Here is a 57671-nt window from a genome sequence, read left to right on the forward strand (position 1 = left end):
CCCAGGGGGTCAGCGTCCAGTGGAAGAACGAGTACTCCAGGGCCGTCCGCGCCGCCGCGCCCGTGCCCGCCGGGACCCCGCTGGCCGGGGGAGGGCTGAGGAAGTGCGTCAGCGGCTCCCCGACGCCGTAGAACATCAGGCCGATGCCCATGCCCGCGCTGAACATCATCGCGATCCACGCCAGCGTGGTGAACTCCGGCTCGGAGTCGTCCGTGCCGAGCCTGATCCGGCCGAAGCGGCTCAGCGCGATCACCACGCACAGCACCAGGAAGGTGTCGGCGGCCACCACGAACAGCCAGGCGAAGTTGGTGAGGACCCATTGCAGGGCCGTGGAGGAGGCGCTGTCGAAGGAGTCCTTGCCGAGGGCGGCCCAGGCGACGACGGCGACGATCGTGGCCACCCCGATGCCGATGACCTTGCCGTCGGGCGCGTGCCGCTCCTGCGGGTCCCTATCGATCGGTTCCGTGCTCATGCGACCCCACTATGGTGCGGAATTTCGTCTTTTCCGGGGGTGGCACGCCGTCCGGGGCTCCGGATAGGGTCGGCCACGGCGCGACTGCACGTTCGAAAGCAAGGGATGCAAGGTGACGGACGGCGCAGCAACTCAGGTCGCCCACGTGCTCGTGGCGGCCGACAAGTTCAAGGGCTCGCTCACGGCCGTGCAGGTCGCGGAACGGGTCACGGCGGGACTCCGCAGGGTCGTCCCGGAGCTGGTGGTGGAGACGCTGCCGGTGGCCGACGGCGGCGACGGCACCGTCGCGGCGGCCGTCGCGGCCGGATTCGAGCGCAGGGAACTCCCGGTGACGGGCCCCCTCGGCGAACCGGTCCTCGCCGCCTTCGCGCTGCGCGGCACCACCGCCGTCGTGGAGATGGCCGAGGCCTCCGGCCTCCAGCTCCTCCCGGCCGGGGTCTTCGCGCCGCTCACCGCCACCACGTACGGCTCCGGTGAACTGCTCCGCGCGGCCCTCGACGCGGGCGCCACCACGCTCGTCTTCGGGGTCGGCGGCAGCGCCACCACCGACGGCGGCGCGGGTATGCTCGCCGCGCTCGGCGCCCGGTTCCTCGACGCGGACGGCGAGCCCGTCGGACCCGGCGGCGCGGCCCTCGCCGCACTGGCCTCGGCCGACCTCTCCGGCCTCGACCCGCGCCTCGCCACGGTCGAGCTGATCCTCGCCAGCGACGTCGACAACCCGCTGACCGGCCCCAAGGGAGCCCCCGCGGTCTACGGACCCCAGAAGGGCGCCACCCCCGACGACGTCCGCACCCTGGACGCGGCCCTCGCCCACTTCGCCACCGTCCTGGAGAAGGCCGTCGGCCCCCGGGCCGCCGAAGCGGCCCTGGCCCCCGGCGCGGGCGGCGCGGGCGGCATCGGCTACGGCGCGCTCATCCTCGGCGCCGCCTTCCGCCCCGGCATCGAGCTGATGCTCGACGTCCTCGGCTTCGCCCCCGCCCTGGAGCGCGCCACCCTGGTCATCACCGGCGAGGGCTCCCTCGACGAGCAGACCCTGCACGGCAAGGCCCCGGCGGGCGTGGCCGCGGCGGCCCGCGCGGCGGGCAAGGAGGTCGTCGCGGTCTGCGGACGCCTGGCCCTCCCGCCGGAGGCCCTGGGCGCGGCGGGCATCCGCCGGGCCTACCCCCTCGCGGAACTGGAGCCGGACCCGGCCACGTCCATGGCGAACGCGGGCCCGCTCCTGGAGGACGTGGCGGCGGCCATCGCCCGCGACTTCCTGCGGTGACCGCGCCGGGGGACCGCCCCGGGCCCCCGCACGTCACACGGGCGAAACAAAGCGGTGTGAGGCTCGGCGCATGAACGCACCGATCCGTCCGGCCGCCGTGATCGAGGAGAACCGCTCCCACCCCGGCCTTCCCGCCCTGCTCACCGCCTACCACCTGGTCAACCAGGAGCGGAAGGGAACGCCCGCCGCCACGGCCGCCGGGCTTCCGGCCGCCTACCGGGCCGAGACCGAGGACCCGGCCGCCGCCTTCGCCGCCGACACGGTCCTGCTCGCCACCGGGCCCGGCGGCCCCCTCCCGCTCGGCTGCGTCGTCCTCCAGGCCTCCCGGGAGGGCCGGGCGCCGGAGGTCAAGCGCCTCTGGGTCACCCCCGGGGCGCGCCGACGGGGGATCGCGCGGGCCCTGATGACCGAGGCCCTGGACCGGGCGGCGGCGGCCGGGGCCGGAGCCGTACGCCTCACCGTCTGGGCCGGGAGACCGGAACCGCTCGCCCTCTACGAGGACCTCGGCTTCGTCACCGTCCCTTCCTGGGACGACCGGCCGGGCCTCCTCTGTCTGGAGAAGCCCCTGAAGACGCTCCCGGGGACGCCCGCGCACCAGCGCGCGGAGAAGCCCCTGGACCGGCCCGCGCATGAGTCCCCGCGCGAGCGCCCGGAGAGGCACCCGGACCCAGGGTCCGGGCGGCCCGCCGACCGTGTCGCCCGTCTCACCGCCGACGAGGTGCGCCGCCACGCCGCCGACGGGCTCGCGGCCCTGCTCGTGGACGCCGTGGACGACGGCGCCTCCGTGGGCTTCCTGGCTCCCCTGGAGCCCGCCGTGGCCGCCTCCTGGTGGTCAGGGGCCGCCGAAGAGGCCGAGCGGGGCGTACGGGAGGTCTGGGCGGCCCACGGGCCGGACGGGAGCCTCACCGGCGTCGTCACCCTGGTCCGCGCCGGTACGGCCAACGGACGGCACCGGGGCGAGGTCTCCCGGCTGCTCGTCCACCGGTCGGCGCGCGGCCGGGGGCTCGGCCGCGTCCTGCTCGCCGAAGCCGAGGCGCACGCGTCCGCGACCGGGCTCACGCTGCTCGTCCTGGACACGCGGACGGACAGCCCGGCCGAGCGTCTCTACCGGGGCGCGGGCTGGACCGCCGCCGGAACGATCCCGGACTTCGCCGCCGACCCGGCGGGCGTCCCGCGCGCCACCACGCTCTACTACAAGCGCCTCGGCTGACCCCTGGCCCGGGCACACGGAAGGACCCTGGACACACGGAAAGGGCCCCGGGCACACGGAAAGGGCCCCGGGCACACGGAAAGGGCCCCGGGCACACGGAAAGGGCCCCGGGCACACGGAAAGGGCCCCGGAGGCGACATCGCCTCCGGGGCCCTTCCCGTACGTCGTGCGCTACGGCAGCTGCGCCGCCCGCGCCTCCCGGTTCTCACGCCGGTTGCCGCGGAAGGTGTTCACCCGCCGGGCGGTCGCGAAGAGGGGGATCACGGCGCCCATCACGACCTGGAGCGCGCAGCCCGCCTGGAGCAGGAACGCGCCGCCCGGGGCGTCGAACGCCCACGCCGCCAGCATTCCCATGGCACCGACGATCCAGCTGAGCATCGCCACCGCGAGAACGCCCCGGGGCTTGGGGTACTCGACCCGGCTCACCATCAGCCACGCGACACCGATGATCGCGAGCAGCGTCGGGATGAACGGCAGCTCCAGGAGCACGATCGAGACGACCGTCAGGGCGCCGAAGGGGCTCGGCATCCCCTGGAACATGCCGTCCTTCATCGTCACGCAGGAGAATCTGGCCAGGCGCAGCACCACCGCGAGCAGCACCACGATCGCGGCCACCGCCGAGACCTTCTGCTGGGCGTCGTCCGCGACCATCCCGTACACGAGGACGAAGTAGGCCGGGGCGAGCCCGAAGCTGATCAGGTCCGACAGGTTGTCGAGCTCGGCGCCCATCGGCGAGGAGCGCAGCTTGCGCGCCACGATCCCGTCGAAGAGGTCGAAGATCGCCGCGGCGAGCATCAGGATGACGGCGGTGGCGGCGCTGTTGCGCGCCATGCCGGTCTCCGCGCTGCCCGTCAGGTGCGGGATGAGGATGCCGGTGGTGGTGAAGTACACCGCCATGAAGCCACACGTGGCGTTACCGAGCGTGAGGGCGTCCGCTATGGACAGCCTCAGCGACAACGGCATCTCCTCGTTGTCCTCGGCCGACTCGTCGTCGCTCCCGGCGACCCAGTCGGCGGCCCGTGTGTCGGGATCAATCACGGTCAATGCGAGTCACCCCCGCTGTGGTGGCCTGGCCGACCTCGACGGCGACCTCGACACCCTCGGGGAGGTAGATGTCGACGCGGGAGCCGAAGCGGATCAGGCCGATACGGTCGCCCTGCTCGACCTTCGTCCCCTGGGGGACGTACGGCACGATGCGGCGGGCGACGGCGCCCGCGATCTGGACCATCTCGATGTCACCGAGCTCGGTGTCGAAGTGCCAGACGACGCGCTCGTTGTTCTCGCTCTCCTTGTTGAACGCCGGGACGAAACCGCCGGGAACGTGCTCCACGGACGTCACCGTGCCGGCCAGCGGCGCGCGGTTGACGTGGACGTTCAGCGGGCTCATGAAGATGGCGACCCGGGTGCGCCCGTCCTTCCACGGCATGATGCTCTGCACCACGCCGTCGGCGGGGGAGATGACCCGGCCCTGAGCGATCTCGCGCTCGGGGTCGCGGAAGAACCACAACATGCCGGCCGCGAGCGCGGTGACCGGCACGGCGACGGCCGCGGCGCGCTTCGACTTGCGGGCGCGCACGAGGCTGAGCGCCGCGGTGGCGACGGTCGGCAGAAGCCACGGCGATGCTCCGCGCGCGAGGCGTACGCCGTTGAGGCTGTCGCGGTGTGCAGAGGTTTGGCTGTGGGGCATGGATGACCTTCGTAGCGGATGATGCCGCACTGGCAACGGGGGACGGCGGCTTTCCCGCGATGCTATCGGTTGCGGGGCGCAACTGGGTAAGCCAGGAACCGAGTCGGCGGCCGGAAGGCGAACACAGGGTGTGATCTTCTTCGCGGCCGAACCGACCCAAAACCGACAATCAACCCTGGAAGCGGTACTCCTCGAGCAGTCGACGACCAATGATCATTTTCTGGATCTCGGCGGTACCTTCACCGATGAGCAGCATCGGCGCCTCCCGGTAGAGGCGCTCGATCTCGTACTCCTTCGAGAATCCGTAGCCACCGTGAATACGGAAGGCATCCTCGACGACCTCCTTGCAGTACTCGGAGGCGAGGTACTTCGCCATCCCTGCTTCGAGGTCGTTTCGTTCCCCGGAGTCCTTTTTGCGTGCTGCATTGACCATCATCGCATGGGCGGCCTCGACCTTGGTAGCCATTTCGGCGAGCTTGAACTGAATCGCCTGGTGCTGGGCGATCGGCTTGCCGAAAGTGTGACGTTGCTGGGCATATGAGACGCCGAGTTCGAAAGCACGCTGAGCGACACCACAGCCACGGGCCGCCACGTTCACGCGACCCACCTCCACGCCGTCCATCATTTGGTAAAACCCTCGGCCGGTGGCCCCGCCGAGGACCCGATTGGCCGGAATGCGTAGTCCGTCCATGATGAGCTCGGTCGTGTCGACGCCCTTGTAACCCATCTTGTCGATCTTGCCGGGGATGGTGAGGCCCGGACGGACCTCTCCGAAGCCGGGCTCCTTCTCGACGAGGAAGGTCGTCATCGACTTGTGGGGGGCGGTGCCCTCCGGGTGTCCTTCGTCACTCCGGACGAGAACGGCCACCAGGGACGAGGTGCCCCCGTTCGTCAGCCACATCTTCTGGCCGTTCAGGACGTACTCCTCGCCGTCCCGCACCGCCTTCGACGTGATGGCCGACACGTCCGAGCCGAGTCCCGGCTCCGACATCGAGAACGCGCCGCGCGTCTCGCCCGCCGCCATCCTCGGCAGGAAGTGCTCCTTCTGCTCCGCCGTGCCGTGCTGCTTCAGCATGTACGCCACGATGAAGTGCGTGTTGATGATGCCGGAGACCGACATCCAGCCCCGGGCGATCTCCTCCACGCACAGCGCGTAGGTGAGCAGCGACTCACCCAGACCCCCGTACTCCTCGGGGATCATCAGACCGAACAGACCGAGCTCCCTGAGCCCGTCGACGATCTGCTGCGGGTACTCGTCGCGGTGCTCCAGCTCCGTCGCGACCGGGATGATCTCCTTGTCGACGAAGTCCCGGACGGTCCTGAGGATCTCCCGCTGGACGTCCGTGAGCCCGGCGGTCTGGGCGAGTCGGGCCATGGCTACTTCTCCGTCTTCTCTGTCTTCCGGGCGGGCTCGACGAGCTCGGGGCGGCCGGGCTGCTCCCCGCCGCGCTCCTCGACGTACGTCTCGGTGGGGACCATCACCTTGCGGCGGAAGACGCACACGAGGGTGCCGTCCTGCTTGTACCCCTTGGTCTCGACGTGGACGATGCCGCGGTCGCTCTTCGACCTCGACGGGGTCTTGCCGAGGACCGTGGTCTCGCCGTAGATCGTGTCGCCGTGGAAGGTCGGCGCCACGTGCCGCAGCGACTCGACCTCCAGGTTGGCGATGGCCTTGCCGGAGACGTCCGGCACGGACATGCCGAGCAGCAGCGAGTAGACGTAGTTGCCGACGACGACGTTCTTCCCGAAGTCCGTCGTGTTCCCGGCGTAGTTCGCGTCCAGGTGCAGCGGGTGGTGGTTCATCGTCAGCAGGCAGAAGAGGTGGTCGTCGTACTCGGTGACCGTCTTCCCGGGCCAGTGCTTGTAGACGGCACCGGTCTCGAACTCTTCGTAGGTGCGGCCGAACTGCATGGGATCAGGCCTCCGGGATCTCGAACGTGCCGGTGCGCTCCATGCCCGCGGCGCGGCCCTTGCCCGCGATGACCAGGGCCATCTTGCGGGAGGCCTCGTCGATCATCTCGTCGCCGAGCATCGCGGAGCCCTTCCGGCCGCCCGCGTCCGAGGTGTGGTAGTCGTACGCGTCGAGGATCAGCTCGGCGTGGTCGTAGTCCTCCTGCGAGGGCGAGAAGATCTCGTTCGCGGCGGCGACCTGGTCCGGGTGGAGCACCCACTTGCCGTCGAAGCCCAGGGCGGCGGCCCGCCGCGCGACCGCGCGGTACCCCTCCTGGTTGCGGATCTGCAGATAGGGCCCGTCGATCGCCTGGAGGTTGTTCGCGCGGGCGGCCATCAGGATGCTCATCAGGATGTGGTGGTAGGCGTCCGCCGGGTAGCCGGGCGGCTGCTCGCCGACGACCAGCGACTTCATGTTGATGGAGGCCATGAAGTCGGCCGGGCCGAAGATGATCGTCTCGACGCGCTGGGAGGCCCCCGCGATCGCGTTGACGTTGTTGAGGCCCTGGGCGTTCTCGATCTGCGCCTCGATGCCGATCTTGCCGACCTCGAAGCCCATGGTCTTCTCGATCTGGGTCAGCAGGAGGTCGAGCGCCACGATCTGCTGGGCGTCCTGCACCTTCGGCAGCATGATGCAGTCGAGGTTCTGGCCGGCGCCCTCGACGACCGTGACGACGTCCCGGTACGTCCAGTGGGTCGTCCAGTCGTTCACCCGGACCACCCGGGTCTTGCCGGTCCAGTCGCCCTCGTTGAGGAACTTCACGATGGTGTGCCGGGCCTCGGGCTTGGCCAGCGGGGCGCAGGCGTCCTCCAGGTCCAGGAAGACCTGGTCGGCGGCGAGGCCCTGGGCCTTCTCCAGGAACCGGGGGTTGGAGCCGGGGACCGCCAGGCAGGAACGGCGCGGGCGGAGCCGGTTCACGGGGGAAGCGGGGCTGGTCATGCGAGGACCTCCGTACTTTCAAGGGGGCTGAGCTTGTTCGCTTTCCGGATCTCGTCGACGATACGACCGATGATCTCCGTGATGCCGAAGTCCTTCGGGGTGAAGACGGCGGCCACGCCCGCCCGCTTCAGTTCGGCGGCGTCGGCGTTCGGGATGATCCCGCCGACGATGACCGGCACCTCGGCCGCGCCCGCCTCGCGGAGCCGGTCGAGGACGTCCGGCACCAGTGCGGTGTGCGAGCCGGAGAGGATCGAGAGGCCCACGCAGTGCACGTCCTCGGCGAGGGCCGCGCTCACGATCTGCTCGGGAGTCAGCCGGATGCCCTGGTAGACCACTTCGAAACCGGCGTCGCGGGCGCGTACGGCGATCTGCTCGGCGCCGTTGGAGTGCCCGTCGAGACCGGGCTTGCCGACGAGCAGCCGCAGCCGCCCGCAGCCGAGCTCCTCGGCGGTCCGCGCCACCTTCTCGCGGACCCCGGCCATCGGAGTGCCCGCCTCCGCCGTCACCGCGACCGGGGCGGAGGAGACACCGGTGGGCGCCCGGTACTCGCCGAACACCTCGCGCAGGGCCCCGGCCCACTCGCCGGTCGTGACGCCCGCGCGGACGCACTCCAGGGTGGCCTCCATGAGGTTGTCCGTGCCCCGGGCGGTCTCCTTGAGCAGTTCCAAGGCCTGCTGGGTGGTGGGGAAGACGAACGGGTCGCCGTTGCCCTGCCGGTCGGTGGACTCCTGGCGCTCGGCGCGCCAGCGGCCGACGGCGCCGACCACCCGGGCCTCGACCGCCGGGTCGACCGTCATGATGGCGGTGTCCAGGTCGGCGGTGAGGGGGTTCTCCTCGGTCGACCGGAAGATGTTCACGCCGATGATCTTCTCGTCACCGGCCTCGATGCGGGCGCGCCGCTCGGCGTGCGAGGAGACGAGCCGCGACTTGAGGTAGCCGGACTCGACGGCCGCCATGGCGCCGCCCATCTGCTGGATCCGGTCGATCTCGGCCAGACACTCCCCGACGAGCGAGTCGACCTTGGCCTCGACGACATGGGAACCGGCGAAGATGTCCTCGTACTCCAGGAGGTCGGACTCATGGGCCAGGACCTGCTGGATGCGCAGCGACCACTGCTGGTCCCAGGGGCGGGGCAGGCCGAGCGCCTCGTTCCAGGCGGGCAGCTGCACGGCCCGCGCGCGGGCGTCCTTGGAGAGGGTGACGGCCAGCATCTCCAGGACGATCCGCTGGACGTTGTTCTCCGGCTGGGCCTCGGTCAGACCGAGTGAGTTGACCTGGACGCCGTAGCGGAACCGGCGCTGCTTGGCGTTCTCGATCCCGTACCGCTCGTGGGTGATCTTGTCCCAGATGCGTCCGAAGGCGCGCATCTTGCACATCTCCTCGATGAAGCGGACGCCCGCGTTCACGAAGAAGGAGATGCGGGCGACGACCTCGCCGAAGCGGTCCTCGGGGACCTGGCCGGAGTCGCGGACCGCGTCGAGCACGGCGATCGCGGTGGACATCGCGTACGAGATCTCCTGGACCGGGGTGGCTCCTGCCTCCTGCAGGTGGTAGCTGCAGATGTTGATCGGGTTCCACTTGGGGAGGTGGCCGACCGTGTACGCGATCATGTCGGTGGTGAGGCGGAGCGAGGGGCCGGGCGGGAAGACGTGCGTCCCGCGCGACAGGTACTCCTTCACGATGTCGTTCTGGGTGGTGCCCTGGAGCAGGGCGGTGTCCGCGCCCTGCTCCTCGGCGACCACCTGGTAGAGCGCCAGGAGCCACATCGCCGTGGCGTTGATGGTCATCGAGGTGTTCATCTGTTCCAGCGGGATGTCCTGGAACAGCCGTCGCATGTCACCGAGGTGCGAGACGGGGACGCCGACCCGGCCGACCTCGCCCCGGGCGAGGACGTGGTCGGGGTCGTACCCGGTCTGCGTGGGCAGGTCGAAGGCGACCGAGAGCCCGGTCTGGCCCTTGGCGAGGTTGCGCCGGTACAGCTCGTTGGACGCCTCGGCGGTCGAGTGACCGGCGTACGTCCGCATGAGCCACGGCCGGTCTTTCTGACGCTCAGTCATCTGTTGTCCCGGGCTCAGACGTTGCGGAATCGGTTGATGGCGTCGAGGTGCTGGGCGCGCTTCTCGGGGTCGCGGACGCCGAGGCCCTCCTCGGGGGCGAGGGCCAGGACGCCGACCTTGCCCTGGTGCAGGTTGCGGTGGACGTCGTAGGCGGCCTGGCCGGTCTCCTCCAGGGGGTAGACCTTGGACAGGGTGGGGTGGATCTTGCCCTTGGCGATCAGGCGGTTGGCCTCCCAGGCCTCGCGGTAGTTGGCGAAGTGCGAGCCGATGATCCGCTTGAGGGACATCCACAGATAGCGGTTGTCGTACTCGTGCATGTAGCCGGAGGTGGAGGCGCAGGTGGTGATGGTGCCGCCCTTGCGGGTGACGTACACGGAGGCGCCGAAGGTCTCGCGGCCCGGGTGCTCGAAGACGATGTCGATGTCCTCGCCGCTGGTGAACTCGCGGATCTTCGACCCGAAGCGCTTCCACTCCCTGGGGTCCTGGGTCCGCTCGTCCTTCCAGAACCGGTAGCCCTCGGCACCGCGGTCGATGACCGCGTCGGCGCCCATGGACCGGCAGATGGCGGCCTTCTCGGGGGAGGAGACGACACAGATCGGGTTGGCGCCGCCGGCCAGGGCGAACTGGGTGGCGTACGAGCCGAGTCCGCCGCTGGCGCCCCAGATCAGGACGTTGTCGCCCTGCTTCATCCCGGCGCCGTTGCGGGAGACGAGCTGGCGGTACGCGGTGGAGTTGACGAGGCCGGGGGCCGCCGCCTCCTCCCAGCTCAGGTGGTCGGGCTTCGGCATCAGCTGGTTGGACTTGACGAGCGCGATCTCGGCCAGACCGCCGAAGTTGGTCTCGAAGCCCCAGATGCGCTGCTCGGGGTCGAGCATCGTGTCGTTGTGGCCGTCGGAGGACTCCAGCTCGACGGAGAGGCAGTGCGCGACGACCTCGTCGCCGGGCCGCCAGGCGTTGACGCCGGGGCCGGTGCGCAGCACGACGCCCGCGAGGTCGGAGCCGATGACGTGGTACGGCAGGTCGTGGCGCCTGGTGAGCTCGGAGAGCCTGCCGTACCGCTCCAGGAAGGCGAAGGTCGACAGCGGCTCGAAGATCGAGGTCCACACCGAGTTGTAGTTGACCGAGCTGGCCATGACGGCGACGAGCGCCTCGCCGGGGCCCAGCTCCGGCAGCGGCACCTGGTCCAGGTGGAGCGACGCGCGCGGGTCCTTGTCGCGGGTGGCGAGCCCGGCGAACATCTCCGTCTCGTCCTTGTGGACGGTGACGGCACGGTACGACTCGGGCAGCGGGATGTTCGCGAAGTCGTCGGACGTGGCGTCCTGCGACTGGATCGCGGCCAGGATTTCCTTCACGGGTTGCCTCCGGCGATGGGCGTCCGGGAAGGGGACGCCTGAGGGGTACGACGGGGAGTCTGCTGCTGTGGAGGTGTGCCGTCGGTTCGGCTCGGTGGTGCGGGTGGCGCGGCGCCTGGTGGGCGCGGGGTTGCCTGTGACGCAGGCGTCCGGGCGCACGGGCGCGATCGCTCGTGGGGACAGTCGGCGCGCGAGGTTTCCTCCGTGCTCCGGCCGCCCGGACAACATCAACGTATGGCACGCCGTGTCACGTGACAAGGCACTGCGTGCCAATGATTTCTCTCAGATGCAATCTTCTGCCCACAGATGAGCGATGATCGATCGAATGGGCCCCTCGACCGGCTCCGACCTGCGCAAACGCACAACAGGCCGCACCCCGGTCGGGGTGCGGCCTGTTGTGCGGAGAGGGGTTCAGGCGCTGCCGAGCGCCTGCTGGATGGTCCGCATGACCTCGTCGAGCGGAGCGTCCGTACGGACCACCGCGACCACCACGTCACCCGCGGCGGACGCCCGGACCGCCGCGGCGGTCCGGGTCCTCGCCGGGAGGCCGGCCGGGGCCGGTGACACGGCGGCGGGGGACGGGGCGGGGCCCGGACGACCCACTCCCATACCCGCCCCGAAGGTGTCGCGGACGATCGCGAAGGCGTGGTCCAGGTGGGTCTCCACATCGCCCTCGCCGCCCGCCCGCAGCCAGCGCCGCAGCACGTGGTTGTGGGCCGTGACGACCGCCGACGCGGCCACCTCGGCGAGCAGCGGATCGTCGTTGCCGTCGTGGTGGTCCCGCTCGTCGAAGTGCGCGAGGAGATAGCGGGTGAACAGGCGCTCGTAGCGGGCCACCGAGGCGATCTCCCGCTCCCGCAGCGTCGGCACCTCGCGGGTGAGCCGGTAGCGCGCCACCGAGACCGAGGGGGACCCCGCGTACATCTTCATGACTTCCTTGATGCCCCGGCACACCGTGTCCAGCGGGTGCTCGTGCGGCGGGGCCGCGTTCAGGACCGCCTCCGCCCGGACCAGCGTGTCGTCGTGGTCCGGGAAGATCGCCTCCTCCTTGGAGCGGAAGTGGCGGAAGAACGTCCGCCGGGCGACCCCGGCGGTGGCCGCGATCTCGTCGACCGTCGTCGCCTCGTACCCCTTGGTCGCGAAGAGCTCCATGGCGGCCGTGGCCAGTTCCCGGCGCATCTTGAGCCGCTGCGCGGCGGCGCGGGTCCCCGCCGCGCTCTCCGGAGCGTCGGACGAGGAGGTGGCACGGGGTGTCTTCGCGGCCTTGGGCATGGTCCGAACGTACTGCATCGGAGGGGGAGTGTGCCCAGGTGGGGGCGGCCGTACCCGCAGGGCACCGGGGGTGCCCGGAGGGATCGGCAGACCGCCCCGGCCGGGGTCTCCCGGCTCGGGCAGACCGCCCCGGACGGGGTCTCCCGGCTCGGGCAGACCGCCCCGGACGGGGTCTCCCGGCTCAGCGCCTGGCATATTCGCGGAAGCCGCGCCCCGTCTTGCGGCCCAGGCAGCCCGCGGCCACCAGGTGTTCGAGGAGGGGCGCGGGCGCCAGGCCCGGGTCGCGGAACTCGCGGTGCAGGACCCGCTCGATCGCCAGCGACACATCGAGGCCGACCACGTCGAGCAGTTCGAACGGCCCCATCGGGTAGCCGCCGCCCAGCCGCATCGCCGCGTCGATGTCGTCCAGCGTCGCGTAATGGTCCTGGACCATCTTGATCGCGTTGTTCAGATACGGGAAGAGCAGCGCGTTCACGATGAATCCGGCCCGGTCGCCGCAGTCCACCGGGTGCTTGCGGATCCTCTCCGTCACCGCGCGGACGGTGGCGTGCGCCTCGTCGCCGGTCAGCACCGTACGGACGATCTCGACCAGCTTCATCGCGGGGGCCGGGTTGAAGAAGTGCATCCCGACGACGTCCTGCGGACGGGTGGTCGCACGGGCGCAGGCCACCACCGGCAGCGAGGACGTCGTCGTGGCGAGCACCGCGCCCGGCTTGCAGATCTTGTCGAGCCCGCCGAACAGCTCCCGCTTGACCGCCAGGTCCTCGGCGACCGCCTCGACCGCCAGATCCACCTCGGCGAAGGACTCCAGGGTCCCCGCCGGGGTGATCAGGGCCAGTGTCCTGTCCCGTGCCTCGCCCGTCATCCGCCCCCGGTCGACCGAACGGGCCAGCGACTTCGCGATCCGCGCCTTGGCCGCGTCCGCCTTCTCCTGGGAACGCGCGGCCAGCACGACCGCGTACCCCGCCTTGGCGAAGACCTCCGCGATGCCCGAGGCCATCGTGCCCGAACCGGCGACGCCGACCGAGCGGACCGCCCGCCCGCCGCCCGCCTCGGACGCGTCGGGCGGGGTCAGCGCGTCCGGCACGACCTCGCCGGAGCCCGGCGCCGCGTACGTGTAGAAGCCGCGCCCCGACTTGCGGCCGGTCAGTCCCGCCTCGCTGAGCTGCTTGAGGACCGGGGCGGGGGCGTGCAGCCGGTCGTGCGAGTCGGCGTACATGGCTTCCAGGACCGTACGGGCGGTGTCCACGCCGATCAGGTCGAGCAGCGCGAGCGGCCCCATCGGCAGACCGCAGCCCAGCCGCATCGCCGCGTCGATGTCCTCACGGGAGGCGTACTTCGCCTCGTACATGGCGGCTGCCTGGTTCAGATAGCCGAAGAGCAGTCCGTCCGCGATGAAACCGGCCCGGTCGCCGACCGCCACCGGCTCCTTCCCCAGATCGAGGGCGAGCCGCGTGACGGACTCCACCGCCTTCGGGTCGGTCAGCACCGAGGACACCACCTCGACCAGCTTCATCGCCTGGACCGGGGTGAAGAAGTGCAGGCCGAGGACCCGCTCGGGGTGCGCCGAGTCGGCGGCCAGCCGGGTGACGGACAGCGCGTTGGTGCCCGTCGCCAGGACCGTGTCGGGCCGCACGATGCCGTCCAGGGCCCGGAAGACCTCCTGCTTCGCCTCGTACGACTCCGGGACGACCTCGATCACGAGATCCGCGTCGGCCGCCGCCCGGAGGTCGGAGAAGGTACGGAACCGGGCGAGCGCGTCCCGCCGCTCCTCCTCGGTGATCCGCCCGCGCGCCACGGCACGGGCGGTGGAGTTCTCCAGGGCCGCGACGGCCCGGTCGGCGGCGGTGTCGCTGACGTCGATGCCGACGACCTCGCGGCCGGCCCGGACGAGGACGTCCGCGATGCCGGTGCCCATGGTGCCGAGGCCGACGACGGCGATGGTGGGAAGGGGGATGTCCATCAGGGGACTCCTGGGAGGAAGAGTGACGACTGAGGGCGGTGTCCGCGCGGAGGGAAACAGCGCGGAAGAGAACGAGGGCGTCCTCCGGAGGGCGTCCTCCGGAGAATGCGGGAAGAGGGCCCGGAGAACAGGAGGAAGGCCCGGAGAGCAGAGAGGAGGGCCTGGAGAAAAGGAGCGACGGACCCTGTCCCGGAGCCACGTCGAAACCGCCGAACCGACGAACGCCACGACGGCTGCGTCACCAGGCCGTCGTGGGAAGAGCGCGGGGGGTGCCCCGCTCACTTGAGACTAACCGGCGGGTAACGAGCGCGCCAGTCCCGGAAGTCGGAGAAAATGTGATCTGGATCGCGGATAGTCTCGGATTCATGAACAGCGCGGAGGATCCCGAATTCTGCTCGATGATCGATCGATTGCGGGACGAGATCGAGAATGCCGGAGAAACCCTTCCCGGCGCATTCACGGAACTCGCCGCGACCACCGATCCCGAGGAACTCCACCGGACGCTCACCGCGCCCGGACGCCCGCTCTGGGCCCGCGAGATCGCCGCCTGCCGTCTCGGACTCCTCGGCGACGCCCGCGCCTTCGAGTCGCTGGTGCTCCTCCTCAACCACCGCGACCCCGAGCGCTGTGTCACCGCGGCCCACGCGCTGACCCGGCTCGGTGACCCGCGCACCGCCCGCGCGGCGGCGGCCCTCGCCACCAATGAACTCCGCGCCGCCTACGCCCTGCTGCCGGTCCGGCTGCTCGCGGAGCTCCGCGCCCCCGAGTCCGTCCCCGCGCTCGTCACCGTCCTCGGACGGCGGCTCTCCCCGGAGGACCCGCACTGGCGGGTCGGCCTCGCCTGTGTCGAGGGCCTCGGCGCCCTCGGCGACCCCCGGGCCCGCCCCGCCCTGGAAGCGGCCCTGCCGCACCCGAGGCTCGGCGCGGCGGCCGGACGCTCCCTCGGCCGACTGGACGCCACCGGCTGAGGACCGGCCCGCCGGGCGGGGACGCGTCGGACGGGGACGCGCGTCGGGCGGGGACGCGTCGGACGCCACCGGCGGTGAGGCCGGGGCCCGTCCGCTTCGGAGAACGTCCTGTTGGGCGCTACGGAACCAGCGCGAACGCCTCGATCTCCACCAGCAGTTCGGGCCGGACCAGCGCCGCGACCTGCACCGCCGAGCTGGCGGGCAGCGGCGTCCCGGCGAAGTACGCGTCCCTGGCCTCCCGCACGGCGGGCAGATGGGCCACGTCCGTGACGAAGTAGGTCAGCTTCACCACGTCACCGAAATCGGCGCCCGCCGCCGCCAGACACCGCTCCAGGTTCGCGAAGACCTGACGCGCCTGCGCCACCGTGTCGCCCTCCCCGACCACCGCGCCCGACGCGTCGAAGGCGCACTGGCCGGATATCGCGACGAACCGGCCGGTCCCCCAGACGACATGGCTGTACTGCGGGCTGGCGGCGAGGCCGTCGGGAGCGGGTACATGGGTGAGGTGGCTCGTCATGCGCCCATCCTCGCGCACGCCACTGACAACGCGCCCGTATCTCCGGGACGCACGCCACGGACGACGCCCGCACCTCCAGGGGCGCGGGCCGCTGACCCGCGCCCGCATTTCCGGGGCGCGGGCCGCTGACAACGCCCGCGTCCCTCCGGGGGCGCGGGCGTCGCCGGTGGGGGAGGGGTGGGTCAGCGCACCTGGCCGAGGAGCTCGTGCAGAGTGTCCCCGGCCGACTCCACGAGCCCGGACACGGCCTCCGGGTCGGGCGCACCGGCCGTCGCCGGGCGCTCCGGGACGGCCTCGGCGGACCTGGTCGAGGGCCCCGCGGACTCCTTCGCGGACCCCTTCGCCGCCGGGGGCGCCACCGGCTGCGGCTCCGGTTCCGGCAGCGCCGCGCAGACCGCGTCCACCTCGCCGTCGTCCTCGGCGCGCGGGACCCTCCCGTCGGTGAGGTAGGCCGCCAGATGCCCGTCCAGGCACGCGTTCCCGCCGAGGGTCACCCCGTGGTTCTCGCCGCCCTCCTCGACGACCAGGCTGGAGCCGCGCAGCAGCCGGTGCAGCGCGACCCCGCCCTCGTACGGCGTCGCCGCGTCGTCCGTGGCCTGGAGGACGAGGACCGGCGGGATCTGGTCGTTGCCGACGTCCGGCGGGGTCAGCGACGGCACCGGCCAGAACGCGCACGGCGCGTTGTACCAGGCGTTGTTCCAGGTGGAGAAGGGGGCCTTGGCGTGCGTGTCCCAGGTGTCCTGGCGCCAGACGTTCCAGTCCCGGGGCCAGCCCGCGTCCCGGCACTGCACGGCGGTGTAGACCGAGTAGCCGTTGTCGGAGGCCGCGTCGGCCTCCCCGTACCGCTCGTACGCCTCCTTCAGCGGCACCGCGTCCCCGTCGTTGACGTACGCGGCGAACGCCTGTGCGAGACGTGGCCAGTAGCCGTTGTTGTACCCGCCCGGCAGGAAGGTGTCCTCCAGCTCGCCCGGTCCGACCTTCCCGCCCGCCGGGGCCTCGCGCAGGGCGTCGCGCATCCGGTACCAGGCCGCCTCGACCGCCGCCGGATCGGTGCCGAGCCGGTACGTGGAGTCGTGCCGGGCGATCCACGCCATGAACGTCTTGTGGCGTGCGTCGAACGCGAAGTCCTGCGCGAGGTTGTCCTCGTACCAGACGCCGTGCGGGTTCACGACGGAGTCCAGCGCCATGCGCCGCACCCGGTCCGGGTGGAGCCGGGCGTACACGGCGCCCAGATAGGTGCCGTACGAGTACCCGAGGTAGTTGATCCTCGGCGCGCCCAGCGCCCGGCGGATGACGTCCATGTCCTTCGCCGCGCTCACCGTGTCGATGTACGGGAGCACGTCCCCGTACTTCTCGCCGCAGGCCTTCGCGAAGGAGCGTGCCCGTTCGATCTGGACCCGCTCGGCCTCGGCGCCGCGCGGCACGGAGGCCGGGCGGACCGGTGCGAAGTGACCGGGCTCGCAGTCGAGCGTGGGTTCGCTCCTGCCCACCCCGCGCGGGTCGAAGCCGATCACGTCGTACTCCGCCGCCACTTCCGGGGGCAGCGCCGCCGCCACGTGACCGGCCAGGGCCCGCCCGCTGCCGCCGGGTCCGCCGGGGTTCACGAGCAGCGGCCCCTGGAAGGTCTTCGCGGTGTGCGGCACCCGGGTGAGGGCGAGCGTGACCGTCCGGCCCGCCGGGTCGTCGTGGTTCAGGGGCGTCTTGAGGGTGCCGCACTGGAGCTTCGGATACGCCTTGGTGGCGCAGTCCGTCCAGGTGAGCGGGGGGAGCGGCCGGGGAGCCGGCCCGGCGGCGCCCGCCGGGACGGCCGGCAGGACGGTGACCGTCCCGGCGACCAGCGCTCCCGCGGCGATCAGCATTCCTGCGCGTGGGGTCATAGGGCGTCCGTGCCCCGAACGGACCGGGACAGGACCCGTCGGAGCCAGAGTTGACCCGAACGGAGGGGATCCGACGGCGTGTCAGAGGGAGGGGCCGCCCGGGGCGGGAAGGGTCCGGCGCTCCGGTGCCGGGCCCGACGGCCAGCCGGTGCGGGGGTGTGAGGGTGTGAAGGCGCGAGGGCCGGTCGGTCAGAGCAGGGTGAGCTGCTCGGGTGCCGCCGCCGACTCCGGTTCCTCCGGTACGGGGATCCGGCGGGCCGTTCCCCGGTGCGCGGGCCCGATCCCGAACTCGGCCGCCAGTTCGTGCACCTGACGGGTGATCCGGCGCTGGTACCAGGTCGGCGCGTAGGCCCCGTCCGCGTACATCCGCTCGTACCGTCCCACCAGACCGGGGTGGTGCTCCCGCAGCCATCGCGTGAACCACTCGCGGGCGCCGGGGCGCAGATGCAGCACCAGCGGGGTGACCGAGCTCGCTCCGGCCTCGGCGACGGCGCGGACGGTGGCGCGCAACTGCTCGGGCCGGTCGCCGAGGAAGGGGACGACGGGTGCCATCAGGACCCCGCAGTCGATGCCGTGCGCGCTGAGCGTGCGGACGACGTCGAGCCGGGCCTGCGGCGAGGGGGTGCCGGGTTCGATCGTGCGCCACAGCTCCCGGTCGGTGAAGCCGACGGAGACGGAGATGCCGACCTCGGTGACCCGGGCCGCCTCGGTGAGCAGCTCCAGGTCGCGGAGGATCAGCGTCCCCTTGGTGAGCACGGAGAACGGGTTGGCGCGGTCGCGCAGCGCCGTGAGGATGCCGGGCATCAGCCGGTACCGGCCCTCGGCGCGCTGGTAGCAGTCCACGTTGGTGCCCATCGCGATGTGTGCCCCGTGCCAGCGGGCGGAGGCGAGCTGGCGGGCGAGCACCTCGGGCGCGTTGACCTTGACGACGATCTGGGTGTCGAAGCCGATCCCGGTGTCGAGGTCGAGGTAGCCGTGGGTCTTGCGGGCGAAGCAGTACACGCACGCGTGTGTGCACCCCCGATACGGGTTGACCGTCCATTCGAACGGCATCCGGGAGGCGCCGGGCACCCGGTTGAGGACCGAGCGGGCCCGTACCTCGTGGAAGGTGATGCCCCGGAACTCGGGCGTGTCGAAGGTTCTGGTGGTGACCGCGTCCGCGCCGAACAGGGCGGTGTCGGCGGGAGCGGCGGGGTCGTCGCCCAGATGGTCCCAGCGCATGGACGCCTCCTCGGTGGTTCTTCCTCGGTTCCGCCACGGGTGCGGCTCGACCGTTCGGCCAGAATAGAACATCTGTTCCCATGATCACCGCAACCCGGATTTCGCACCCCGCAGCGGGCGTGGTTCCCTAGGCCCACACCCCCGAGGAACCATGAGCTGGAGGACGTCAATGGCGCAGGTCGAGGCCACCACCGAACGGATCGTCGCGGCGGACGCGGAGACGGTGTTCGACGCGCTGGCCGACTACAGCGGCACGCGCGCGAAGCTGCTCCCCGAGCACTTCAGCGAGTACGAGGTGCGCGAGGGCGGCGACGGCGAGGGCACCCTCGTCCACTGGAAGCTCCAGGCCACCAGCAAGCGCGTCCGCGACTGCCTCCTGGAGGTCACCGAGCCCACCGACGGGCAGCTGGTCGAGAAGGACCGCAACTCCTCCATGGTCACCACCTGGACCGTCACCCCCGCCGGAGAGGGCGCGTCGCGCGTCGTCGTCAGCACCGTCTGGAACGGCGCGGGCGGCGTCGGAGGCTTCTTCGAGCGCACCTTCGCGCCCAAGGGGCTCGGTCGGATCTACGACGCCGTCCTCGACAAGCTGGCCGCCGAAGTGGAGAAGTGACGTACCGAATCCGGGAAGTGACACAACGGAGTCGAGAAGTGGCACACCGGAGTTGAGAAGTGGCGCCCGGAGCGGAGAAGTAACGCTCCGGGCGTTCACTGATTCGAGTGGATCGTCCGCGTCCCCCGTACCGGCGCCCCGTGCGCCAGGGGGCGCGGACCTTCTCGTAAACGCGCTGATGAGCGCCCCAAGTGCGCCGTAAGGCACGGTCGTTCGGGGCCCAGAGCGCCCCCGGACTCCCGCACCCGTCGACTTGCTCCCCCTTCGCGGCCGATGCGAAGAATGGCGCGGCGCGCACGCCGTCCTGACGCGGCGCGGTCGCCGTCGTACGGCGGCGCGGACGCCGTCACGAGGGGAGCAGTACGTGGGTGCGATCACCATGGCGAAGGACGTCCAGGGCGGCGAACCGCCCGTCACCGGCGGCCCGCCCGCAGACTCCGCCCCGCCACCCGGCCCCGTCCCGCTCGACCCCCGCCGGGTCCGGCTCGTCTTCTGCGGCCTGATGCTCGCGCTGCTCCTCGCCGCGCTCGAACAGATGATCGTCGCCACCGCCCTGCCGAAGATCGTCGGCGAACTCCAGGGCCTGGACCGGATGTCCTGGGCGATCACCGCCTACCTGCTGACGTCCACCATCGGCCTGCCCGTCTACGGCAAGCTCGGCGACCTCCTCGGCCGCAAGGGCGTCTTCCTCTTCGCCATCGTCGTCTTCGTCATCGGCTCGGGTCTCGCGGGCTGGTCCCGCAGCATGGACCAGCTCATCGCCTTCCGGGCCGTCCAGGGCATCGGCGCGGGCGGCCTCATGATCGGCGTCCAGGCGATCATCGCCGACATCGTGCCCGCCAGGGAACGCGGCCGGTACATGGGCCTCATCGGCGCCGCCTTCGGCCTCGCCTCCGTCGCCGGGCCGCTGCTCGGCGGCTTCTTCACCGACCACGTCTCCTGGCGCTGGTGCTTCTACTTCAACGTCCCCTTCGGGCTCGTCACCCTCGCCGTCGTCGCCGTCGTCCTCAAACTCCCCAAGCCCGCCGCGCGGGCCCGCTTCGACGTGCTCGGCGCCCTGCTCCTGGCCGTCGCCTCCACCTGTCTGGTCCTGCTCACCAGCTGGGGCGGCACCGAGTACGCCTGGGGCTCCCGGGTCGTCATCGGCCTCGCCTGCGGAGCCGCCGGAGCCGCCCTGCTCTTCCTGGTCGTCGAGCACTTCGCGGCGGAACCGCTGATCCCGCTCCGGCTGTTCCGCGACTCCGTCTTCACCGTCACCGCACTCGTCGGCGCCGTCATCGGCATCGCGCTCTTCGGCGCCGCCAGCTACCTGCCCAGCTTCCTCCAGATGGTCGAGGGCGCCAGCGCGACCGAGTCCGGTCTGCTGATGCTGCCGCTCATGGGCGGCATCGTCGTCTCCTCCGTCGTCTCCGGCCAGCTCGTCAGCCGCACCGGCCGCTACCGCCTCCACCCCGTGGTCGGCGGAGCCGTCTCCGTCCTCGGCATGTGGCTGCTGTCCCGCATGGACGTCGGCACCCCGCGCCTGGAGTACAGCCTGTCCCAGGCCGTCCTCGGGCTCGGCATCGGCCTCGTCATGCCGGTGCTCGTCCTCGCCGTGCAGAACTCGGTACGTCCCGCCGACCTGGGCACCGCCACCAGCGCCCACACCTACTTCCGGCAGATCGGCGGCAGCGTCGGCGCCGCCGTCTTCGGCACCCTCTTCGCCTCCCGGCTCGACGACGCCCTCGGCGACCGGCTCGCCGGACTCGGCTCCGGCGGCGCCACCCCGCCGCCCGCCGCGTCGATCACCCCGCAGACGGTCCACACCCTGCCGCCCGCCCTCCGCGACGCCTACGTCCAGGCGTACGCCGACGCGATGCCGCGCATCTTCCTCTACCTCGTGCCGGTCCTCGTGGTCGGCTTCGTCCTCGCCTTCTTCCTCAAGGAGAAACCGCTGGTGTCCCACCACCTCCCCACCACCGAGGCCACCGGAGCCGACGACCCCGGAACCACCTGGGCCGTCCCACCCGCCCGGTACGCCGCCCCGGCCACCACTCCCACCCCCCTGACCTCGGGCCTTCCCGTCTGCGGCACCGTCCAGCACCACGACGGCAGCCGGGTCCCCCGGGCCGCCCTCACCCTCATCGACGTCCAGGGCCGTCAGGTCGGCCGTGGCGCCAGCGGCGAGGACGGGCGGTACGCGCTGAGCGCCCCCGGCAGCGGCGCGTACGTCCTCATCGCGGCGGCGGGCGGACACCAGCCGCAGGCCGTCTCGGTCACCGTCGGCGAACGCCCCGTCGAGCTCGACGTCGTCCTCGGCGGCGCCGGACGCCTCGCGGGCAGCGTCGTCACCGCCGACGGGACACCCGTCCGGGACGCCGCCGTCACCCTCACCGACGTACGCGGCGAGGTCGTCGCCTCCACCCGCAGCGGACGCGAGGGCGGCTACGTGATCTCCGAACTGGTCGCGGGCGAGTACACCCTCGCCGCCAGCGCCCCCGCCTTCCGGCCCGCCGCGCTCCCGGTGAGCGTCCAGTCCTCCCGGGAGACCCGCCAGGACATCGAACTGGCCGGAGGCTCGGTACTGCGCGGCACCGTCCGCGCCGGGGGCGGGCGCCCGGTCGAGGACGCCCGGGTCACCCTGCTCGACGCGGCGGGCAACGTCGTCGACACCCTCACCACCGGCGCCGACGGAACCTTCCGCTTCGTGGACCTGTCCTCCGGCGAGTACACCGTCATCGCCGCCGGATACCCGCCCGTCGCCACCGTCCTGCGGATGGCCGGCGGCGGACGCACCGAACGCGACCTCCAGCTCGGCCACCAGGACTGACCGGTTCGCTCCTTCTCCGCCGGGCCGTCGAAGGGCCGAGCCCCGGCCACCCGCGGGGAAGCGGGCGACCGGGGCTCGGGGACGGCGGACAGGGCGGGTACGGGTCAGCCGAAGGCCCGGATGTCCCGCCAGTCGACGGAGAGGACCGTCTTGACCGACGCGTTGGTGTTGGTCGTGGACGGGTGGTACAGCCGCATGTTGCCGGTGTCACCGACGCGGGCCCAGATGTCGGGCACGCCGTCCTTGTTGACGTCGGGGATGCCGATCGCGGTGCTGATGTTGACCTCGGTCCACGCCGTGCCGAACGGCACGTCGCCGTTGAGCGAGTTCACCGCCTGCTTGATCGAATCGAGGTCAAGGGAGCTGGCGCCCGCGGTGCCGGGCTTGCCGTGGCGGACGTAGATGTTGCCGTTGTCCAGGTTGCGCCACAGCAGGTCGGGCGTGCTGTCCTTGTTCATGTCCGCGATGTTGACGACGTCACGGCGGGCCCACGCGGTGCCCTCCATCAGCGTCGCGGTCTGGAAGCTGGCGCCGGTGTAGCCGGACAGCACCCAGAACGCCGGACCGGCCCGCAGGGCCAGATCGGGCAGCTTGTCGCCGGTGAGGTCGCCGACCGCCTTCAGCTGCGTCCAGGTCGACGGCGCGGGGGCGTTGGACGGCAGCCGGATCTCAAGCCGGTGGTCCACGTTGAAGCTGCCGTAGCCGTCACCCGGGTACAGCCAGAACTTCTTGTCCGGGGTCACCGCGAACAGGTCGGTCGAACCGTCGCCCGGGTACGCGTCGTTGTAGTGCGCGATCAGCGACGCGGTACCGGCCGCGTTGATCCAGTGGTTCGGCGGGTCGAGCTTCTTGCCCGCCGTCACGTACGAGGCACCCAGGCAGCCGTACAGCTCACCGCCACTGCCCTGGACCGCCGGGTCCAGGGGGGACCCCACGCAGTTCTTCAGCTTGCCGTCCGGGTAGAGCACCAGCAGGTCGGGGATGCTGTCGCCGCCGGTGTCCATCGGACTGTCGGCCTGGTCGCGCGGCGGCAGGTAGAACCCGTAGCTGCCGCGGATGCTCTCGTTGCCCCCGCTGTCGTACGCGAAGACGTTCAGGGTGTTCGGTCCCGCGTGCCGGGGCCGGACACCGGTGATCGTGACCTTGCCGCTCACCGGGGGCGGCGCGTCGACGAGGGTCTCGCTGTCGAAGCCGTACTTGAACTTGGACGCCCCGGGGGCGGTGAAGGTGAAGTCACCGGTGGAACCGAACTTGACCTTGGCCCAGGTCTTGCCGTCGGAGGTGGCCTCCGTGAACACGGTGCTGGTGATGTCCGGCTGCGCCGGGGCGACCGGGTCCACGGTGATCCGGCACGGCTCGTCGCCGGTCGGGAAGAACGTGGAGTAATCGCCCGAGGCGTCCTCGGACCGCACGTCCCACGAGAACAGCGTGTTGGCGGTGATGTTCTTCAGCAGCGGGTCGTCCGCCTTGATGACCATCTGGCCGTAGCCGTTGCTGTCCGGAGTGTCCAGGTACTCGGTCTTGGTGGTCGCGCCGGTCTTCCAGAAGCGGAACCGGAGCTTGGGGACGGTGCCGTCCGGGTCGGAGCCCTTGGCCTTCAGGGTGATGGTCGTCCGGCCGATGGTGACGCTGTTGGTCGGCCCCGCGACGCACGCGCCGCCCGGCGAGGAGGTGCCGGTGGTCGGCTGGTTCGGAGCCCGGTTGTACTCGCCTTCCAGCGAGGCGGAGCTCGCGAGGAACTTGCGCCAGGTCTGGGTGTCGGTCTCCGTCGTGGCACGGATACCGAGGGTGACGCTGGAGTCGCCGAGGGTCGCGGCGTGCTGGATTCCCGGCAGTACGTTGAACGCCTCGTACTCCTCGGGGCAGCTGGTCGACCAGCCGTGCGCGAAGGACTTCGAGACCACCTTCTTCGTCCAGGACGGCTGGGCCTTCCAGGTCGTGCCGGTGGAGATGGGGCCGGTCAGCCAGACCTGGAACTCACGCGCGGTGCAGGACCAGGAGTGGTTGTTCTTGACCTTGAAGGTGGCCCAGTCGAACTTCGCCCCCTTGTACGTCGGGGAGAACCCCATCTTCCAGAAGGAGCGGCCGAGGCCGCCGGTGTCCTTCTCGTAGCCCACGCGGGCGTCGGAGGTGCCGGAGGAGAAGTTCGTGCCGTTCCAGAAGCTGGAGGTCGGGTACTTCCGGTACGCGGTCGTCCAGCCACCCTTAGGGCTGTTGAGCGGTGGGTCGATGAAGACCGGATACTTCGTGTCCGGGTGGCCGAGGAGCCCGGTCCGTCCCACGCCCAGGTTCAGGGTGGCCGTACCCGTGCCGGCCCCGTCGAGCGTGACCGGCAGCGGCGCGGAGCGCGCACCCGGCTCGATGCCCGACAGACCCGACAGCTTCAGAACGTCTGCGGGTCCCGCGACCGAGGTGCGCAGGGGGGTACCGGGCGGAAGCTCGGGGTCCTGGCCGCTGGAGTCCCAGGCGAAGGGGGTCGGTATGGTGCCGACCTCCTTGCCCGTCTTGTCCAGGACCTGGATCCGGTTGGCCTTCGTTTCCTGCCGGAAGACCGCGGTCTTCGAGCGCAGGCCGTACGAGACCGTCGCGAGGTCCTTGTTTCGGGCGGCCTCGGGGGTCTTGACGATCAGGAGCTGCCCGAAGCCGCCCTCCTCACGCGCGACCAGCAGCAGGTCCACGCCGGGGAGGACTTCGGAGTAGAGGGCGCGGGGGCCGTCGAGCACCGGCTCCGGCAGGGGGCCGGGCCAGGTGTAGGCGACGGTGTGGCCGTCGAGGTCGGCCTCGGCGAGGACGGTGGCGTCACCGGTGCCCTCCGCGAGCGGCATACGGATGTACGAACGGTCGGCGCGGTCCGCACCGGAGGTGCCCCCGGAGAAGCGGATCGGTATGACCGCGTTGACCGGACGGACCGACAGGGCGCCGGCTTTGTCGTCGCGGCGCAGGGTGTTGTCGATGGGCGCCCAGTTGCCCCGCGCGTCCTTCGCGCGCTGGGGCAGCGCGTGGATCTGGGTGCGCATCTTGCCGTTCGGCAGCGCCCAGATCTGCTCGGTGGCGGTGGTCGCCGTGTCGACGAGCACCTTCTTGCCGGTCCGCTTGGCCTCGGCCGCCGCGGCGGCCTCGTCCCTCGGCCCGGTCGAGGTCTTCTGGGCCTTCGTGGGAGCGGATTTGGCGGTCGGAGGAGGCTCGCTCGGCTGCCACCAAGGCAGGAGCGCGGCGGTGAGTGCGGCCAGGACGAGGCCGAGAGTGAGGGTCAGCCGTGTGCGGGTGCGCACGAACGGACTGAGAAGACGAGGCGGCGCGGGCACGGCGGCTACTCCCGTGGGACCAGAGGGATGTGTGGACAGCGCGAAAAGCCCCGACGGTCGGTCCGCGAGGCAGAGGCGCGCACACGATCACACGTTCACCAGAGGACGTCCACATCTTAAGAGTTTATTAAGTCGTTACCTTGTGCCGTGATGGACTCCTGACGGACCGTAATTTTGCCGACGTTTGACCCAATCTATGGGCTCTTTGGATCGCAAATGCACTCGGTGTCTGTTACCTCACGAAGATCGCTAGCGTGACCGTCTGTTTGCAATTGCACCGTGCTGAAGGTCACTTGGAGGGGGTCGAGGGTCGGGTAAACACCCTTGAAGCCCCGGCCCGGATGACGAAAGAGTGCGCACGCACGCGCCTCATCACAGGTGCGTGCTTCTTGGTGTTTCCGCACCTTCTCTGTTGTCTTGTTCGTCTGGGTGGGAGTCGACGCGTGATGCGTGCTTCAGAACCACTGTCATGGGCGGGGCGAAATCGCCTCCTCATGACAGAGCCACAAAGACGGCGCCGTCGGCGAAACCGCACGGCGACCGTCCTCCTGATGTCATCGATATTGACGGTGACGAGCCTGGGGTCCCAAGCCCTGGCCGTCCCCGGCGACGGCATGAGCCGTGAGCGGACGGCCTCCGAGGTCGATCTGCCGGACATCCCGAAGAGCACCGCGCTTCCTGACGACACCAGCGGCGACAAGGCGCTGACCCTCGGGGACGAGCAGCCGGTCACGCCCTACGTGCCCGGGGCCGTCGACCCGTGGAAGGAGGACGCCGGCAAGGCGCCGCTGTCCGCGGCGACCGTGCCCGGCACCACCGTCCCGGTGGTCAACGAGACCACGGCGGCCGGACTTCCGGTCGCGGTCGGCGTCCCGCTCGGCCAGGACCCGGCAGCCATCGCCGGTGACTGGCGGGTCGCGGTCAAGTCGACCACCGCGTCGGAGGAGACCGGCGTCCCCGGCATGATCATGGAGGTCGTCCCCCCGGCGACCGCCGATCCGGCCGCGCAGGTCACCATCGCGGTCGACACCACCGGCTTCGCCGACCGCTACGGACCGCAGGCCGCCGAGCGTTTCGGTCTGGTCCTGCTGCCCAACTGCGTCATCGACTCCCCGGACACCGGGGACTGTGCCCCGGACGCAGGTGTCGAGACCATGTCCGGCGCCACCGAGGTCGCCGACGACATCGAACTGCTCCGCTCCACGGTCAGGGAGGTGGCGGCCGACAAGGCCCCCACCAAGGCCAAGCTCAAGAAGGCCCAGTCCACCCACACGATCCTGTCCGGATCGGTACCGGTCGGGAACCTGCTCGCGGACGGGGCCGCCCGCTCGAAGGTCTCCGGCGCCTCGGCCCGGCAGGCCGCACTCCCCGCCGCCGACGCCTCCGGCCGCCAGGTCATCGGCGCGATGGACACCGGCGCCTCGTCGAGCGGTGACTTCACCGCCTCGCCGCTGCTGTCCGCCGGATCCTGGGCCGCGGGCTCCTCCAACGGCGCCTTCACCTACAGCTACCAGGTGCAGGTTCCGGAGGCCGCCGGTGGTCTGACCCCGAAGATCGGTCTGGGCTACTCCTCGCAGACCGTGGACGGCCGCACCTCGGCGTCGAACAACCAGGCTTCCTGGATCGGCGACGGCTGGGACTACAACCCGGGCTCCATCAGCCGTACGTACGTCAACTGCCGCCAGGACTCGAAGAAGGCCGGGTCGAACAACTCGACCCACAAGACCGCCGACCTGTGCTGGGGCTCGGAGAACGCCACCCTTTCCCTGGGCGGCATGACCACCGAGCTGGTGTGGGACGACACCAAGGGGCCGAACGGCTCCGACGGCAAGCCCGTCGGCGCCTGGTTCACCGCCAACGGCGACGGCTCGAAGATCGAGCGGCTCAAGGACACGTCCAAGGACCCCCGCTCGGGCATGAAGGACGCCGACGGCGAGTACTGGGTCGTCACCACCAAGGACGGCACGAAGTACCACTTCGGCCTGAACAAGCTGCCGGGCTGGTCGGACAACGGCGCCGCCGCCGACGACCCGTACACCGACTCCGTGCTCGCGGTGCCGGTCTACGGCAACCACTCGGGCGAGCCCTGCTACAAGGGCTCGACGACCGCCGACTGGAAGAACTCCTCCTGCAACCAGGCATGGCAGTGGAACCTCGACTACGTCGAGGACATCCACGGCAACGCCATGTCGTTCTGGTGGGAGCGCGAGGAGAACTACTACGCGAAGAACTTCTACTTCAAGGGCCCGGTCAAGTACCACCGCGGCGGCTACCTGTCGCGCATCGACTACGGCCAGCGCAAGGACACCGTCTTCAGCGCCACCGCCCCCGGCCGCGTCAACTTCAAGACCGAGGAGCGCTGCTATGCCGAGGGCGCGCTGACCTGCACCCCGGAGAACTTCAAGTCGAGCGACCCGGGCAAGTACCGCATCTGGTACGACACCCCCGCCGACCTGAGGTGCCAGGCGGTCACCTCGACGGACAAGAAGAAGTGCTGGAACGCCGGCCCGACCTTCTGGTCCACCAAGCGCCTGGACAAGATCACCACCTCGGCCCAGCGCCGCACCGACACCACCGCGCGCCAGGTCGTCGACGAGTACCAGCTCAAGCAGAGCTTCCCCATCCTCAAGACCGGTGTGAACACGGCCCTGTGGCTGGAGTCCATCCAGCGCACCGGCTACGCCCGCAACGGCTCGACGGACGCCTCGGTCAAGCTCAACCCGGTCCGGTTCGAGTCCAACGAGGAGGCGATGCCCAACCGAGTGATGCTGCGCAAGACGGCCGGAGAGAAGAAGGGCGAACCGATCGACCCGCGCCCCGGCTTCTCCAGGCTGCGCATCGCCCGTGTCGTCAACGAGTACGGCGGCGAGACCGTCGTCACGTACAAGGTGCCGACCTGGGGCGACGCGGCGGACGGCTGCGCCAGCAAGCTGGGCCTGCCCACCAAGACGGAGAAGGCCGAGCTCAAGGCCAACACGCGGCTGTGCTACCCGTCGTACTGGCACCCGGACCCCGAGGTCGAGGACATCGACTGGTTCCACAAGTACCCGGTCGACTCGATCGAGGAACTGCCGAACGTCGAGGGTTCGTACTCCACGCTGACCGCGTACGACTACAAGAACGCCGGGTGGAAGCTCGCCGAGGCTGAGTTCAGCAAGAAGTCCACGCGCACGTACTCGCAGTTCGCGGGCTTCGAGCAGACGACCGTCGTCACCGGTGAGCGGAAGGCCGCCTCCGACAGCGGCGAGGGTTCCGCCCCGGGCGAGGGTATGCCGGGGGTCGACGGTCCCAAGACCAAGGCGGTCACCCGCTTCTACCGGGGCATGGGCGACACCGTTCCGGTGAAGGACATCGCGGGCGCCACGCTCACCCACAACGGCGCTACGGTCTACGACCGGGAGGCGTTCGCCGGACGCATCTCCGAGGAGTTCAGCTACTCCAACGCGACCGACGCCGACGGCAGCTGGCTCACCCGGAGCCTCACCGTGCCGGAGGTCACCGAACTCGCCAGCCGAGACCGCGGCGACGGCCTCGACGCGCTGAAGGCATGGCGGGTCACCGAGCCCGAGGAGATCGCGTACACGAGGTCGTCGGGCACGGGTGACGACACCCGGACCCTGCGGAGCGTGCGCACCAAGACGAAGTTCGACGATGTCCACGGGCTGCCCACGGAGGTGGAGTCGTTCGGCGACACCGGGAAGGCCGGCGACGAGTCCTGCACCAAGCTGGAGTACCTGCACCACACGGCCCGGAACATCATCGGCCTGACGAAGCAGGTCCTGGTCTCGCCGACGCCGTGCGTGGACGCGAAGTGGACGGACCTCTCGGCGCTCAGCGCCGGAGGCCGTACTTCCTACGACAACACGGTGTGGGGCACGGCACTCGCCGACACCACCCGGGGACTGGCCACCGAGACGTGGTCCATCAACGGTGACAGCACCGGATGGCGCACCGGCGGCACCTCCACCTTCGACTCCCTCGGCCGGGTGACCAAGCAGACCGACCCGGACAACAAGGAGTACAAGACCACCTTCGAGCCGGCCGAGGGCCAGGTCTTCAAGGTCACCCACACCAATCCGCTGGGCCACGCCCAGATCCAGGAGGTGGAGCCGGGTCGCGGGACCGCTCTGAAGACGACCGACGCCAACAACCACGTCAGCGAGGCGAAGTACGACCCGCTGGGCCGTCTCGTCGAGGCGTGGTCCCCCGGCCGGACCCCGGCGCCGAACGCGGTCCCGGACTTCAAGGCCGAGTACGTGACCCCGGGCGACCAGCCCGACCCGAACGACCCGGACGGCGGGAAGATCCGCAAGCCCCCGTACATCACGACGTACAGCCGTGGTTACGAGGACCGGGTCGAGAAGTCGGTCACGATCTACGACGGTCTGGGCCGCGAGCGCCAGTCGCAGGAGGAGGCGGACGGCGGTGGCCGTCTGATCACCGACACCCTGTACAACAGGGCCGGTGAGGTCTACCAGACCAACAACGCCTACCTCAACGAGGAAGCCCCGGGCGGGGAGCTGTTCACCCCGCGCGCCGACACCACGGTGCCGAACATCACCCGCTACAAGTACGACGGCCTCGGCCGCGTACTCGAGGAGATGCCGGTCCTCAAGGTCACGCTCCCCGGAACCACCGAGGCCATCTCCCAGGAGGTGCCCGCGAAGGCGACCCGTTACGAGTACGGGGCCGACTGGTCGAAGGTGAACCACCCGCAGGGCGTCTCGTCCTACCGGGTCTACACCGACGCCCTCGGTCGCACCACTCGTACGGACACCTTCAACCCCGCGGCCCCCGGCGGCTTCACGTCCACGAGCTACACGTACGACAGCCGCGGACAGATGACGAAGGCGACCAGCTCGACCGATCCCACCCACCCGTGGGAGTGGACGTTCGACAAGCGCGGCCGGATGGAGACCGCGACCGACCCGGACACGGGCGTCACGAAGATGACGTACGACCACCGTGACCGGCCGCTGACGACGACCAACGCGCGGAACGTCAAGGTCTGGAACTCGTACGACGAGCTGTCCCGGCCCAAGGAGCAGCGACTGGACGGATCCGGTGGCGCGCTGCTCGCCGGATTCACGTACGACACCGTCGCCGGAGGCAAGGGCATGCCCGCCTCCGCCACCCGGTACACGGACGGTCTGGCGTACACGCAGAAGGTCAACGGCTACACGAAGGACTACCAGCCGACCTCGACGACGCTGTCCCTTCCGTCGCCGCTGGCCACCACGTGGGGCATCCCCGCGGACTACCGGTACGACTACAAGTTCTCCGACAACGGCATGTTGGAGGAGGCGACCCTTCCCAAGGCCGGCAAGTTCGACGCGGAGAAGCTGGTCGTCCGCTACAACAAGGAGGGCAACCCGCTCTCCGTCTCCGGCAAGGACTGGTACGGCTCCGAGACGGTCTACTCGCCCTACGGGCAGGTCCTGCGCTCGACCCTGGGCGCGGTGCCCTACCGGGTGTGGGCCCAGAACTCGTTCGACGAGTCCACCGGTGAGCTCCAGAACCAGATGGTCTACCGGGAGCAGACCGGCGGCGCCGGTCCGGTCGCGGGCAACCTGGTCTCGAAGCGCGAGTACGCCTACGACCCCTCCGGCAACGTCACGGGCATCCGTGAGCACGCCACCGGGATCGAGGAGCGCCAGTGCTTCACGTACGACCCGCTGGGTCAGCTGAAGAACGCCTGGACCTCGAAGAACCAGGAGAACTGCGCCACCCCGAAGAAGGCTGACGGCACGCTCGACGTCGCCGCGGGCAAGGACAACTCCGGCTACTGGCAGGAGTACGAGTACGACCTGCTGGGCAACCGCACCAAGCTGGTCGAGAAGGACCTGACCGGCGCCACGGCCAAGGACGCCACCACCACGTACCAGTACGGTGTGGGCGCGACCAAGAGCCAGCCGCACACGCTCACCAAGGTGTCGAAGACCCACACCACCCCCGCGGGTGCGCAGGTCAAGGCCGAGGCCGAGCGCGTCTACGAGCTGACGGGCGAGACCAAGACCGTCACCTCGCTGGAGAACGGTGACAAGCAGAGCCTGAGCTGGACCCCGGACGGCATGGTCGACCGGATCACCGGCGCGGGCACCGGCGGCAAGACCCCCTACGTGGGCCTGGCCGACAAGTGCATCGACCTCAAGAGCGGTGTGGTGGCCGCCTCGCAGCCGATCCAGCTGTACAGCTGCAACACCACCCAGGCACAGAGCTGGAAGTTCACGCCCACCCCCGGGACGGCGGCGGCTCCGCAGTCCGACCCGAACAAGGGCACGTTGTCGGTGTACGAGGACTGGTGCCTCCAGCCGGCTGCCAACACGGCCGGGTCCGTGCTCCAGATCCAGAAGTGCGGTACCACCGCGGCGGCGGTGGCGGCCCAGGAGCTGGTGCGCAACGCGGCCGGTCAGCTGACGCACAAGCAGTCCACCCTGTGCCTGGCGGTGCAGGGTGCCAACTCCGCCAATGGCACGGCGATCGTCCTGGCCACGTGCGATGGAACCTCCGCCGCGCAGCTCTGGGCACCGCAGAACGACACCCGTCACATCTACGGCCCCGGTGGCGAGCGCCTGCTCACCATCAAGGGCAAGACGGCCACGCTGAATTTGGGTGACACGGAGGTCACCGTCCAGCAGGGCGGTGTCCTGGTCAACTCGCAGCGCACCTACGCCAGCCCCGGTGGCGCGGTCATGCGCTACGCCAACGGCACGGGCGGGGACGCGCTGGTCGCCCTGACCACGGACCACCAGGGGTCCACCTACGCCGAGGTCGCTCTCAGCGGTGGGATGGACGTGCGGATCCGCAAGCAGGACGCCTTCGGCAACCAGCGCGGGACGAGCACGACCGGTGTCAACCAGCAGTCCCACACCGGGTTCCTCGGCAAGACCAGGGACGACTCCTCCGGCTTCACGCTGCTGGGCGCCCGTCTCTACGACCCGGTGGTCGGACGCTTCCTCTCGGCCGACCCGCTGATGGACCTGAACGATCCCCAGCAGGCCAACGGATACGTCTACGCGCACAACAATCCGGTCACCCACGCGGATCCGACCGGACTGGCGATCAGCCTGACCGCCTCGGAGAAGGCGGCGGCCCTCGCGGGCGCGGGCCTGTCCGCGGCGCAGGTCGCGCAGGCGCAGGCCACCATGGGCAAGTCCCTGACCTCGGTGATCCTCGGGGCCGCGTGGGGCGCGCTGAGTGACTTCATCGGTCTCAGTGACGCCATGGCCTGTTTCGGTGGTGACATGTGGTCCTGCGGCAGCATGATCGTCGGGGCGATCCCGTGGACCAAGCTGGGCAAGATCCCGTCCGTCCTGAAGGCGGTCAGCCGCACGATCGACGCCATCCAGGCGTTCAAGAAGGCGAAGGCGGCGGCCGAGGCTGTCCTGAAGGCCGCGAAGGCGGCCGAGGCATCGGCCTTGAAGGCCAAGAAGGCCGCCATCGAGAAGGCCAAGAAGGAGGCCGCTCAGAGAGCCAAGAAGAAGGCGGCCGAGGCAGAGAAACGAAAGGCCGACGCGGCGGCAGCCGCGAAGAAGAAGACCGGCAACCCGGTTCAGAAGCAGGCCCAGGTCAAGGCGGCGCCGAAGGCTTCTTCGGTGGCGAGCGGCGCCAAGGGCGGCGGAAGCAAGGGAGGCGGAAGCAAGGGTGGTGGTGGAGCCAGCAAGGGTGGTGGTGGAGCCAAGGCGAGTACGTCGAAGCCTGGTGGCTCAGCGGGCGCCTCGTCCCGCAGCAGCGGCGGCTCCAGCGGTGGTTCCTGCAAGACACCGGACAACAGTTTCGTGCCGGGCACGAAGGTGCTGATGGCAGATGGTTCTGCCAAGGCCATCGAGGACGTCAGGACGGGTGACAAGGTCGTCGCCACCGACCCGAAGACCGGGGAGACCCGGATCGAGACGGTCTCGGCGGAGATCAAGGGCAAGGGCCTCAAGCGCCTGGTCAAGGTCACCATCGACACGGATGGTCCGAAGGGCACGAAGACAGCCGAGGTCACCGCTACCGACGGCCACCCCTTCTGGGTTCCTGAGCTGGGCGAATGGATCGACGCCACGGAACTGGAATCAGGTAACTGGCTCCGTACCGGCGCGGGTACCTTGGTCGAGATCGCCGAGATTCAGCGCTGGACGGCCCAGGACGAGACGGTCCACAACCTGACGGTCTCGGACACGCACACTTACCATGTGCTGGCGGGGGCTACGCCGGTCCTGGTCCATAATTGCTCGGCCTCCGTGCAAGAACTGCACATGGCGACGCCAGCGCATGGCACAGATGAGTCACGCCTAGCGCCGCTTCGTGATCTTTCCGATGATGATTTCCTTAACGCGATCAATAATCCGCGTGACGGGGAGCATATAACTCTCAATGACCGTAACACGGTGGTTCAGGGGAACCATCGAGTAGCTGAACTTGCGCGGCGAGCGGATGACCCGAATAGCTCAATCCAATGGGATACGCGGGTTACGGTTCAGCTCTACCGGAGGGATATGAGTATGTTTGACGACCTTGATGGCGGCGGTGGAGGCGGCAGTAAGAGTATGGATGACCTGTGGAACAGTCTGGACTGGTGACAAGAGATGTCCGCCCAGTTCAGTCCAGGTGAGTATGGAGTGATGGTTGCTTCATACGCGGAACTTCTCGAAATTCGAGATGATCCGAGGAGTGCGTTCTTGAGCGCCCGGATGGATCCTTTGATCTCTACTGGCCGCGTGGATAGGGGCGGGCTTCACATCTTCATGCCTATGCTGGAGAACGGATATCGTGAGGCTGTAGGGGAAAGGTCGTTCAGGTGCTATCTCTGGTTTCTTGAATCAGGGAAGAATGTACGTTCCTGTGTACTGATTGACGTTCCCGAGAGTGGCCTTTCGGCTCTCAGGCGACTCGGCCAGGGTGCTCTGGAGAAGGTAGTTCTAAATCTTCTCGGAGAGTTGCCGATAGAGACGCTCTCGTGAAGTACAGGAGCCCCGCCGGGCAGTTTCTCCGGTGGGGCTCCTGGGGTGTTTGACGGCGACGGTGACGGCAACGTCAGCGGACGACGGCTGCGGCGGGTGGGTTGTCGGGTCGTTGTCCGTCGGGCTGAGTGCGTTGCCGAGGGCGTCGATTGCTTGCCGTTGGAGACGCAGGCGTACGTGGGCGTAGACGCCAGCGGTGACGCCGATGTGCGCGTGGCCCAGCAGTTCCTTGATCACGACAAGGTCGACGCCTTGTTTCAGGAGCAGGGTGGCGGTGGAGTGGCGGAGGCCGTGGAAGTGGATCCGTCGGAGCCCGGCCCGGTCGAGGAAGGTGCGGAAGCGGTGGGTGAGGTTGGCAGGGGCGAGAGGTCTGCCGGCCGGGGTGGTGAAGACGTGGCTGCCGTCGCTCCAGGTCGCCCCAGCCGTTTCGCGCTCCCTGTCCTGCCGCTCCTTGTGCTTCTTGAGGGAGTGGAGGCATTCGGTCGGGAGCGCGATACGGCGCTCGGACGCCCGGGTCTTGGTGGGGAGATGTGTGAGGCCGCCGGTGCGGGTGCGCTGGAGCGAGCGGCGGATGCTGGCGGTCCCGCTGTCGAGGTCGAGGTCTTCCCAGTGGAGGCCGAGGAGTTCGCCTTTGCGGAGGCCAGCGCGCAGGCCGAGTTCGTACAGCGCGTGGAGCCGGTCGGCGCGGGCCGCGTCGAGGAACTGGCGGGCCTCGGCTGCGGTGAGGGGCCGGAAGCGCCTGGGTTGGTGCGTGGTGGTCTTGGCGTTGCGGGCGACACTTCGAGGCAGCTCGCCGTCGCGGACGGCGTGTTCCAGTGCCGACTTGAGTACCGAGTGCATGTAGGTCACGGTCAGAGCGGATAGTCGCTTCTGGCAGCACTCGCCGACCGCGCAGCACCTCTTCCGTTCGGTATCGAGTCCCTGGGTGCAGCACTGGCAGGTGGTGCGGGCCGGTCGAGGAAAGTGCGCACGTCCTTGGTCGTGAGGCGGGCGACCTTCTTGGTGCCGAGGCCGAGGCCGGGGATGAGGTGGAGGCGGACGCAGGCGGCGTAGCGGGTGTGGATGTTCTCCCGGAGCCAGTGGACGGCGACGCTGCCGAACCAGTAGCTGATCGTTTCAGAATGAGGTTCGGAGGCGGCGGAGGCAGATGATGCTGCCGACCAGTTCGAGCAGGCCCTGGTGGAGGCTGGCGCGGCGTTCGTAGCGGGTGCGGAGTCGTTTGAACTGGTGCAGCCAGGCGAAGGCGCGCTCGACCACCCAGCGCACCTTGCCGAGTCCGGAACCGTGGGCGACGCCGCGTCGGGCTGTCAGCGGTTTTGATGCCCCGCTTCCACGGCAGGCGGCGGTACTTGTCGAAGTCGTAGCCCCGGTCCGCGTACAGGCGCTGGGGCTTGAGGCGGGGGCGTTCCCGCAGTCCCCGGATCGGCGGTACGGCGTCCAGCAGGGGCAGGGGCAGGAGCTGGGTGACATCGTGCCGGTTCCCGCCGGTGAGGGTGACGGCGAGCGGGGTTCCGTGCCGGTCGACCATCAGGTGGTGCTCGGAGCCGGGGCGGGCGCGGTCGACGGGCGAGGGACCGACGTGATCCCCCTTTGAGGGCCCGGACATGCGAGCCGTCCACGGCGCAGTCGTCCAGGTCCAGCAGGTTCGCGCGGCGCAGTTCGGTCAGCAGGGCGGCGTGCAGGCGTGGCCAGACGTCGGCCTCGGTCCAGTCCCGCAGCTGGCGCCAGGCCGTGACTCCGGAGCAGCCCCACGGTCTCGGCCGGGACGTCGCGCCAGGCGACGCCGGTCCGCAGGACGTACAAGATGCCCGCGAGAGCCGCCCGGTCCGGAACGCGAAGCCGCCCGGGATACCGGAGGGCGTTGTTCGGTAGCGGGTGGCAGCAGCGGGGCCACTCGCTCCACAGGTCGTCCGGAACAAGATCAGCACCCACCCGGGATGCCCTGCCGACCAGGATCGGCAGGGCAAGACCTGCGGCTCAACTTATTCTGAAATGATCAGTTAGTTGAATGCCCGGCTGGAGTGTTCCAGTCGGGCAATCTTTGATGGGGGTTCCCTCTGGTGGAGAGCTTGATCGGTATCAGGCCCCGCCCGACGCCCTCCGCAACGTGCTGATGCACGACCCGATCGCCTCCTGAAGCGCCTCCAGGCGCTGGAGCATGTCGGCTTCGAAGATCTCCTCCTCCATCACCTCGTCCAGGGTCAGTTCCTCGAAGACCTTCGTCGCCTTCTGCAGGCTGTTGTAGAACTTCGTGCGACGCTCCTGGACTCGCAGTGCCGGGTCCTCCTCCACCGCCTTGGCGACCAGGCCCTTCACCGTGTCGTAGGCCTCGCCGGCCCACTCGCCCGTCTCCTCCGAGTCGTCCAGCTCGTCGATCAGCGAGAGATGACGCTCGGCCTCCGCCCGCAGCTCCGGCGGCGCCGCCACCGTCTGGCCTGCGGGCGTCCTGATCTGGCCGTTCTCCACGATCTGGCGGACGTAACCGATCCGGTCCGCCGCCTTCGCCTCGCTCGCGACCGCCTTCTTCAGGTCGTCCGTGCGCGCGAACGCCCTGGCCATCTCCGTCTGGAGCGCCGGGTCCTCCTTCATCCGGTCCAGCAGCGCCCCGCGCGCCGCCTCCGCCGTCCCCGGGTCCGCCAGGATCGCCGCCCGCAGCGCCGTCGGGTTCTCCGCGACCTCCAGCGCCTTCGTCGGCCGGATGCCCTCCGCCTCCGCCGCCGCGCTGATCGCCTGGCCGCGCACCGAGGAGGCGCTGTTGCGGGAGGCGTAGTACGACAGCCAGACGTCCGCGTCCGGCAGCTCGATGTCCTCGCCCGGGACCAGCACCTCGAACTGCGGGACCAGACCGTCGTCCGCAGCCATGTCCCATGCCCGGTAGTGGCGCATCACCCGCTCCGGCGAGCAGCCCGCCAGCTCCGCGAACGCCTTCGCGGAGACCTTCGTCCGGGCCGTGCCCTCGGCGGGCTGGCCGCCGGGCCGGACACTGCGCGCCACCTTGAGGGCGAAGGCCCAGCCGCCGGTGCGCGCGTACACGCCGAAGTCGTGGGCGTCCCGGACGACGACCGGGTCCAGATCGGCCGCCGCCGGAGTCTCCTCGGCGGAGTCCGTTTCCGACTCCGACTCCGACTCGGGATCCGACTCGGGCTCCGCGACCTCGATGGAGGCGGCGGCCGTGGCCGTCGCTCCGGTCTCCGTGGCCGCGTCCGGCTGCTGCACCCAGAAGTCGCCCGACTCCACCGGAGCCCCGGCCGGGGGAGGCTCGACGGCGGGCGCGGGCACGACGGGGGCGGAGATGGAGGTGTCGGACGGGGCGGGGGCGATGGTCACCGAGGGCACTCCGGAAGGTCGGTTGTGAGAACTGCGGCCGACAGCCTATACGCACCCCTTGACGATGATTCGCCCGATTCTGGACATTCGGCCGTCGGGTCGCCGGAATCTCGCTGGCCCTCTGGACGGCCGTCCCCCAAGATGTGGTCATGACCTACGGAATCGAGTCCCACCCCGCGCGATGAGCGCCCCCGCCGAGCGTCCGACGCTCGCCCCTTCCCTGTATGCCCACGCCCGCGACCTGCGGGCAGCCTCCCCCGAGGCACCCCTGCCCCCGGGCGGCCTGCCACTGCCCGCAGGCGCCCGCCCGGCGCGAGACGGAACCCCCGGACCCCGCGCGAGGGAAGCCCGGGAGGCCGTCACCACCCTCGTACGGTCCGCCCTCGCCGACGCCGAGCCCGGCAGGGCCGCCACGGCACTGGAGCGGGACCTCACCACCGCCGGAGTGCGCGACCGTGCCGTGTACGCGGCCGTCGCCGCCCTGCCGCCTCCCGAGGAGAACCGCGACCGGGCCCGCGCGCTCGCCCGGTCCCTGACCCGTACCGGCACCACCGTCGCCGCCGTCGCCGCCGGGCTCGGTCTCCTCGTCCCGCTCGGAGAACCCGAGGACGTGCCGTACCTGCGCACCCTCGGCCTCCTCCACGGGCTGGGCGACCAGGCTGCCCGGGCCCTCGCCCCGCTGGATCCCCGGGCCGCCGCCCTCCTGCGGCTGCTGCGCGAGCGGGGCGCCGCCCTCCGGCCGCTCGTGGACGCCCTCGCCCGGGGCGACGAGCGGACCGCGCGCGCCCTGCTCACCAGGCTGCCCACCGCGCCACGGGACCTCGGCCGCCGACAGGCCCGGCATCTCGCCGAAGCCGTGGGGCTCGGCGCCCTGCCGCGGGACGAGCCCGGGTTCCTCATCCCCGCCCTCGGCCTCCTCGCCCGTATGAGCGGGGGACCGGAGTCGGAGATCCGCGCGTACGGCGACGCCGTCGCCCTGTACGAGACGGTGGCCGCCCGCGCCCGCGAGCTGCCGCCGCTCCTCGGCCACCGGGCCCGGCTCGTCACCCTCGCCCAGGAACTCGACAGCGGGGACGCCCGGCTCCTGCCCTGGCCGCCGGGCCGTCGGAGGGCCGTGCTCGCCGCCCTCCTCGCGGCCGTCGGAGAGCCGGAGACCCCTGCGGACCCGGCGGACCGTGGTCGCGCCGAGTGGATCCGCCGCACGGCCCGACGCCTCGCGGCCGTGACCACGGCGGTGGAGGCCGAAGGACGTCGTACGGGTGCGTCCGGAGCCCCCCTCACCTCCCGGCTGCGGATCGAGGTGGCCGTCGGCGACCCGGGGGAGCCGACGGTGGTGGAGACGCGACTGCTCATCGACGGACGGCCCCTCGTGCCCTCGGTCTTCGGTCAGGGGCCCGGCGAACCGCCGGAGAGAGCGCTGCTGAACGGGGCACTGCGCGCCGGACCTGAGCCCACCGAGGTGCGGCTCGCGGAGGCGAGCTGCACGGAGGGCTGCTGCGGGGCGCTGTACGTCACCGTGCGCCGCGAAGGCCCCCACGTCGTCTGGGACGGCTGGCGGAGGCCGGGCGCACCACCGGGGCCGCCCCATGCGCCCGCGTACCGCTTCGACGCCGACGCCTACGACCGCGAGGTGACCCGCGCCGAGCGGGACCTCGGCTGGGCCTGGCCTGCCCGCCGTACCGCCTGGCTGATCGCGGAGGGGCTGCGTGAACGGCCGGAGATCCTCGGCCGGTGGGGACTGCGCCCGGGGTGGGTCTCCACCGATCTCCACCGGCCGGAGGTCACCGTGATCACCTTCCTCGGTCCGCCGCTCCGCCCGGACGGCACGCCCGGCCCGGAAGCCGCGCCCCGGCAGTTCCTCCGGCGTCTTCCCGACGACGGCCGCCCGCCCCGGGAGCGCGCGGCGGAGGCCCTGCGCCTCCTGACGGAGGAGGACCCCAGACGGCATTCGGAACCGGGCGAGTGAAAGGTACCGCCGTCCCGGTGAGCGCCAGAGGTCCACTCCAACGATGGTTATCCACAGGGGTGGTGGGGCCGCCGGGCGGCGCGTACGGTGCCAGACATGAAGATCCTCATCAGCGCCGACATGGAGGGCGCGACCGGTGTGACCTGGCCCGCCGACGTGCTGCCCGGCACGCCCCAGTGGGAGCGGTGCCGCACCATGTTCACCTCCGACGTGAACGCGGCGGTGCTCGGCTTCTTCGACGGGGGAGCCGACGAGGTCCTCGTCAACGAAGCCCACTGGACCATGCGGAACCTGCTCCTGGAGCAGCTCGACGGGCGCGCCGAGATGCTCACCGGACGGCACAAGTCGCTGTCCATGGTCGAGGGCGTGCAGCACGGGGACGTCGACGGCATCGCGTTCGTCGGCTACCACACCGGGGCGGGCGCCGAGGGCGTCCTCGCCCACACCTACCTCGCCAACTCGATCACCGGGGTCTGGCTCAACGGCGAGCGCGCCAGCGAGGGCCTGCTCAACGCGCACGTGGTCGCGGAGTACGGGGTCCCCGTCGTCCTCGTCACCGGCGACGACCTGACCTGCGAGGACGCCCTCGGGTACGCCCCTGAGGCCCCCAAGGTCGCCGTCAAGGACTACGTCTCGCGGTACGCGGCGGTCTGCCGGACCCCGGCCAGGACCGCCGCCGACATCCGGGCCGCCGCCAGGACCGGCGCGGCGCTCGCCGTACGCCACGAGCCGGTCGTGGGCGGCCCCTTCACCATGGAGCTGGAGTTCGACGCCGAGCACCTGGGCGCCGCCGCCACGGTGGTTCCCGGCGTGGCGCGGAGCGGCGAGCGCCGAGTCTCGTACACCAGCGGGACGATGTATGAGGCAATCCGTACGTTCAAGGCGGTCACGACCATCGTCTCGGCCGCGGTGGAGGAGCAGTATGGCTGAGGAGGTCCGGGGACCGGACACGACGGCGCTCGACGAGGTGGTCACCTTCACCTCCGAGCTGATCCGCGTGGACACCACCAACCGGGGCGGCGGCGACTGCCGGGAACGGCCGGCCGCCGAGTACGTTGCCGAGCGGCTCGCCGACGCCGGAATCGAACCCGTGCTCCTGGAGCGCACCCCGGGCCGCGCCAACGTCGTGGCCCGCATCCCCGGCACCGACCCCTCGGCCGACGCGCTCCTCGTCCACGGGCACCTCGACGTGGTCCCCGCCGACCCCGCCGAATGGACCGTCCACCCCTTCTCCGGCGAGGTCCGCGACGGGGTCGTCTGGGGGCGCGGCGCCGTCGACATGAAGAACATGGACGCGATGGTCCTGGCCGTCGTCCGCGCCTGGGCCCGGCAGGGCGTCCGGCCGCGCCGGGACATCGTCCTCGCGTACACCGCCGACGAGGAGGCCAGCGCCGAGGACGGCTCCGGCTTCCTCGCCGACCGGCACGCCGACCTCTTCGAGGGCTGTACCGAGGGCATCAGCGAGTCCGGGGCGTACAGCTTCCATCCCCAGCCCGGCACCACCCTCTACCCGATCGCGGCGGGGGAGCGGGGCACCGCCTGGCTCAAGCTGACCGCCCAGGGCAGGGCCGGACACGGCTCCAAGGTGAACACGGCCAACGCCGTCACCCGCCTCGCCGAGGCCGTCGCCCGGATCGGCGCGCACACCTGGCCGGTCCGCCTCACCGCCACCGTCCGCGCCGCCCTCACCGAACTCGCCGGGCTGTACGGCATCGAGGTCGACACCCGGGCCCCCGACCTCGACGTGGACCTGCTCCTCGACAAGCTCGGCCCCGCCGCCGCCCTCGTCCGGCCGACCGTCCGCAACAGCGCCAACCCCACGATGCTCGCCGCCGGGTACAAGGTGAACGTCATCCCGGGCCAGGCCGTCGCGTACGTCGACGGGCGGACGCTGCCGGGCACCGACGACGAGTTCGCCGCGACCATGGACCTGCTCACCGGGCCGGACGTGGACTGGGAGTTCCACCACCGCGAGGTGGCCCTCGAAGCACCCGTCGACTCACCGACCTTCGCGAAGCTCCGCGCCGCCGTCGAGTGCTTCGACCCCACCGGGCACGTCCTGCCGTTCACCATGTCCGGCGGCACGGACGCCAAGCAGTTCTCCCGGCTCGGCATCACCGGCTACGGCTTCTCGCCGCTCCGGCTGCCCCCCGACCTGGATTACGGGGCCCTCTTCCACGGCGTCGACGAACGCGTCCCCGTGGACGCCCTGCACTTCGGCGTACGGGTCCTCGACCACTACCTCAGGTCCGCATAGGGCCGTGACCGTCCGCACAGAGAAACCGACAGGGGGAGACCGCATGGCCGTGACCACCGCCGCCTACGGGACCTGGCCGTCGCCCGTCGACGCCGGGCTGACCGCCGCGCACGACGGACGTCCCGATCATCTCGGAGCCGTCGGCGACGAACTGTGGTGGACGGAGCCCCGCCCCGCCGAGGGGGGCCGCCGCACCCTCGTACGACGGCGCGCCGACGGCACAGAGGAGAGCGTGCTGCCCGCCCCGTGGAACGCGCGCAGCCGGGTGCTGGAATACGGCGGCCTGCCCTGGGCGGCGGCCGACCGTCCCGACGGCGGACCGCTCGTCGTCTTCTGCCACCTCCCCGACCAGCGGCTGTACGTCCACGAGCCCGACGCCGCCCCCGGCGGCGCGCCCCGGCCGCTGACCCCGGTCTCCCCGGTCGGCGAGGGGCTGCGCTGGGCGGACCCGGTGATCCACCGGGACCGGGGCGAGGTGTGGTGCGTCCTGGAGGAGTACACGGGGCCCGCGCCGGCCGATGTGCGCCGGGTGCTCGTCGCCGTCCCGCTCGACGGCTCGGCCGCCGACGACCGGGAGGTCGTACGGGAACTCTCCGACGAGCGGCACCGGTTCGTGACCGGGCCCCGGATCTCCCCGGACGGCCGCAGGGCCGCCTGGATAGCCTGGGACCACCCCCGGATGCCCTGGGACGGCACCGAGGTCCTGCTCGCCGAGGTCGGACCCGACGGGACCTTCCGGGACGCCAGGACCGTCGCGGGCGGGACCGCCGAGTCGATCCCGCAGGTCGGCTGGGACACGGCCGGACGGCTGCTCCTCGTCAGCGACCGCACCGGCTGGTGGAACCTCTACCGGGCGGACATCGGCGCGGACGGCACGCCCGGCGAGCAGACCGCGCTCTGTCCCCGTGCCGAGGAGTTCGGCGGAGCGCTGTGGCGGACCGGCCTCACCTGGTTCACCCCCCTGGAGAACGGACTGATCGCGGTCGTCCACGGCAAGGGCACCACCGCGCTCGGCATCCTCGACCCCGAGCGCGGCACCCTCGTCGACGCGGCGGGCCCCTGGACCGACTGGGCGCCGACGCTCACCGCGCACGGCACCCGGGTGGTCGGCGTCGCCGCCGGGCCGCGCACCTCCTACGAGATCGTCGAACTCGACACCCGCACCGGCCGCGCCCGGGTGGTCGGCGCCCGGCACACCGACGCCGTCGACCCCGCCCACTACGCCACGCCCCGGCTCCGCACCTTCCCCGGACCCGGCGGGCGGGAGATCCACGCCCATGTCCACCCGCCCCACCACCCCGGCTTCACCGGACCCGAGGGCGAACTGCCGCCCTATGTGATCCGGGCGCACGGCGGACCCACCGGCCACGCCCCGCTCGTCCTCGACCTGGAGATCACCTATTTCACCTCCCGGGGCATCGGCGTCGCCGTGGTCGACTACGGCGGCTCCACCGGATACGGCCGGGAGTACCGGGAGCGGCTCCGCGAGCAGTGGGGTGTCGTGGACGTCGAGGACTGCGCCGCCGTCGCCTCCGCCCTCGCCGCCGAGGGCACCGCCGACCCTGCCCGGCTCGCCGTGCGCGGCGGCAGCGCGGGCGGCTTCACGACCGCCGCCTCGCTCGCCACCACCGACGTGTACGCCTGCGGCACGATCGTCTACCCCGTCCTCGACCTGCGGGCCTGGGCCACCGGCGAGACCCACGACTTTGAGTCCCGCTACCTCGAAGGGCTGGTCGGACCGCTCGACGAGATGCCCGCGCGCTACAAGGAACGCTCCCCGATCGAGCACGTCGACCAGATCACCGTGCCGTTCCTGCTGCTCCAGGGCCTGGCCGACGTCATCTGCCCGCCCGCGCAGGCCGAGCGCTTCCTGGCCCGCGCCGCGGGCCGGGGCGTGCCGCACGCCTACCTCGCCTTCGAGGGCGAGGGCCACGGCTTCCGCGGGGCGGACACCATGGTCCGCGCCCTGGAGGCTGAACTGTCCCTGTACGCACGGACCTTCGGAATCGACAGGGACGATGTGCCCGAGTTGGAGTACCGGACGTGACGTGGCAGGACACCGAGGTCGGTGCGGGTGCGGGTGCGGGTGCGGGTGCGGGTGTCGGGCCGTTGGTCCGGCCGCCGAGGCTGCGGTCCGGGTCGCGGGTGGCGGTCGTCGCCCCCAGCGGGCCCGTCCCCGAGGAACGGCTGCGGGCGGGCCTCGACGTCCTGCGCGGCTGGGACCTGGAACCGGTGGTCGCCCCGCACGTCCTGGACGTCCACCCCGTCCTCGGACACCTGGCGGGTTCCGACCGGGACCGGGCCCGCGATCTGACCGAGGCCTGGTGCGACCCCTCGGTGGAGGCGGTGATCTGCGCGCGCGGCGGGTACGGGGCCCAGCGCATGGTGGACCTGGTCGACTGGCGGGCGGTCCGGGCCGCCGGGCCCAAGGTGTTCGTCGGCTACAGCGACGTCACCGTCCTGCACGAGGCCTTCGCCGTCCGCGCCGGGCAGGTCACCCTGCACGGCCCGATGGTCGCCGCCGGTACCTTCCTCACCGACCCGCGCACCCGGGAGTCGCTGCGGGCCACCCTGTTCGAGCCCGAGACGGTACGGACCCTCGGTCTGGACACCGCGCGGGCCCTGGCACCGGGCCGGGCCCGGGGCGTGACGCTCGGCGGCTGCGTCAGCCTCCTCGCGGCCGACCTCGCCACCCCGCACGGCCGGGCCTCGGCGCGCGGCGGGCTGCTGCTCCTGGAGGACGTGGGGGAGGAGCCGTACCGGCTCGACCGCATCCTCACCCAACTGCTGCGCTCCGGCTGGCTCGACGGGGTCGCGGGCATCGGCCTGGGCTCCTGGGCCGAGTGCGGCCCGTACGAGGAGGTACGGGCGGTGCTCGCCGACCGGCTCGGCGCGCTCGGGGTGCCGGTCGTGGAGGAGATGGGCTTCGGCCACGGCGAGACGGCCCTGACCGTGCCGCTCGGGGTGCCGGGAGTGCTCGACGCGGAGGAGGGGACGCTGACCCTCGACGTACCGGCCCTGAGCTGAGCCGGACCGGGACGTGAACGGGGGCGGGGCCGGGCTTGGGCCGGGCTGAGCTGGGCTTGGGCCGGGCCGCTTGGGCCGGGCTGATCTGGGGCCGGGACCGAGACGGGTCGTACCGGGACCGGTCCGGACGGAGGCCGGGTTCCGGGGCCGTGTCCCGGCCGGGGACCCTGCCACGACCCTGGCGCCCGGTCCCGGCCCGGCCCCTGGTCCGGTGTCCCGGCGCGCGGGTTACAGCGTCGCGTACCCCGGGCGCACGATCTCGTCGATGATGCGGCGACGCTCAGGGAGCGGCAGGAACGCGGCGTCGAGCGCGGCGACCGTGAACTCCTCGAAGACCTCGGGGCCGTACCCGAAGGCGTCCGCCATGTGCTGGAACTCCTCGCTCATGGTGGTGCCGGAGACGAGCCGGTTGTCCGTGTTGAGCGTGATCCGGAAGCCGAGTCGGCGCAGCTCGTCGATCGGGTGGGAGGCGTAGTCCTTGGCCGCGCCCGTCTGGAGGTTCGACGTCGGGCACACTTCAAGGGCGATGCGGTTGTCGCGGACGTACGAGGCCAGGCGGCCCAGGGTGCCGTCCTCGGCGATGTCGTCCATGATCCGCACGCCGTGGCCGATCCGCTCCGTGCCGCAGACCTGTACGGCCTCCTGGATCGACTCCGCACCGACGGCCTCGCCCGCGTGGATCGTGAAGTGGCAGTTCTCCCGCTTCAGGTGCTGGAACGCGGGGAGGTGCCGGGCGGGCGGGTTGCCGATCTCGCCGCCCGCGATGTCGAAACCGGCCACGCCGTTGTCGCGGTGCGCGACGGTGAGCCGGGCTATCTCCAGGGACCGGTCCGTGTGGCGCATCCCGGTGAGCAGGGTGCGGACGGTGATCCGCTGCCCGGCGCGGCGCTCGCCCTCGCGGAAACCGTCGTTGACCGCCTCGACGACCTCGTCCAGGGTGAGGCCCGCTTCGAGGTGCTGCTCGGGGGCGTAGCGGATCTCGGCGTAGACGACGCCGTCCGCCGCCAGGTCCTCGGCGCACTCGGCCGCGATGCGCGTGAGCGCCTCGCGGGTCTGCATGACCGCGCAGGTGTGGGCGAAGGTCTCCAGGTAGCGCTCCAGCGAACCGGAGTCGGCGGCGTCCCGGAACCAGACGGCGAGCGCGGCCGGGTCCTCGGTCGGCAGCGCGGTGTAGCCGCACTCCCGGGCCAGCTCGACGATGGTCGCGGGGCGCAGCCCGCCGTCGAGGTGGTCATGGAGGACGGCCTTGGGGGCCCGGCGGATCCACTCGGCGACGGCGGTGGCAGCGGGCGTGGCAGGGTTGTCAGACAAGTGCATGGCCGGGAAGTGTACGCCACGGGCCCCGGACGCGCTGTGACCCCCCTGGCGGGCGGGCGGAGAGGCGGCTGGGGCCGGGGCGCGGAGGACGGGGGGCAGGTGCGGTCCGGGGGACGGGCTCGGTGTTCTGGGGGTCGGGGCCGACTTGCTTCCGGGCCTCGGGCCCCTGATCCCGGGCCTCGGGCCCTGACCCGGTGGTTCCGGGGTGCCGCCCTACCTCTCATCTGACACGGAACCTCGATGTTCCGAGTTGCCGGACGGGTCCGCCCTGGGTGCCGGAGCCGCTTTCTTGCCGGTGCCGGTGCCGGTGCCGGTGCCGGTGCCGGTGCCGATGTCGGTGTCGAGTCGGCGTGTTCCCGGGTGTCCGGGTGCTCGGTTCGGCTCTCCTCCGGTACCGGGCCCGATGCTTCGGGGACGCTGACCCTGCCCTTGCCGGTGCTGGGTCCGCGCATCCGTGCCTGGCCGGTGCGGCTTTGCTCCCCGGTGCTCGACCGGGTGCTTCCGAGGCGCGGGACCCGTGTACTCCGAGGGATCGGACGTGCCCTTCCCGAGGTGCGGCCGTAGCCGAGGCCTTCTCGCGCGGGCGGCCCGCGCCTCCCCGCCCCCGGCGTCCCCCGCACGCGCCCCCCCGGGCCCCGGGGTCAGTGGGACTGGAGGACCGGCAGTGTCGGGGCGCCCGTCGGCAGCATGTGCTTCGCGGCCATCACCGGGGTGTCGCCGACCCGGACGACCTGGGTCACGAGGACGGCGGGCGTGTCCGCCGGGCGTCGCAGCTGCTCCCCGCGCCGCCGTCCCAGCAGCGTCGCGGTGATCCCGCTGTGCGCGCCGAGCGCCGTCTCGCGCGAGGCTCCGAGCAGTACGGACAGCATCGAGACCGCAGTTCCGTGCCGGGTGGTCCGGCCGCCCGCCGTACCGGCCCCGGCCCTGCCGCCGCCCCCCGCGCCGGGGCCCGTACCGCTGCCCGTACCGGCCCGCGCGTCCCCCCGCGCTCCACCGCCGTCCGGTCCGCCGTCGGTCCGTCCGCCGCCCGTGTCCGTGCCCGGCTCCGCCGCCCGCAGGGCGCGTGCGAACTCCGGGTGCACCTGGTCGAGCAGTTCGTCGGGGGCCGCCCACTCGTGGCTCAGGGCCGCCGCCGTGCCCTCCCCGGTCAGCAGCGACTCCCAGAACCGCAGCTCGGCCCCGGCGGGGGCGAGCAGGTGCTGGGTGGTGAAGTCCGTGGGCTCCTCGACCGTCCGCAGCAGGGCCCGTACGCGCAGCGGCGCCCCCGCCCCGATCAGCTCCTCCAGGGGCTGGATCTGCTCGAAGCCGCGCCGGGGCGGCCGGTCGTTGACCGTGCGACCCACTCCGCGCCGCACGCTCAGCAGACCGTCCTCCTGGAGCAGCAGCAGCGCCTCGCGCAGTGCCGGGCGGCTCACGCCCAGTTCGGCGGCGAGCTTCGGCTCGGAGGGGAGTGTCGAGCCCGGCGGGTAGGTGCCGTCGTGGACGGCGTCCGCGATCCGCTCGTAGAGGGCCACCACTGGGCGCCGCCGGTGTCCGCTGACCGCCACAGCTGCTCCTCGTCATCGTCGCCGGCCCTCGTTCCGCCGGTGCCGGGCACCACCGTAGTCGGCCTGTGTTGTCTGACAAGTCACCCGTACGGCTCTGCTCACCATCACGGTGAGGTGCCGTCCGGCCCATTCTGGTCCCACGGCTGTGGCCGGGTACGACCGACGGCACGACGGAGGAGAGGGCCGGACATGAGTCCCAAGGAGACGTCACGGACATCGGGCGGGGGCAGGTCCAGGTTCGCCGATTCCTTCACCCCGGGCCGGATCGTGATGATCGTCGTCGCGATCCTCACCCTCGTCTTCATCTTCGAGAACACCCGGGAGGTGAAGATCCGGCTCCTGATCCCCGAGGTCACGATGCCGCTGTACGGAGCCCTGCTGCTCGCGGCGCTGCTGGGCGCGGCCTGCGGCTACTACTTCGCGGCCCGGAGGCGCAAGTGAGACGGCGGGCCGTCGTGGGCGCGGGGGCGGTCCTCGCGCTCGCGGCCGTCGCCGTCAGTTCGGCGGAGGAGACCGCCGCGTCCTGGGAGGAGGCCGGGGAGAGGCCGGTACCGGACTTCCTCGGGCGGGGCCTGTGGCGGGTCTTCACCCGCCTGGACCGCCGTACCCGGCTCGACGTCCACGACGTGAGCGGGCGGGACCGGCGGGTGCTGTGGCCGCCGAACTGGCGGGTCTGCACGCAGTACCCGGCGGCCGGTACGAGTCTGGACCGGCGGACCACGGTGATGATCGGAGTCGTACGCAAGGGGGAGACCTGCCCGGCCCGCGTACGGACGGCCCGCCGCTGAGGGGCCCGGCGCCCTGGCGTCCGTACGCCTCGCGACGACGTCGTCCGGTCGACGGCCCGGCCCGGGTCCGGTCGATGCCACGGTCGGCGGTCGGCCCCGGCCCACGGACGGTCCCGGCTCCGGTCGGCCGTCAGGACCCCGCCGGACGGTCTGCGGCCCAGCCGTCCCGTCCCGGCGTCGGTCCGGCGGCGGTGATGGCCCGGTCCCGTGCGGACCGTCTGATGCCGAGCGGGTCCGTGCGCCGGTCCGGTTCCGCGCACCGGTCCCGTCCGGCCCGGGTGCGGACGGTCGGCCATCGGACCGCTCCGGCTCCGGCGGCCGAACTCTCCGGCTCCGGCGGCCGGTACCGTTCCCGCCCCGCCCAGCCCGCCGCCAACCGCTCCCGTCCCGCCAGCAGCCGCGCCCCGCCCTCCGTCGATTCCCCCACCTCACCCCACCCCGCCCGCGAGCAGCCCCGCGCCCTACCCTGGCCGTATGTCCGATGATCCTGGCCGGTTCCTCGTCGTGGGGCCCCGTGTGGGGTTGCGGCACTTCGCCCCGGAGGACGCGGCGGAGTTCACCGCCCGCGCCCGGGAGAGCCGGGAGCTGCACTGCCCGTGGCTGTTCCCGCCGTGCACGGCAGAGGCGTACGCCCCGTACGCGAGCGCCCTTGTCGAGGACCCGGCGCGCGCCGGGTTCCTGGTGTGCGAGCGGGACGCGGACGACGGCATCGCGGGCTTCCTGAACGTCAACAACATCGTCCGGGGCGCCTTCCGCAGCGGCGCCCTCGGCTACGGAGCCTTCGCGCACGCCGCCGGGCGCGGCCTGCTCACCGAAGCCCTCGGGCTGCTCCTCGGACACGCCTTCGGGCCCCTGGACCTGCACCGCCTCGAAGCGAACATCCAGCCGGGCAACACCGCGTCCCGCGCGCTCGTCCGCCGCGCGGGCTTCCGGCTCGAAGGGTTCTCCCCGGCGATGCTGTTCATCGACGGGGCCTGGCGCGACCACGAGCGCTGGGCGATCACCGCCCCGGAGGACCCGGCCGGGTCACCGGCCTGACGGAGCCCCCTCGGCGTCGAACCCGGCGGGAGCCCGCTCGGAAGGGAGCCCCAGTGCGAGCACCCCTCCGCACGGAACCCCGGCGAGCGCCCCCTGCGGAACTCGGGCGAACGCACCTCCGCGCGGGACCCCCCGTACGGACCCTCTGCGCGGCCCTCACCGCTTGTAGTTGATCTTCATCGTGTCGAGGTCGGTCACGGTCGAGCGCAGCCCCTTGTACCCGTGGCCCAGCTCCTTCAGCGTCGTCTCGACGCGGTCCTCCGCGAGCGCGCCCGCCATCTCGTCGCCGTCCTCGGCGTCGGAGACCACGACCAGACGGTACGAGAAGTGCTTCAGCGTCCGGTCGTAGGCCAGCGAGCCCTCCTCCGTGAACCGCATCGCGGTCATCCCGTGCTCCTGGGACTCGGCGAGCAGCCGGACGCGGCTCTCCTCCGAAAGACCGTCGAAGGTGCCGCGCACGATGACCCGGTAGGTGTGCTGCGTGCCCATTCCTCGTACTCCCTGTGCCCTGGTGCCCGGCCTCGGGGCGGCCGGCCGACCGTCCACGGTACGACGGGCCGCGCCCGGTCCGCCCGGAATTTCCGGACGCCCCCGCACTCCCGCCTTTACCGAAGCCTGATGCGGAGAACCCCTGGTCAGGACGGGCTCAGACGTGTTCCATGGCCCAATGACGACCGTACGACGTGCCGTACTGACGCTGCCCGCGGCCCCGTTGGGCCCGGACAACCCCCTTCCCGCACTGCGGGACCCCGCCGGAGCCGGGGCCCACGCGGTCGACGCGGGCACCCTCGCGGAACTCCCGCGCGACATGGCCCGGGGCATAGGGCGGGCGCCCCTGCGGAGCCTGCTGCCCACCCCCGTGCGCGACGGCTACGGCCGCGACCGCACCCCCACGGACATCGACACGATCGTGATCGAGAACGACCACCTCAGGGCGACCGTCCTCCCCGGGCTCGGCGGACGGCTGTACTCCCTCCACCACAAGCCCACCGGGCGCGAACTCCTCTACCGCAACCCGGTGTTCCAGCCCGCGGCCTTCGCGCTCAACGGGGCCTGGTTCTCCGGCGGCGTCGAGTGGAACATCGGCGCCACCGGCCACACCACCCTGTCCTGCTCGCCCCTCCACGCGGCCGTCGTGCGCGCGCCCGACGGCGGTCCGATGCTCCGCCTCTGGGAGTGGGAGCGCCTGCGCGACCTGCCGTTCCAGGTGGACCTGTGGCTCCCGGAGGACTCCGGCTTCCTGTACGCCGGAGTCCGGGTCCGCAACCCCCACGAGCGCACCGCACCCGTCTACTGGTGGTCGAACACCGCCGTGCCCGAGGACCGCCGCGTCCTGGCCCCCGCCACGACCGCCTGGCACCACGGTTACGAGCGCGGACTACGGGCCGTCCCCGTGCCGGTCACCGAGGACGGCACCGACCGCTCCCACCCGACGCGCAGCCGCCACGCCGCCGACTGGTTCTACGACCTGCCGGAGGGGCGGCGCCGCTGGATCGCCGCCCTCGACGCGGACGGCACCGGACTCGTCCAGACCTCCACGGACGCGCTGCGCGGGCGCAAGCTCTTCGTCTGGGGGACCGGGCGCGGCGGGCGGCGCTGGCAGGAGTGGCTGACGGAACCCGGCACGCCCGGCTACGCGGAGATCCAGGCGGGTCTCGCCCGCACCCAGCTGGAACACCTGGAACTCGCGGGCGGCGAGGAGTTCAGCTGGCTGGAGGCGTACGGCCCGCTCGCCGCCGACCCGGCCGCCGCGCTCGGCGACGACTGGACCGCCGCCCGCGCCGAGGTGGAGGAACGGCTCGCCGGGGCGCTGCCGGGAGCCGTGGTCGAGGCCGCGTACACCGCCTGGCGGGAGGGCGCCGCCGACACCGAGCCGGACGAGGTCCTCGCGGCCGGTTCGGGCTGGGGAGCCCTCGAAGTCCTGCGCGGGGAGTACGCGTTGCCCGGTACGCCGTTCCCCGAATCGACCCTCGGGCCGGACCAGCACCCCTGGCGCGAGCTGCTCCGCACCGGCGTCCTGCCGCCTCCGGCCCCGGGCGCCGCCCCGGGCGCGCCGCTCGTCGCCGCGCCCTGGCGGGACATGCTGGAGACCGCCCCCGCCGACCCCGCCACCGAGTACCACCTCGGGATCGCCCAGTGGCACGCCGGTGACCGGGCCCAGGCGGTACGGAGCTGGGAACGGGGCCTGAAGGAGGCCGGTGCGCGCTGGCCGCTGCTCCGCTGCCTGGCCGTCGCCGACGAGGAGGACGGGCATCGAGAGCGGGCGGCCGAGCGCTTCGCGGAGGCCTTCGCTGACCTGGACGCCACCCGGACGGCCGCCTCCGAGGGGTCGGGCGGGAAGGCGGGGGAGCCCGGGGAGCCTGGAGAGCCCGGGGAGGGTGCGGACGGTGAGCGGCTCGCCGCCGCGCTCGGCCGGGAGGCGGTGGAGGCCCTGCTGGCCGTCGGCGCGGTGGACCGGGCCCGGTCCCTCTGGGCGCGACTGCCCGAACGCGCCCGGTGCGCCGGGGCCCTGCGGTTCCTCGAAGCGCGTCTCCTGCTCGCCGAGGGGCGTACGGGAGAGGCCCGCGCGGTCTTCGACGCGGGCTTCGAGGTCGCGGACCTGAGCGAGGGGGCCGAGGTCATCGGCGAGGTGTGGGCCCGGCTCACCGACGAACCCCTGCCTCACGCCTACGAGTTCAGGATGCGGCCGAGCTGATCGGGACGGGTGCGGTGGCGGTGGCGGTGGTCGCGCCGGAGGGGCGGTGAGGGGAAGGGCGGGGACGGCCTGGGCGACGCAGGAGTGCCGGTGCGGGCATCCGCGCTTCCGGCGTGGAGGGCCACGATTCGCCGGGGCCTGTGGCGCCTGTCTCCGTGAGACCTTCTCGACGCCCCCGACGCCGGGTTCCGGACCGCCGCCCCGCCCACGAGGCCCGTCCCGCCTCCCGGGCGAAGACCGCCCGAACAGCGATCCCCGGGCTTGAACCGGGGCTCAGGGCTGGCCCGGGCCAGCCCTGAGCCGGGTCAGGGCCGACCCTGAGCCCGCACCCGGAGCCCGCACCCGCACCCCGCTCACAGCACTCTGCCCACCGCGCCCCGCTCGCCCTCTTCCCTCACGGCACCCGGCACAGGATCTCCCCGTGCGGGACCAGGAACCAGGCGTCCTCCCGGGTGCCCCACTCCCGCCAGGCGTCCGCGATCGACTCCAGCGCGTCGGCCGTCGTGTGGCCGCCGGAGACCGCCAGGTCCGCGTAGACCGATCCCGTCGTGCGGTCCGCCCACAGGCCGCTCCACCAGGCGCGCTCCTCGGGAGTGGCGAAGCACCAGGTCGCGGCCGTCGTCGTGACATCGGTGAAGCCGGCCTCCCGCGCCCAGGAGAACAGGCGCCGCCCCGCGTCCGGTTCGCCGCCGTTGGCGCGGGCGACCCGCCGGTACAGGTCCCGCCAGTCGTCGAGCGCGGGCGGCTCGGGGTACCAGGCGAAGGCCCCGTAGTCGCTGTCGCGGGCAGCGACGACACCCCCGGGACGGCAGACCCGGCGCATCTCCCGCAGCGCCCGCACCGGGTCGCCGACGTGCTGGAGCACCTGGTGGGCGTGGACGACGTCGAAGGAGTCGTCGGGGAAGTCCAGCGCGTGGACGTCGGCGACCGCGAACCCGACGTTCTCCAGGCCGCGTTCCTCCGCCACGCCACGGGCCTTCGCCAGGACGTCCACGGCCGCGTCCACGGCCGTCACCCGGCCGGGCGCGACCAGTGCCGCCAGGTCGGCGGTGATGGTGCCGGGGCCGCAGCCCACGTCCAGGACGTCGAGCCCCGCACGCAGCTCGGGCAGCAGATAGGCGGCGGAGTTGGCGGCGGTCCGCCAGGTGTGCGAGCGCAGGACCGACTCGTGGTGGCCGTGGGTGTAGACGGCGGTCTCGCGGGCGGAGGCGTGTGTCATGGAAGCGACTCCCTCGGTGTGGGTGCGTACCGTCACCGTACGCACTCATGTCGTATCGTGAGATCTGCGTCTTGAGATATGGACATGCGAGGGAGTGCGGCTTAGCCGGACAGCGCCTTCCGGTAGCGGAGTTCGTCGAGCAGCACACCGCCCGTCTCCTCCCGGACGGTCTCCCCGTCCGGCCGCCACCCCGCCGCCTCGTAGAAGCGGCGCGCCCGCGCGTTGCCCGCCAGGACCCACAGCGCCGCCGTGCGGTACCCGTCCCGTGCCAGTGCTCGCGTCGACGCCCCGAGCAGGGCGCGGCCGACACCCGTGCCCCACACCTCCGGCAGGGCGTACAGCGCGGCGAGCTCGGCCGTGCTCCCGGGTGCGAAGCCCTCGCCCCGCCAGGCCCGGAAGCAGCTGAAGGCGACCGTCCGCCCGCCCGCGCCCACCGCGACCAGGACCCGGGGCCGGTCCGGGGCCGTGAGGCGGGCCCGCCACAGGGCGGCCCGCTCGTCCACGTCCAGGGAGGTCAGATACGGGCCGGGGAGCAGCTCGCGGTAGGCGGCCCGCCAGGACAGGACGTGCACGGCGGCCACGCCCGCCGCGTCCTCGGGAAGGGCCTCGCGGACCACCGCCGGGACGAACGATCGCGCGTGCGCGTCCGTCGTGTTCGCGGGTGCGGGTGCGGGTGCGGGTGCGGGTGCGGGCGCGGGGACAGGTGCCTGTGCCGGTCTCGTCATGCCGCATTGTCGGCCCGCGCGGGCGTCGAGGTCTCCGGGATTCCACGAGGCCGGGACCGGGGCCGGGGCCGGGATCAAGGCCGGGACCGAGGCCGGGCCCCGTCCGTCCCCTCCGTCCCGGTCTGCCGGCCCCGCGTGTGACGGCCGCGTGAACAGACCGTCCCGAGCGCCCCCGCGCCCCTAGGATCGGGCCGCGCCGCCGCCCGGCGGGCCGTCGCTTCCCGTGCCGAGGAGTCCCGTGCCGCACCCGCCCGTGCCCGCCCGCCGCACCCTGCTCACCCTGCTCGCGGCCGGTCCGGCGGCCTCCGCGCTCGGTGGACCCGCCGCCGCTCCCGCCCGCGCCGCGTCCGGCACGACCGCCACCCCCGCGTCCGGCACGACCGCGCCCACCGCGCCCGGCGTCACCGTCCCCGGCATCGTCAAGGCGCTCCCCGCCGAGCACTTCACCGTCCGGGGCACCAACGCCGAGGCGCGGTTCGACGCCTTCGGCGACGCCGGGCTCCTCACTCCCAACGACCGCTTCTTCGTCCGCAACCACACCACCACCCCGGTCCTGGACGCCGCCGACTGGCGCCTCACCCTCTGGGGCGACGGACTGCACGGCCGCGGACCGGTCCACTTCAGCTACGGACAGCTCCGCGACCTGCCCTCCGTCACCCGTACGGCCCTGATCGAGTGCGCCGGGAACGGCCGCAGCCTCTACACGAGCCAGCAGGGCGAGCCGGTCACCGGCACCTCCTGGACCCTCGGCGCCGTCGGGGCCGCCCGCTGGCGCGGTGTCCGTCTCTCCGACGTGCTCCACCGCGCCGGGATCGCCCGCGACGCCGTCGCCCTCCAGCCGCGCGGTCTCGACGCCCCGTACGTCTCCGGCGGCGTCGACCACGGCCGGGTCCGCCGCCCGCTGCCGGTCGCCAAGGCCTTCGACGACGTGATCCTCGCGTACGAGATGAACGGCGAGCCGCTCCCGTACGACCACGGGTACCCCGTCCGGCTCGTCGTGCCCTCCTGGGTCGGCATCGCCTCGATCAAGTGGCTCGGTGACATCGAGGTGTCCACCCGCCCGCTGACCTCGCCCTGGTCCACCGACTGGTACCGGCTGTTCGGCCCCGCCCACCCGGAGGGCGGCAGCGAGCCCATCGGCCGCCAGACCCTCAAGTCCGCCTTCCACCTGCCCTTCGGCGCCGCCCTGGAGGCCGGTCGTACGCACCGGCTCACCGGCCGCGCCTGGTCCGCGCTGGCCCCCGTCCGGTCCGTCGAGGTCTCCACCGACGGCGGCGCCCGCTGGCGGCCCGCCCGGCTCCTCGACACCCCCCGGCGGAACGGCTGGGTCCGCTGGTCGGCGCCCTGGCGCCCGCACCGCACCGGGCCCGTCACCCTGCTCTCCCGCACCACCGACACCGCGGGCAACACCCAGCCCGAGCGGGCCGTCCACAACACCCAGGGGTACCTCTTCAACGCGGTCGTACGGCACCCGGTCACCGTCGCCTGACCTGACCTGACCTGACCTGACCTGACCTGACCTGACCTGACCTGACCTGACCTGACCTGACCTGACCTGACCTGACCCGTACCCCGTACCCGTACCCCCACCCCGGACCGCACTCCCGGACCGCACTCCCGGGCCGTTCCCCCGGGCGCCGCCCGCCCGTCGCCCGATACGACCCCGATATAGCCCCGATACGACTCCGATCCGCCCCCCGGAACGGCGAGAACGGGAGAACCTTCGTATAAAGGGCATGGGGGTGCCGTCCCGGCGCCCCCATGCGTCCAGGAGGTACGGGACATGAGGGAGACGGCTCCGGACGGTCGCGGCCCGGTGCGCCACGGCCCTCCCGGCCCCGACACCGGACTGCCCGTCCTGCCGGGACTCGCCGCTCTCCTCGCCGCCGCCGCGGACCGCACCGCCCCCGAGCCCCCCGGCGGCGGACCCGTCCTGCGCGAGGCCGCCTCCGGCTACTGGTGGCGCCGGGGGCTGCGCACCCACCCCGAGGACGTGGTGGCCGCCCCCGGCGCCCCCGCCCTGCTGCTCGCCCTGCTCGCCGCGCACGGCGGCGACCTGCTGCTGCCCCGGCCCTGCCCCGCCTGGTGGACCCCGCAGGCCCGCCTCATCGGCCGCCCCGCCTACCACGTGCCGACGCCCGCCGAGTGCGGTGGCGTCCCCGATCCGTACGCCCTCCTGGAGACCGTCCGGCGCGTCCGGGCGGAGGGCGGCACACCGCGCGTCCTGCTGCTCTCCGTCGCCGACGACCCCACCGGCACCGTCGCACCGCCCGAGACCGTCCGCGAGGCGTGCGAGGCGGCCGTCGCCGAGGGCCTCCACGTCATCAGCGACGAGACCTGGCGCGACACCCTGCACCACCCGGGGGACGACGTGTTCCTCAGCCCGGCCGAGATGTGCCCCGGCGAGGTCACCGTCCTCGGCGACCTCGCGGGCGCGCTCACCCCCGCCGCCTGGCCCTGTGGCGTCGCCCGCTTCCCGCCCGTGGGCCCGGCCCGCGCCGACCGCTGGAGCGACCACAGGACCCGGGTCCTGGACGTCCTCACGGTCCTCGGCGCCGTCGTCCCGGGGCCCGTGGCCCCCGCCGCCGCGCACGCCCTCGACGAGCCCGAGGACGTCACCGTACGGGCCCGCCGGGCCGCCGCGATCCACGGCGCCCTCGCCTCCGCCGCGCACCGCGCCGTCCTCGCGGCGGGCGGCCTCGCCCGGCCCCCGAGGGCGGGCCGACACCTCTACGCCGACCTCGGGCCGCTGCGCGCCGGGCTCGCGGACCGGGGCGTCACCGACTCCCTGGAACTGGAGGACCACCTCACCGCCCGGCTCGGCGTCCCCGCCGTCGGCGGCCAGCGCCTCGGCGACGAACTCGGGGCCCTGCGCGTCCGGTTCGGCACCGGGATGTTCCTGGGAGCGACGGCGCGGGAGCGCTCCGAGACGCTCGCGGCGGACGACCCGCTGAGCCTCCCGCACGTCGCCCGGAGACTGGCGGAGTTCGGCGCGGCCCTGGAGGAACTCGGATGACCCGCCCCACGGACACCCCGCCCCGCCCGCCGCCGGTACGGGCCCCGGCCTGGCCCCGTACCCCGGCGACGCCCGGCCCCGTACGACCGGTGGCCGTACCCCCTCAAGCACCCGCCCCCCTCAAGCACCTCCCTCAAACACCCGCCCCCTCCATCCCGCGCGGAACGGAGCCCGCAGATGACCGAACGCACGGCCGACCCCGCGCGGGCCCCCCTGACCCCGCACCGCCCCGGTCCGGACGTCGGGGCCGGTCTCCAGCCCCTGGGGCGGCTCCGGACGGACTGGCCCCGCACCTTCGCCGACCGGCTCACCGCCCCCCTCCCCGGT

Annotated in this window: 39 protein-coding genes and 2 pseudogenes (2 of these 41 running past the window's edge); 19 read left to right on the forward strand and 22 right to left on the reverse strand. The window is 72.0% G+C overall.

Annotation, left to right across the window (positions count from 1 at the left end; translation table 11 throughout):
* A protein-coding gene (locus ACFXGN_RS00965; protein ID WP_384851666.1) for a BCCT family transporter crosses the window boundary here: on the reverse strand, positions 1-472 show its 5' end (the start). Its footprint begins 1211 nt before the window's first position; only the first 472 of its 1683 coding nucleotides appear in the window; it begins with the start codon at positions 470-472; its stop codon lies off the left edge, out of view.
* Positions 473-584: 112 nt separating this feature from the next.
* On the opposite strand from ACFXGN_RS00965, the gene ACFXGN_RS00970 reads away from it, so the two are divergent.
* Positions 585-1736, forward strand: coding sequence for a glycerate kinase (locus ACFXGN_RS00970; protein WP_384851667.1), 1152 nt, complete (start codon positions 585-587; stop codon positions 1734-1736).
* A 70-nt stretch (positions 1737-1806) separates the two neighbouring features.
* Positions 1807-2946 (forward strand): GNAT family N-acetyltransferase, encoded by a 1140-nt coding sequence (locus ACFXGN_RS00975; protein ID WP_384851669.1) that lies wholly within the window; start codon positions 1807-1809, stop codon positions 2944-2946.
* 171 nt (positions 2947-3117) lie between these two features.
* Here ACFXGN_RS00975 and pssA read toward each other — a convergent pair whose 3' ends face one another.
* The 9 genes from pssA to ACFXGN_RS01020 all read right to left on the reverse strand — a co-directional run bounded on the left by pssA (position 3118) and on the right by ACFXGN_RS01020 (position 14167).
* A complete protein-coding gene (gene pssA, locus ACFXGN_RS00980; protein ID WP_366442934.1) occupies positions 3118-3984 on the reverse strand; it encodes a CDP-diacylglycerol--serine O-phosphatidyltransferase in 867 nt (288 codons plus the stop codon).
* On the reverse strand, positions 3977-4633 hold the full coding sequence (locus ACFXGN_RS00985; protein WP_384851671.1) for a phosphatidylserine decarboxylase: 657 nt from the start codon (positions 4631-4633) through the stop codon (positions 3977-3979). Before ACFXGN_RS00985 ends, pssA begins: the two co-directional genes overlap by 8 nt.
* A 169-nt stretch (positions 4634-4802) precedes the next feature.
* Positions 4803-6008: an acyl-CoA dehydrogenase family protein gene (locus ACFXGN_RS00990; RefSeq protein ID WP_384851673.1), complete on the reverse strand. Its 1206-nt coding sequence runs from the start codon at positions 6006-6008 to the stop codon at positions 4803-4805.
* 2 nt (positions 6009-6010) lie between these two features.
* Entirely contained in the window at positions 6011-6544 is a 534-nt protein-coding gene (locus tag ACFXGN_RS00995) for a MaoC family dehydratase (RefSeq protein ID WP_384851675.1), read from the reverse strand.
* A 4-nt stretch (positions 6545-6548) separates the two neighbouring features.
* Positions 6549-7523 carry an HpcH/HpaI aldolase/citrate lyase family protein gene (locus ACFXGN_RS01000; RefSeq protein WP_384851676.1) on the reverse strand — a complete coding sequence of 325 codons (975 nt, stop codon included), beginning with the start codon at positions 7521-7523 and terminating at the stop codon, positions 6549-6551.
* Positions 7520-9580, reverse strand: a complete 2061-nt coding sequence (locus tag ACFXGN_RS01005) for a protein meaA (protein WP_384851677.1) — start codon at positions 9578-9580, stop codon at positions 7520-7522. The genes ACFXGN_RS01000 and ACFXGN_RS01005 overlap by 4 nt, the downstream gene beginning before the upstream one ends.
* A 14-nt stretch (positions 9581-9594) precedes the next feature.
* On the reverse strand, positions 9595-10932 hold the full coding sequence (gene ccrA / locus ACFXGN_RS01010; RefSeq protein WP_384851679.1) for a crotonyl-CoA carboxylase/reductase: 1338 nt from the start codon (positions 10930-10932) through the stop codon (positions 9595-9597).
* A gap of 411 nt (positions 10933-11343) precedes the next feature.
* The gene (locus ACFXGN_RS01015) at positions 11344-12204 is read right to left on the reverse strand and encodes a TetR family transcriptional regulator (protein ID WP_384851681.1); all 861 of its coding nucleotides are present in this window, start codon (positions 12202-12204) and stop codon (positions 11344-11346) included.
* Positions 12205-12385: 181 nt separating this feature from the next.
* Positions 12386-14167: a 3-hydroxyacyl-CoA dehydrogenase family protein gene (locus tag ACFXGN_RS01020; protein WP_384851682.1), complete on the reverse strand. Its 1782-nt coding sequence runs from the start codon at positions 14165-14167 to the stop codon at positions 12386-12388.
* Between the two features lie 365 nt (positions 14168-14532).
* Between ACFXGN_RS01020 and ACFXGN_RS01025 the strand changes: the two genes are divergently transcribed.
* Positions 14533-15135: a HEAT repeat domain-containing protein gene (locus ACFXGN_RS01025; RefSeq protein ID WP_384851683.1), complete on the forward strand. Its 603-nt coding sequence runs from the start codon at positions 14533-14535 to the stop codon at positions 15133-15135.
* Between the two features lie 118 nt (positions 15136-15253).
* Here ACFXGN_RS01025 and ACFXGN_RS01030 read toward each other — a convergent pair whose 3' ends face one another.
* The 3 genes from ACFXGN_RS01030 to ACFXGN_RS01040 all read right to left on the reverse strand — a co-directional run bounded on the left by ACFXGN_RS01030 (position 15254) and on the right by ACFXGN_RS01040 (position 18750).
* Entirely contained in the window at positions 15254-15652 is a 399-nt protein-coding gene (locus ACFXGN_RS01030; RefSeq protein WP_384851685.1) for a RidA family protein, read from the reverse strand.
* Positions 15653-15834: 182 nt separating this feature from the next.
* Positions 15835-17529, reverse strand: a complete 1695-nt coding sequence (locus tag ACFXGN_RS01035; RefSeq protein ID WP_384851686.1) for an alpha/beta hydrolase — start codon at positions 17527-17529, stop codon at positions 15835-15837.
* Between the two features lie 189 nt (positions 17530-17718).
* Positions 17719-18750, reverse strand: a complete 1032-nt coding sequence (locus ACFXGN_RS01040; protein WP_384851688.1) for an Rv2578c family radical SAM protein — start codon at positions 18748-18750, stop codon at positions 17719-17721.
* A gap of 169 nt (positions 18751-18919) precedes the next feature.
* Here ACFXGN_RS01040 and ACFXGN_RS01045 point away from each other — a divergent pair, with 169 nt between their 5' ends.
* Complete coding sequence (locus tag ACFXGN_RS01045; RefSeq protein WP_384853073.1) at positions 18920-19363, forward strand: SRPBCC family protein; 444 nt, start codon at positions 18920-18922, stop codon at positions 19361-19363.
* 364 nt (positions 19364-19727) lie between these two features.
* Positions 19728-22172, forward strand: a complete 2445-nt coding sequence (locus ACFXGN_RS01050; protein WP_384851690.1) for an MFS transporter — start codon at positions 19728-19730, stop codon at positions 22170-22172.
* Between the two features lie 104 nt (positions 22173-22276).
* On the opposite strand, the gene ACFXGN_RS01055 is transcribed toward ACFXGN_RS01050, so the two are convergent.
* Positions 22277-25444, reverse strand: coding sequence for an FG-GAP repeat domain-containing protein (locus ACFXGN_RS01055; protein WP_384851691.1), 3168 nt, complete (start codon positions 25442-25444; stop codon positions 22277-22279).
* Between the two features lie 584 nt (positions 25445-26028).
* On the opposite strand from ACFXGN_RS01055, the gene ACFXGN_RS01060 reads away from it, so the two are divergent.
* Entirely contained in the window at positions 26029-34041 is an 8013-nt protein-coding gene (locus ACFXGN_RS01060; protein WP_384851693.1) for a ricin-type beta-trefoil lectin domain protein, read from the forward strand.
* Positions 34042-34047: 6 nt separating this feature from the next.
* Entirely contained in the window at positions 34048-34422 is a 375-nt protein-coding gene (locus tag ACFXGN_RS01065) for a hypothetical protein (protein ID WP_384851694.1), read from the forward strand.
* 73 nt (positions 34423-34495) lie between these two features.
* On the opposite strand, the pseudogene ACFXGN_RS01070 reads toward ACFXGN_RS01065, so the two are convergent.
* From ACFXGN_RS01070 to ACFXGN_RS01080, 3 genes and pseudogenes are all read right to left on the reverse strand, one after another.
* Positions 34496-35528: pseudogene (locus ACFXGN_RS01070) on the reverse strand (tyrosine-type recombinase/integrase); the annotation flags it as partial.
* A 10-nt stretch (positions 35529-35538) separates the two neighbouring features.
* Positions 35539-36354 (reverse strand): annotated as a pseudogene (locus tag ACFXGN_RS01075) (IS5 family transposase).
* 147 nt (positions 36355-36501) lie between these two features.
* Positions 36502-37749: a hypothetical protein gene (locus ACFXGN_RS01080; RefSeq protein WP_384851695.1), complete on the reverse strand. Its 1248-nt coding sequence runs from the start codon at positions 37747-37749 to the stop codon at positions 36502-36504.
* Between the two features lie 181 nt (positions 37750-37930).
* Here ACFXGN_RS01080 and ACFXGN_RS01085 point away from each other — a divergent pair, with 181 nt between their 5' ends.
* The 5 genes from ACFXGN_RS01085 to ACFXGN_RS01105 all read left to right on the forward strand — a co-directional run bounded on the left by ACFXGN_RS01085 (position 37931) and on the right by ACFXGN_RS01105 (position 44999).
* Entirely contained in the window at positions 37931-39715 is a 1785-nt protein-coding gene (locus ACFXGN_RS01085; RefSeq protein ID WP_384851697.1) for a hypothetical protein, read from the forward strand.
* Positions 39716-39811: 96 nt separating this feature from the next.
* The gene (locus tag ACFXGN_RS01090) at positions 39812-40645 is read left to right on the forward strand and encodes a M55 family metallopeptidase (RefSeq protein ID WP_384851698.1); all 834 of its coding nucleotides are present in this window, start codon (positions 39812-39814) and stop codon (positions 40643-40645) included.
* Entirely contained in the window at positions 40638-41972 is a 1335-nt protein-coding gene (locus tag ACFXGN_RS01095; protein ID WP_384851700.1) for a M20/M25/M40 family metallo-hydrolase, read from the forward strand. Before ACFXGN_RS01090 ends, ACFXGN_RS01095 begins: the two co-directional genes overlap by 8 nt.
* Positions 41973-42015: 43 nt before the next feature.
* A complete protein-coding gene (locus ACFXGN_RS01100; protein ID WP_384851702.1) occupies positions 42016-44019 on the forward strand; it encodes a S9 family peptidase in 2004 nt (667 codons plus the stop codon).
* A 62-nt stretch (positions 44020-44081) separates the two neighbouring features.
* Positions 44082-44999, forward strand: coding sequence for an LD-carboxypeptidase (locus ACFXGN_RS01105; RefSeq protein ID WP_384853076.1), 918 nt, complete (start codon positions 44082-44084; stop codon positions 44997-44999).
* Positions 45000-45227: 228 nt separating this feature from the next.
* On the opposite strand, the gene ACFXGN_RS01110 is transcribed toward ACFXGN_RS01105, so the two are convergent.
* On the reverse strand, positions 45228-46316 hold the full coding sequence (locus ACFXGN_RS01110; protein WP_384851704.1) for an adenosine deaminase: 1089 nt from the start codon (positions 46314-46316) through the stop codon (positions 45228-45230).
* 641 nt (positions 46317-46957) lie between these two features.
* Positions 46958-47863, reverse strand: a complete 906-nt coding sequence (locus ACFXGN_RS01115; protein ID WP_384851706.1) for a GntR family transcriptional regulator — start codon at positions 47861-47863, stop codon at positions 46958-46960.
* Between the two features lie 189 nt (positions 47864-48052).
* Between ACFXGN_RS01115 and ACFXGN_RS01120 the strand changes: the two genes are divergently transcribed.
* The 3 genes from ACFXGN_RS01120 to ACFXGN_RS01130 all read left to right on the forward strand — a co-directional run bounded on the left by ACFXGN_RS01120 (position 48053) and on the right by ACFXGN_RS01130 (position 49689).
* Positions 48053-48304, forward strand: a complete 252-nt coding sequence (locus tag ACFXGN_RS01120) for a DUF1049 domain-containing protein (RefSeq protein WP_384851708.1) — start codon at positions 48053-48055, stop codon at positions 48302-48304.
* Entirely contained in the window at positions 48301-48651 is a 351-nt protein-coding gene (locus tag ACFXGN_RS01125; protein ID WP_366442808.1) for a hypothetical protein, read from the forward strand. Before ACFXGN_RS01120 ends, ACFXGN_RS01125 begins: the two co-directional genes overlap by 4 nt.
* Positions 48652-49125: 474 nt before the next feature.
* Entirely contained in the window at positions 49126-49689 is a 564-nt protein-coding gene (locus tag ACFXGN_RS01130; protein WP_384851710.1) for a GNAT family N-acetyltransferase, read from the forward strand.
* Between the two features lie 156 nt (positions 49690-49845).
* Here the strand turns inward: ACFXGN_RS01130 and ACFXGN_RS01135 are convergent, their stop codons facing one another.
* On the reverse strand, positions 49846-50178 hold the full coding sequence (locus tag ACFXGN_RS01135) for a DUF6204 family protein (protein WP_384851712.1): 333 nt from the start codon (positions 50176-50178) through the stop codon (positions 49846-49848).
* Positions 50179-50356: 178 nt separating this feature from the next.
* Here ACFXGN_RS01135 and ACFXGN_RS01140 point away from each other — a divergent pair, with 178 nt between their 5' ends.
* Positions 50357-52384 (forward strand): DUF5107 domain-containing protein, encoded by a 2028-nt coding sequence (locus ACFXGN_RS01140; protein ID WP_384851713.1) that lies wholly within the window; start codon positions 50357-50359, stop codon positions 52382-52384.
* A 394-nt stretch (positions 52385-52778) separates the two neighbouring features.
* On the opposite strand, the gene ACFXGN_RS01145 is transcribed toward ACFXGN_RS01140, so the two are convergent.
* Together ACFXGN_RS01145 and ACFXGN_RS01150 are read right to left on the reverse strand one after the other, a co-directional pair.
* The gene (locus ACFXGN_RS01145) at positions 52779-53603 is read right to left on the reverse strand and encodes a methyltransferase domain-containing protein (protein ID WP_384851715.1); all 825 of its coding nucleotides are present in this window, start codon (positions 53601-53603) and stop codon (positions 52779-52781) included.
* A 101-nt stretch (positions 53604-53704) separates the two neighbouring features.
* The gene (locus ACFXGN_RS01150) at positions 53705-54328 is read right to left on the reverse strand and encodes a GNAT family N-acetyltransferase (protein WP_384851716.1); all 624 of its coding nucleotides are present in this window, start codon (positions 54326-54328) and stop codon (positions 53705-53707) included.
* Between the two features lie 238 nt (positions 54329-54566).
* Here ACFXGN_RS01150 and ACFXGN_RS01155 point away from each other — a divergent pair, with 238 nt between their 5' ends.
* The 3 genes from ACFXGN_RS01155 to ACFXGN_RS01165 form a co-directional block, all read left to right on the forward strand.
* Complete coding sequence (locus ACFXGN_RS01155) at positions 54567-55817, forward strand: sulfite oxidase (RefSeq protein WP_384851718.1); 1251 nt, start codon at positions 54567-54569, stop codon at positions 55815-55817.
* 294 nt (positions 55818-56111) lie between these two features.
* Positions 56112-57344, forward strand: coding sequence for an aminotransferase class I/II-fold pyridoxal phosphate-dependent enzyme (locus ACFXGN_RS01160; RefSeq protein ID WP_384851720.1), 1233 nt, complete (start codon positions 56112-56114; stop codon positions 57342-57344).
* Between the two features lie 177 nt (positions 57345-57521).
* Positions 57522-57671: the start of an MBL fold metallo-hydrolase gene (locus tag ACFXGN_RS01165; RefSeq protein ID WP_384851722.1), read on the forward strand. Its footprint extends 885 nt past the window's final position; the window shows 150 of its 1035 coding nt (coding positions 1-150); the start codon lies at positions 57522-57524; its stop codon lies off the right edge, out of view.

It is taken from the genome of Streptomyces sp. NPDC059247 (assembly GCF_042754005.1).
GTDB lineage: Bacteria > Actinomycetota > Actinomycetes > Streptomycetales > Streptomycetaceae > Streptomyces.

Coding starts and splice junctions, on each gene's coding strand:
- ACFXGN_RS00990 (WP_384851673.1), bottom strand. CDS start 6,008: ATGGCCCGACTCGCCCAGACCGCCGGGCTCACGGACGTCCAGCGGGAG.
- ACFXGN_RS01100 (WP_384851702.1), top strand. CDS start 42,016: ATGGCCGTGACCACCGCCGCCTACGGGACCTGGCCGTCGCCCGTCGAC.
- ACFXGN_RS01135 (WP_384851712.1), bottom strand. CDS start 50,178: ATGGGCACGCAGCACACCTACCGGGTCATCGTGCGCGGCACCTTCGAC.
- ACFXGN_RS01090 (WP_384851698.1), top strand. CDS start 39,812: ATGAAGATCCTCATCAGCGCCGACATGGAGGGCGCGACCGGTGTGACC.
- ACFXGN_RS00985 (WP_384851671.1), bottom strand. CDS start 4,633: ATGCCCCACAGCCAAACCTCTGCACACCGCGACAGCCTCAACGGCGTA.
- ACFXGN_RS01110 (WP_384851704.1), bottom strand. CDS start 46,316: ATGCACTTGTCTGACAACCCTGCCACGCCCGCTGCCACCGCCGTCGCC.
- ACFXGN_RS01045 (WP_384853073.1), top strand. CDS start 18,920: ATGGCGCAGGTCGAGGCCACCACCGAACGGATCGTCGCGGCGGACGCG.
- ACFXGN_RS00975 (WP_384851669.1), top strand. CDS start 1,807: ATGAACGCACCGATCCGTCCGGCCGCCGTGATCGAGGAGAACCGCTCC.
- ACFXGN_RS01020 (WP_384851682.1), bottom strand. CDS start 14,167: ATGGACATCCCCCTTCCCACCATCGCCGTCGTCGGCCTCGGCACCATG.
- ACFXGN_RS01000 (WP_384851676.1), bottom strand. CDS start 7,523: ATGACCAGCCCCGCTTCCCCCGTGAACCGGCTCCGCCCGCGCCGTTCC.
- ACFXGN_RS01030 (WP_384851685.1), bottom strand. CDS start 15,652: ATGACGAGCCACCTCACCCATGTACCCGCTCCCGACGGCCTCGCCGCC.
- ACFXGN_RS01040 (WP_384851688.1), bottom strand. CDS start 18,750: ATGCGCTGGGACCATCTGGGCGACGACCCCGCCGCTCCCGCCGACACC.
- ACFXGN_RS01025 (WP_384851683.1), top strand. CDS start 14,533: ATGAACAGCGCGGAGGATCCCGAATTCTGCTCGATGATCGATCGATTG.
- ACFXGN_RS01130 (WP_384851710.1), top strand. CDS start 49,126: ATGTCCGATGATCCTGGCCGGTTCCTCGTCGTGGGGCCCCGTGTGGGG.
- ACFXGN_RS01085 (WP_384851697.1), top strand. CDS start 37,931: ATGAGCGCCCCCGCCGAGCGTCCGACGCTCGCCCCTTCCCTGTATGCC.
- ACFXGN_RS01150 (WP_384851716.1), bottom strand. CDS start 54,328: ATGACGAGACCGGCACAGGCACCTGTCCCCGCGCCCGCACCCGCACCC.
- ACFXGN_RS01035 (WP_384851686.1), bottom strand. CDS start 17,529: ATGACCCCACGCGCAGGAATGCTGATCGCCGCGGGAGCGCTGGTCGCC.
- ACFXGN_RS01120 (WP_384851708.1), top strand. CDS start 48,053: ATGAGTCCCAAGGAGACGTCACGGACATCGGGCGGGGGCAGGTCCAGG.
- ACFXGN_RS01005 (WP_384851677.1), bottom strand. CDS start 9,580: ATGACTGAGCGTCAGAAAGACCGGCCGTGGCTCATGCGGACGTACGCC.
- ACFXGN_RS01140 (WP_384851713.1), top strand. CDS start 50,357: ATGACGACCGTACGACGTGCCGTACTGACGCTGCCCGCGGCCCCGTTG.
- ACFXGN_RS01060 (WP_384851693.1), top strand. CDS start 26,029: ATGTCATCGATATTGACGGTGACGAGCCTGGGGTCCCAAGCCCTGGCC.
- ACFXGN_RS01145 (WP_384851715.1), bottom strand. CDS start 53,603: ATGACACACGCCTCCGCCCGCGAGACCGCCGTCTACACCCACGGCCAC.
- ACFXGN_RS01065 (WP_384851694.1), top strand. CDS start 34,048: ATGTCCGCCCAGTTCAGTCCAGGTGAGTATGGAGTGATGGTTGCTTCA.
- ACFXGN_RS01015 (WP_384851681.1), bottom strand. CDS start 12,204: ATGCCCAAGGCCGCGAAGACACCCCGTGCCACCTCCTCGTCCGACGCT.
- ACFXGN_RS01160 (WP_384851720.1), top strand. CDS start 56,112: ATGAGGGAGACGGCTCCGGACGGTCGCGGCCCGGTGCGCCACGGCCCT.
- ACFXGN_RS00995 (WP_384851675.1), bottom strand. CDS start 6,544: ATGCAGTTCGGCCGCACCTACGAAGAGTTCGAGACCGGTGCCGTCTAC.
- ACFXGN_RS01095 (WP_384851700.1), top strand. CDS start 40,638: ATGGCTGAGGAGGTCCGGGGACCGGACACGACGGCGCTCGACGAGGTG.